At 71.3% G+C, this 56,591-nt stretch carries 50 protein-coding genes and 1 tRNA gene (2 of these 51 cut by a window edge); 28 read left to right on the forward strand and 23 right to left on the reverse strand.

The window, feature by feature from the left end; all coding sequences use genetic code 11:
* From AB0412_RS20380 to AB0412_RS20390, 3 genes are all read right to left on the reverse strand, one after another.
* Positions 1 to 552: the beginning of an ABC transporter ATP-binding protein gene (locus AB0412_RS20380; protein WP_366403985.1), read on the reverse strand. The gene continues 3,219 nt to the left of window position 1, outside the view; 552 of the gene's 3,771 nt are visible here — the first part of the coding sequence; it begins with the start codon at positions 550 to 552; the stop codon falls past the left edge of the window.
* A gap of 101 nt (positions 553 to 653) precedes the next feature.
* The gene (locus AB0412_RS20385) at positions 654 to 1,076 is read right to left on the reverse strand and encodes a PIN domain nuclease (RefSeq protein WP_366403986.1); all 423 of its coding nucleotides are present in this window, start codon (positions 1,074 to 1,076) and stop codon (positions 654 to 656) included.
* Positions 1,073 to 1,282, reverse strand: a complete 210-nt coding sequence (locus tag AB0412_RS20390) for a type II toxin-antitoxin system VapB family antitoxin (RefSeq protein ID WP_366403987.1) — start codon at positions 1,280 to 1,282, stop codon at positions 1,073 to 1,075. Before AB0412_RS20390 ends, AB0412_RS20385 begins: the two co-directional genes overlap by 4 nt.
* Before the next feature lie 219 nt (positions 1,283 to 1,501).
* On the opposite strand from AB0412_RS20390, the gene AB0412_RS20395 reads away from it, so the two are divergent.
* Together AB0412_RS20395 and AB0412_RS20400 are read left to right on the forward strand one after the other, a co-directional pair.
* The gene (locus AB0412_RS20395) at positions 1,502 to 1,669 is read left to right on the forward strand and encodes a hypothetical protein (protein WP_366403988.1); all 168 of its coding nucleotides are present in this window, start codon (positions 1,502 to 1,504) and stop codon (positions 1,667 to 1,669) included.
* 49 nt (positions 1,670 to 1,718) lie between these two features.
* Complete coding sequence (locus AB0412_RS20400) at positions 1,719 to 2,168, forward strand: glutaredoxin domain-containing protein (RefSeq protein WP_366403989.1); 450 nt, start codon at positions 1,719 to 1,721, stop codon at positions 2,166 to 2,168.
* On the opposite strand, the gene AB0412_RS20405 is transcribed toward AB0412_RS20400, so the two are convergent.
* Genes AB0412_RS20405 through AB0412_RS20415 form a run of 3 tightly spaced genes read right to left on the reverse strand, consistent with a single transcriptional unit; the run spans position 2,152 to position 6,338 of the window.
* Positions 2,152 to 3,837, reverse strand: a complete 1,686-nt coding sequence (locus tag AB0412_RS20405; RefSeq protein WP_366403990.1) for a thiamine pyrophosphate-binding protein — start codon at positions 3,835 to 3,837, stop codon at positions 2,152 to 2,154. The genes AB0412_RS20400 and AB0412_RS20405 overlap by 17 nt on opposite strands.
* Positions 3,834 to 4,814, reverse strand: a complete 981-nt coding sequence (gene speB, locus AB0412_RS20410; RefSeq protein ID WP_366403991.1) for an agmatinase — start codon at positions 4,812 to 4,814, stop codon at positions 3,834 to 3,836. The genes AB0412_RS20405 and speB overlap by 4 nt, the downstream gene beginning before the upstream one ends.
* Before the next feature lie 54 nt (positions 4,815 to 4,868).
* Positions 4,869 to 6,338, reverse strand: a complete 1,470-nt coding sequence (locus tag AB0412_RS20415; protein WP_366403992.1) for a sodium:solute symporter — start codon at positions 6,336 to 6,338, stop codon at positions 4,869 to 4,871.
* A gap of 187 nt (positions 6,339 to 6,525) precedes the next feature.
* Between AB0412_RS20415 and AB0412_RS20420 the strand changes: the two genes are divergently transcribed.
* Entirely contained in the window at positions 6,526 to 8,157 is a 1,632-nt protein-coding gene (locus AB0412_RS20420; RefSeq protein WP_366403993.1) for a helix-turn-helix domain-containing protein, read from the forward strand.
* A gap of 92 nt (positions 8,158 to 8,249) precedes the next feature.
* Entirely contained in the window at positions 8,250 to 9,041 is a 792-nt protein-coding gene (locus tag AB0412_RS20425) for a phosphatase (RefSeq protein ID WP_366403994.1), read from the forward strand.
* Positions 9,042 to 9,070: 29 nt separating this feature from the next.
* On the opposite strand, the gene AB0412_RS20430 is transcribed toward AB0412_RS20425, so the two are convergent.
* From AB0412_RS20430 to AB0412_RS20440, 3 genes are all read right to left on the reverse strand, one after another.
* Positions 9,071 to 9,940 (reverse strand): acyl-CoA thioesterase II, encoded by an 870-nt coding sequence (locus AB0412_RS20430; RefSeq protein ID WP_366403995.1) that lies wholly within the window; start codon positions 9,938 to 9,940, stop codon positions 9,071 to 9,073.
* A 35-nt stretch (positions 9,941 to 9,975) separates the two neighbouring features.
* On the reverse strand, positions 9,976 to 11,133 hold the full coding sequence (locus AB0412_RS20435; protein ID WP_366403996.1) for an acyl-CoA dehydrogenase family protein: 1,158 nt from the start codon (positions 11,131 to 11,133) through the stop codon (positions 9,976 to 9,978).
* A gap of 142 nt (positions 11,134 to 11,275) precedes the next feature.
* Complete coding sequence (locus tag AB0412_RS20440; RefSeq protein WP_366403997.1) at positions 11,276 to 11,872, reverse strand: TetR/AcrR family transcriptional regulator; 597 nt, start codon at positions 11,870 to 11,872, stop codon at positions 11,276 to 11,278.
* 87 nt (positions 11,873 to 11,959) lie between these two features.
* Here AB0412_RS20440 and AB0412_RS20445 point away from each other — a divergent pair, with 87 nt between their 5' ends.
* The 4 genes from AB0412_RS20445 to AB0412_RS20460 are packed head-to-tail and all read left to right on the forward strand — an operon-like array spanning position 11,960 to position 17,644.
* Entirely contained in the window at positions 11,960 to 13,576 is a 1,617-nt protein-coding gene (locus AB0412_RS20445; RefSeq protein WP_366403998.1) for a carboxyl transferase domain-containing protein, read from the forward strand.
* A 14-nt stretch (positions 13,577 to 13,590) separates the two neighbouring features.
* Complete coding sequence (locus tag AB0412_RS20450; protein ID WP_366403999.1) at positions 13,591 to 15,525, forward strand: acetyl/propionyl/methylcrotonyl-CoA carboxylase subunit alpha; 1,935 nt, start codon at positions 13,591 to 13,593, stop codon at positions 15,523 to 15,525.
* Positions 15,522 to 16,478 (forward strand): hydroxymethylglutaryl-CoA lyase, encoded by a 957-nt coding sequence (locus AB0412_RS20455; RefSeq protein ID WP_366404000.1) that lies wholly within the window; start codon positions 15,522 to 15,524, stop codon positions 16,476 to 16,478. The genes AB0412_RS20450 and AB0412_RS20455 overlap by 4 nt, the downstream gene beginning before the upstream one ends.
* 5 nt (positions 16,479 to 16,483) lie before the next feature.
* Positions 16,484 to 17,644, forward strand: a complete 1,161-nt coding sequence (locus tag AB0412_RS20460; protein ID WP_366404001.1) for an acyl-CoA dehydrogenase family protein — start codon at positions 16,484 to 16,486, stop codon at positions 17,642 to 17,644.
* A gap of 7 nt (positions 17,645 to 17,651) precedes the next feature.
* On the opposite strand, the gene AB0412_RS20465 is transcribed toward AB0412_RS20460, so the two are convergent.
* Positions 17,652 to 17,996: a hypothetical protein gene (locus tag AB0412_RS20465; protein WP_366404002.1), complete on the reverse strand. Its 345-nt coding sequence runs from the start codon at positions 17,994 to 17,996 to the stop codon at positions 17,652 to 17,654.
* 153 nt (positions 17,997 to 18,149) lie between these two features.
* Between AB0412_RS20465 and AB0412_RS20470 the strand changes: the two genes are divergently transcribed.
* The 6 genes from AB0412_RS20470 to AB0412_RS20495 all read left to right on the forward strand — a co-directional run bounded on the left by AB0412_RS20470 (position 18,150) and on the right by AB0412_RS20495 (position 25,370).
* Positions 18,150 to 19,193 (forward strand): ABC transporter substrate-binding protein, encoded by a 1,044-nt coding sequence (locus AB0412_RS20470; protein ID WP_366404003.1) that lies wholly within the window; start codon positions 18,150 to 18,152, stop codon positions 19,191 to 19,193.
* A gap of 122 nt (positions 19,194 to 19,315) precedes the next feature.
* Positions 19,316 to 20,191 (forward strand): siderophore-interacting protein, encoded by an 876-nt coding sequence (locus tag AB0412_RS20475; RefSeq protein ID WP_366404004.1) that lies wholly within the window; start codon positions 19,316 to 19,318, stop codon positions 20,189 to 20,191.
* A gap of 176 nt (positions 20,192 to 20,367) precedes the next feature.
* Entirely contained in the window at positions 20,368 to 21,810 is a 1,443-nt protein-coding gene (gene desA / locus AB0412_RS20480; RefSeq protein ID WP_366404005.1) for a lysine decarboxylase DesA, read from the forward strand.
* Positions 21,794 to 23,071, forward strand: a complete 1,278-nt coding sequence (locus AB0412_RS20485) for a lysine N(6)-hydroxylase/L-ornithine N(5)-oxygenase family protein (protein ID WP_366404006.1) — start codon at positions 21,794 to 21,796, stop codon at positions 23,069 to 23,071. The genes desA and AB0412_RS20485 overlap by 17 nt, the downstream gene beginning before the upstream one ends.
* Positions 23,068 to 23,601 carry a GNAT family N-acetyltransferase gene (locus tag AB0412_RS20490; RefSeq protein WP_366404007.1) on the forward strand — a complete coding sequence of 178 codons (534 nt, stop codon included), beginning with the start codon at positions 23,068 to 23,070 and terminating at the stop codon, positions 23,599 to 23,601. Before AB0412_RS20485 ends, AB0412_RS20490 begins: the two co-directional genes overlap by 4 nt.
* Positions 23,598 to 25,370: an IucA/IucC family siderophore biosynthesis protein gene (locus AB0412_RS20495; RefSeq protein ID WP_366404008.1), complete on the forward strand. Its 1,773-nt coding sequence runs from the start codon at positions 23,598 to 23,600 to the stop codon at positions 25,368 to 25,370. Before AB0412_RS20490 ends, AB0412_RS20495 begins: the two co-directional genes overlap by 4 nt.
* Before the next feature lie 76 nt (positions 25,371 to 25,446).
* On the opposite strand, the gene AB0412_RS20500 is transcribed toward AB0412_RS20495, so the two are convergent.
* From AB0412_RS20500 to AB0412_RS20515, 4 genes are all read right to left on the reverse strand, one after another.
* A complete protein-coding gene (locus AB0412_RS20500; protein WP_366404009.1) occupies positions 25,447 to 28,563 on the reverse strand; it encodes a tetratricopeptide repeat protein in 3,117 nt (1,038 codons plus the stop codon).
* Positions 28,564 to 28,565: 2 nt separating this feature from the next.
* Entirely contained in the window at positions 28,566 to 30,419 is a 1,854-nt protein-coding gene (locus tag AB0412_RS20505) for an HSP90 family protein (protein WP_366404010.1), read from the reverse strand.
* 79 nt (positions 30,420 to 30,498) lie between these two features.
* Complete coding sequence (locus AB0412_RS20510) at positions 30,499 to 31,482, reverse strand: hypothetical protein (RefSeq protein ID WP_366404011.1); 984 nt, start codon at positions 31,480 to 31,482, stop codon at positions 30,499 to 30,501.
* A 117-nt stretch (positions 31,483 to 31,599) separates the two neighbouring features.
* Complete coding sequence (locus AB0412_RS20515; RefSeq protein WP_366404012.1) at positions 31,600 to 33,156, reverse strand: beta-N-acetylhexosaminidase; 1,557 nt, start codon at positions 33,154 to 33,156, stop codon at positions 31,600 to 31,602.
* Between the two features lie 152 nt (positions 33,157 to 33,308).
* Between AB0412_RS20515 and AB0412_RS20520 the strand changes: the two genes are divergently transcribed.
* The 3 genes from AB0412_RS20520 (at position 33,309) to glmS (ending at position 36,364) form a co-directional block, all read left to right on the forward strand.
* Positions 33,309 to 34,202 (forward strand): DUF4429 domain-containing protein, encoded by an 894-nt coding sequence (locus AB0412_RS20520; RefSeq protein WP_366404013.1) that lies wholly within the window; start codon positions 33,309 to 33,311, stop codon positions 34,200 to 34,202.
* A 74-nt stretch (positions 34,203 to 34,276) separates the two neighbouring features.
* On the forward strand, positions 34,277 to 34,534 hold the full coding sequence (locus AB0412_RS20525; protein ID WP_030869322.1) for a hypothetical protein: 258 nt from the start codon (positions 34,277 to 34,279) through the stop codon (positions 34,532 to 34,534).
* A 12-nt stretch (positions 34,535 to 34,546) separates the two neighbouring features.
* Positions 34,547 to 36,364, forward strand: coding sequence for a glutamine--fructose-6-phosphate transaminase (isomerizing) (glmS, locus tag AB0412_RS20530; protein WP_366404014.1), 1,818 nt, complete (start codon positions 34,547 to 34,549; stop codon positions 36,362 to 36,364).
* A 149-nt stretch (positions 36,365 to 36,513) separates the two neighbouring features.
* Here glmS and AB0412_RS20535 read toward each other — a convergent pair whose 3' ends face one another.
* A complete protein-coding gene (locus AB0412_RS20535; RefSeq protein ID WP_366404015.1) occupies positions 36,514 to 37,071 on the reverse strand; it encodes a hypothetical protein in 558 nt (185 codons plus the stop codon).
* Positions 37,072 to 37,221: 150 nt separating this feature from the next.
* Positions 37,222 to 37,749 carry a universal stress protein gene (locus tag AB0412_RS20540; protein WP_366404016.1) on the reverse strand — a complete coding sequence of 176 codons (528 nt, stop codon included), beginning with the start codon at positions 37,747 to 37,749 and terminating at the stop codon, positions 37,222 to 37,224.
* Positions 37,750 to 38,086: 337 nt separating this feature from the next.
* Between AB0412_RS20540 and AB0412_RS20545 the strand changes: the two genes are divergently transcribed.
* From AB0412_RS20545 to AB0412_RS20560, 4 genes are all read left to right on the forward strand, one after another.
* The gene (locus AB0412_RS20545; protein ID WP_366404017.1) at positions 38,087 to 38,419 is read left to right on the forward strand and encodes a hypothetical protein; all 333 of its coding nucleotides are present in this window, start codon (positions 38,087 to 38,089) and stop codon (positions 38,417 to 38,419) included.
* Positions 38,420 to 38,795: 376 nt separating this feature from the next.
* Positions 38,796 to 40,016, forward strand: coding sequence for a helix-turn-helix domain-containing protein (locus AB0412_RS20550; RefSeq protein ID WP_366404018.1), 1,221 nt, complete (start codon positions 38,796 to 38,798; stop codon positions 40,014 to 40,016).
* Between the two features lie 132 nt (positions 40,017 to 40,148).
* Positions 40,149 to 40,751, forward strand: coding sequence for an oligoribonuclease (gene orn / locus AB0412_RS20555; protein ID WP_366404019.1), 603 nt, complete (start codon positions 40,149 to 40,151; stop codon positions 40,749 to 40,751).
* Positions 40,752 to 40,879: 128 nt separating this feature from the next.
* Positions 40,880 to 40,952, forward strand: a tRNA-His gene (locus AB0412_RS20560).
* 95 nt (positions 40,953 to 41,047) lie between these two features.
* Here the strand turns inward: AB0412_RS20560 and AB0412_RS20565 are convergent.
* Positions 41,048 to 42,103 carry a LacI family DNA-binding transcriptional regulator gene (locus AB0412_RS20565; RefSeq protein WP_366404020.1) on the reverse strand — a complete coding sequence of 352 codons (1,056 nt, stop codon included), beginning with the start codon at positions 42,101 to 42,103 and terminating at the stop codon, positions 41,048 to 41,050.
* A 341-nt stretch (positions 42,104 to 42,444) separates the two neighbouring features.
* Between AB0412_RS20565 and AB0412_RS20570 the strand changes: the two genes are divergently transcribed.
* From AB0412_RS20570 to AB0412_RS20585, 4 genes are all read left to right on the forward strand, one after another.
* On the forward strand, positions 42,445 to 43,803 hold the full coding sequence (locus AB0412_RS20570; protein ID WP_366404021.1) for an extracellular solute-binding protein: 1,359 nt from the start codon (positions 42,445 to 42,447) through the stop codon (positions 43,801 to 43,803).
* A gap of 5 nt (positions 43,804 to 43,808) precedes the next feature.
* The gene (locus AB0412_RS20575) at positions 43,809 to 44,822 is read left to right on the forward strand and encodes a sugar ABC transporter permease (RefSeq protein ID WP_366404022.1); all 1,014 of its coding nucleotides are present in this window, start codon (positions 43,809 to 43,811) and stop codon (positions 44,820 to 44,822) included.
* A gap of 12 nt (positions 44,823 to 44,834) precedes the next feature.
* Complete coding sequence (locus AB0412_RS20580; RefSeq protein ID WP_366404023.1) at positions 44,835 to 45,743, forward strand: carbohydrate ABC transporter permease; 909 nt, start codon at positions 44,835 to 44,837, stop codon at positions 45,741 to 45,743.
* A 165-nt stretch (positions 45,744 to 45,908) separates the two neighbouring features.
* The gene (locus AB0412_RS20585; protein ID WP_366404024.1) at positions 45,909 to 47,348 is read left to right on the forward strand and encodes a GH1 family beta-glucosidase; all 1,440 of its coding nucleotides are present in this window, start codon (positions 45,909 to 45,911) and stop codon (positions 47,346 to 47,348) included.
* 158 nt (positions 47,349 to 47,506) lie between these two features.
* On the opposite strand, the gene AB0412_RS20590 is transcribed toward AB0412_RS20585, so the two are convergent.
* From AB0412_RS20590 to AB0412_RS20600, 3 genes are all read right to left on the reverse strand, one after another.
* Positions 47,507 to 48,964: a cellulose binding domain-containing protein gene (locus AB0412_RS20590; protein ID WP_366404108.1), complete on the reverse strand. Its 1,458-nt coding sequence runs from the start codon at positions 48,962 to 48,964 to the stop codon at positions 47,507 to 47,509.
* A gap of 134 nt (positions 48,965 to 49,098) precedes the next feature.
* Positions 49,099 to 50,523: a HAMP domain-containing sensor histidine kinase gene (locus tag AB0412_RS20595; RefSeq protein WP_366404025.1), complete on the reverse strand. Its 1,425-nt coding sequence runs from the start codon at positions 50,521 to 50,523 to the stop codon at positions 49,099 to 49,101.
* A complete protein-coding gene (locus tag AB0412_RS20600) occupies positions 50,520 to 51,239 on the reverse strand; it encodes a response regulator transcription factor (protein ID WP_366404026.1) in 720 nt (239 codons plus the stop codon). Before AB0412_RS20600 ends, AB0412_RS20595 begins: the two co-directional genes overlap by 4 nt.
* A gap of 143 nt (positions 51,240 to 51,382) precedes the next feature.
* Here AB0412_RS20600 and AB0412_RS20605 point away from each other — a divergent pair, with 143 nt between their 5' ends.
* A complete protein-coding gene (locus tag AB0412_RS20605; RefSeq protein ID WP_366404027.1) occupies positions 51,383 to 51,955 on the forward strand; it encodes a hypothetical protein in 573 nt (190 codons plus the stop codon).
* 5 nt (positions 51,956 to 51,960) lie between these two features.
* On the opposite strand, the gene AB0412_RS20610 is transcribed toward AB0412_RS20605, so the two are convergent.
* The gene (locus AB0412_RS20610) at positions 51,961 to 52,830 is read right to left on the reverse strand and encodes a fused MFS/spermidine synthase (RefSeq protein WP_366404028.1); all 870 of its coding nucleotides are present in this window, start codon (positions 52,828 to 52,830) and stop codon (positions 51,961 to 51,963) included.
* 207 nt (positions 52,831 to 53,037) lie between these two features.
* Complete coding sequence (locus tag AB0412_RS20615) at positions 53,038 to 53,388, reverse strand: hypothetical protein (RefSeq protein WP_366404029.1); 351 nt, start codon at positions 53,386 to 53,388, stop codon at positions 53,038 to 53,040.
* A gap of 273 nt (positions 53,389 to 53,661) precedes the next feature.
* On the opposite strand from AB0412_RS20615, the gene AB0412_RS20620 reads away from it, so the two are divergent.
* Positions 53,662 to 55,128, forward strand: coding sequence for a hypothetical protein (locus AB0412_RS20620; RefSeq protein ID WP_366404030.1), 1,467 nt, complete (start codon positions 53,662 to 53,664; stop codon positions 55,126 to 55,128).
* Positions 55,129 to 55,147: 19 nt separating this feature from the next.
* On the opposite strand, the gene AB0412_RS20625 is transcribed toward AB0412_RS20620, so the two are convergent.
* Positions 55,148 to 55,744: a histidine phosphatase family protein gene (locus tag AB0412_RS20625; protein WP_366404031.1), complete on the reverse strand. Its 597-nt coding sequence runs from the start codon at positions 55,742 to 55,744 to the stop codon at positions 55,148 to 55,150.
* A gap of 195 nt (positions 55,745 to 55,939) precedes the next feature.
* On the opposite strand from AB0412_RS20625, the gene AB0412_RS20630 reads away from it, so the two are divergent.
* Positions 55,940 to 56,591 carry the 5' portion of a phosphatase PAP2 family protein gene (locus AB0412_RS20630; RefSeq protein ID WP_366404032.1) on the forward strand. The gene runs 377 nt beyond the window's last position, so the window shows 652 of its 1,029 coding nt (coding positions 1–652); the start codon lies at positions 55,940 to 55,942; its stop codon lies off the right edge, out of view.

A 56,591-nucleotide genomic window follows, 5' to 3' on the forward strand; every position in this document is an offset into this window, starting at 1 on the left:
GGGGTGCAGCCGGGTGCGGCTGCGCTTGGCGATCCACCACAGGGCGGGGGCGACGGCGAGCGCGACGAGGGTGAGCGGCAGGGACAGCGACGCCATGATCCCCAGCGAGATCAGGAACAGCAGGATGTTGCCGATGGTCATCGGCAGCATGAACAGCAGACCCTGGATCAGCTGGAGGTCGCTGGTCGCCCGCCCGACGACCTGCCCGGTGGACAGCTCGTCCTGGCGGCGGCCGTCGAGCCGGGTGATCGCCCGGTACATCTCGGTCCGCAGGTCGTGCTGGACGTCGAGGGCGAGCCGGCCGCCGTAGTAGCGGCGGATGTAGGTGAGGACGTAGACGAGGAGCGCGGCACCGATCAGGGCGCCGGCCCAGGGCATCATCGCGCGGCTGTGGTCGCCGATGACGTCATCGATGATCACCTTGGTGATCAGCGGCACCAGGGCCATCACGGCCATGCCGCCGAGGGAGGAGCCCAGGGCCAGGACGACGTCCTTGGGATGGCGCCACGCGTATCCGGCCAGTCGCCGTGCCCATCCCCGTTGCGCGTCCACGCGGGTGCCCTCCGTGATCTTCCGGTCTGCCTGATCTACCGGAAGGCACCAACGCGCTCGGGGGCGGATTTCATCCCTCCGCAACAATCGAGGGCGTGCTGCTACAACGTCCCAGCAGGCGCCACCCACCACGTGGGCTGACCGGTCACTTTGGCCACGGTCTCGAAGTCGGTGTCGTAGTGCAGCACCGTGAGCCCGGACAGTTCCGCGGCGGCGGCCACCAGCAGATCGACGGCCCCAGCGCTACGGTGCGCGCCGGACTCCGTGAGATCGCGCTGCACGGCTCGGGCCCGCTGGTAGACGCCGTCGGGCATGGGCACCCAGTTGAAGAGCTCGGCGAAGAGCTGTTCCTTGGCCAGGCGGTCGACGAGGGACCGGGCCGAGTGGAGCAGCTCCAGCTCGGTGACGTCGCACAGCCCCACCACCCCTTCGACCAGGTGATCGGTCCACTGTTCGCGCACGCTCTTGACGGTCAGGATGCGCACCACAGCGGACGTGTCGATGAGGTACTGCACGGGGCTCACCGGCGGTAGTTCTCCTTGCCCAGCAGCGCGTCGAAGTCGCCGCGCTCACCCATCCCGGCGAGTTCCTCCAGCGCCTTCAGCCTGCGACGTCGCTTGGCGACCTCCAGCAACGCCGCGTTGACCGTGTCCTTCTTGGTCTTGGTTCCCAGTATCTCGGCGGCCTCGCTCAGGGCGTCGTCGTCGACCTCCACGTACAGATTCGACATCGGCATATCCTCCCTATGTGGCGTCCATATAAAGCATATGCCTCTCGCGACCGAGGAGCCGGGCAGCGCGAAGCCGTCCGGGACCGATAAGCCTTCCCAGGCCGAGAGCCCCTCCCCCACCAAGAGCCCCTCTCAGGCCGAGAAGCGCCTCAGCGACTGTGCCACGCCCTGCACCACGCGGCTCTGCTCGTCGCCGGCGGTGGCAGGGACGAGTACGAGGTGACCCCCCTCGCCCTCACCCTCCAAGGCCCCGAGCCCGGCAGCACCACGAGCAAGCCGATAGACGTCCCGCTGCCGGTCGAGCCCCTGTACGCGGACGACGGCCGGCTGATCACCTACTGGACCACCGCTTCGGGCCTGGCCCTGGACTTCATCATGTCCAAGTGAATCGGCTTGCTCGCACGGGCATTCCGGCTAATCGGTAGCCTGCGTCGGCATGATGCGCGTGTGGATCCTGCCGGCACTGCTGCTGCTCGGCGGCTCAGCCGTGGCGACGGGGCTGCTCGCCAACGGGAACCCCGGTACAGCCGCGGCACTCCTGGTGGCGTCCCTGGCGCTCGCGGGCGTGCACTCGCCCCTGATCTTCCCGAGGTCGGTCGGCGCGGAGGAGGCACGACGCCGTAGCGCGGTCGACGGCCGACCGGTCGTCTTCTGGCGGCCGGGCTGCACGTACTGCATGCGGCTGCGCCTCCGGCTGGGCCGCCGCGCACGTCAGGCGCACTGGGTCAACATCTGGCGGGACCCAGCGGGAGCTGCGGCGGTGCGGGCGGCCAACGACGGCAACGAGACCGTGCCGACCGTCGTCGTGGCGGGCCAGGCGCACACCAACCCCGATCCCGCCTGGGTCCGCGAACAGCTCCCGCCCGCCCTCACCCCAGATGCGTAGGCGCGAACATCCGCAGGACCGCCGGGAGGACGACCACGGAGGGGCCCGGGGACGTCAGGGCCTTCGCGAGGTCCTGGTCCAAGGTCTCGGGAGTCGTCCGCACGCCCGGTACGCCGAAGGACTCCGCCAGTGCCACATAGTCCGGGCGGGTCAGTTCCGTCGCCGTCGCCTGGCCGAACGCGTCGGTCATGTACTCGCGGAGGATGCCGTAGCCGCCGTCGTCGACGATGAGCCACGTGACGTCCAGGTCGTACTGGCGGGCCGTGGCCAGCTCGGCGATGGAGTACAGGGCGCCGCCGTCGCCCGAGACGGCGAGGACCGGGCGCGTGGGGTCGGCGACCGCGGCGCCGAGGGCGGCCGGGAAGCCGTAGCCGAGGCCGCCCGCGCCCTGGGCGGAGTGCAGCAGGTTGGGGCCCTTGGCGTCGAAGGCGGACCAGGCCCAGTAGGCCAGGATGGTCATGTCCCAGAAGGAGGGCGAGTCGGCGGGCAGGGCACGGCGGACCGACGCCAAGACCTCCTGCTCCAGGGTGAGTTCCTGCGACGCGATGCGATCGGCGACCTGCGCGAGCAGCGTGCGGACCCGCTCGGGTGCGCTCGCGTCCTCGCGCGGCTGAACCGTCTCCAGCAGGGCCTGGAGCGCGAGGCGGGCGTCCGCGTGGATGCCGAGGGCCGGGTGGTTGGACTCCAGCTTGCCGGCGTCGGCCTCGATCTGGACGACCCGGCCGCGGGGCTTGAACGTGTGGTAGTTCGAGGACAGTTCGCCGAGGCCCGAGCCGACCACCAGCAGGACGTCCGCGTCCTCCAGGAAGTCCGTGGTGTGGCGGTCCTCCAGCCAGGACTGCGCAGACAGGGGGTGGTTCCACGGGAACGCGCCCTTGCCGCCGAAGGTCGTGACGACCGGGGCCTGGAGGCGTTCGGCCAGCTGCCTCAGCTTGCCGGAGGCGTCCGCGCGGACCACTCCCCCGCCCGCGATGATCGCCGGGCGGGTGGCGGAGGACAGCAAGTGGGCGGCCACGGCGGTGAGTTCGGGGCGCGGGGGCAGCTCGTCCGGCGTCGCGTCCATCGCCGTCACCACCGGCAGCGTCGTCTCCGCGAGCAGGACGTCCTGCGGGATCTCCACCCACACCGGGCCGTGCGGGGCGGTCAGCGCCGACTTCCAGGCCGCGGCGATCGCCGACGGGATCTGGGACTGCGTACGGACCGTGTGGACGGACTTGACCACGCCCCGGAAGGACGCCGCCTGGTCGGGCAGTTCGTGCAGGTAGCCGTGGCGGCCGCCGCCGAGGCCCGCCGTCGGGATCTGGCTGCTGATCGCCAGCACCGGAGCCGAGGCCGCCGCCGCCTCCTGAAGCGCGGCCAGGGAGGTGAGCGCGCCGGGGCCCGTCGATAGCAGCAGCGGGGCGGCCTCGCCGGTGATCCGGCCGTACGCGTCCGCCGCGAAGCCCGCGTTGTTCTCCACCCGCAGACCGACGTACCTGAGGTCGGAGCGGCGCAGGGCGTCGAACATGCCGAGGGCGTGCTGGCCGGGCAGTCCGAAGACGGTGGTCGCACCGAGCCCGGCCAGGGTCTCCACGACCAGGTCTCCGCCGTTGCGGCCGGGGGGAGGGTTCAGCGCGGCCTCCGTCTGGGCCGGCGTCGGGCGGAGTACCAGGTCGTGGTCGTGCGTCACTTGCTCTCGTTCTCCTTGCGCGCCTCGGCGATCTGGCGGGACATGATCGTGGTCAGCTCGTACGCCGTGTGGGACGCGGCGACCGACGTGATCTCGGCGTGGTCGTAGGCGGGGGCCACCTCGACGACGTCCGCCGAGACCAGGTTGCAGGAGGCGAGTCCGCGCAGGATCTCCAGCAGCTCGCGGGAGGTCATGCCGCCCGCCTCCGGGGTGCCCGTGCCCGGCGCGTGGGCGGGGTCGAGGCAGTCGATGTCGATGGAGATGTACAGGGGGCGGTCGCCGATGCGCTGGCGCAGCTGGTCGGCGACCTCATCGGCACCCCGGCGGTAGACGTCCGCGGAGGTGACGATGCCGAAGCCCATCTTCTCGTCGTCGGTGAGGTCCTGCTTGCCGTAGAGCGGGCCGCGGGTGCCGACGTGGGACAGGGCGGAGGTGTCGAGGATGCCCTCCTCCACCGCCCGGCGGAACGGGGTGCCGTGGGTGTACTCGGCGCCGAAGTAGGTGTCCCAGGTGTCCAGGTGGGCGTCGAAGTGGAGCAGGGCGACGGGGCCGTGCCTCTTCGCCACCGACCGCAGCAGCGGCAGGGCGATGGTGTGGTCGCCGCCGAGGGTCATCAGGCGGGCGCCGGTGCCGAGCAGGTCGTCGGCGGCGGCCTCGACGGTCTCCACGGCCTCGTTGATGTTGAACGGGTTCACGGCGATGTCGCCGCCGTCCGCGACCTGCGCGAGGGCGAACGGGGAGGCGTCCTGCGCCGGGTTGTAGGGGCGCAGCAGCCGGGACGCCTCGCGGATCGCGTTGCCGCCGAAGCGGGCGCCCGGCCGGTACGAGACACCCGAGTCGAACGGTACGCCCACCACGGCGACGTCGGCGGTGCCGACCTCGTCGAGCCGGGGCAGCCGGGCGAACGTCGCGGGGCCGGCGTACCGCGGGATGCGGGAGGAGTCGACGGGGCCGCGGGGTGTCTCGTTGCTGCTCATGAAACTGCCTTCTTTCCTACGCTTCGTCGCGTATGTACTGCTTGCCCACCGACTCTACTGGGCCGCGGGCACGGCTTCGGACACGGATTCGGTTTCGGGGCCGCCGCGCCCGGCGAGCCGTTCACGCCAGACGGCGAGGACGGCCGCGTCGGTCGCCGGGGTGGCCAGGGAGACCACGACGTAGGCGGCGAGGGAGGCGAGGAGGCCGTAGTAGATGGGCTCGTTGGCGAGGATGCCGTAGGCCGCCATCAGGCCGAGCACCGCGAGACCGCCGACGGCGACGGCCGCCAGCGCGCCCTGCGCGGTGCCGCGCTTCCACAGCAGCCCGCCGAGGATCGGCACGAGCAGCCCGCCGACGAGCAGGTTGTACGCGACCGTCAGCGCCTCGACGACGTTGTTGAGCGCGATGGACGTGGCGATCACCGCCACACCCATGATCAGGATGAAGGCACGGTTGCCCTTGACCTCGTCGTGCTCCGCGCCGGACGGCTTGACGATGCCGCGCAGCCGGGACCAGATGTCGTTGTTGGCGACGGTGGCGCAGGCGATGAGCGCGCCGGAGGAGGTCGACATCACCGCGGCCAGGGCGGCGGCGAGGACCAGGCCGCGCACCCCCATCGGCAGTTCGTCCTTGACGATGGTGGCGAAGGCGTCGTCGGGGCTGGCGAGCTTCGGGTACATCACCTTGGCGGCCGTGCCGATCACCGCGCCGGCGACGGCGTAGGCCAGGCAGTAGGTGCCGGCGACGGTGCCGCCCCACTTGGCGGTGGTGTCGCTGCGGGCGGTGAACACGCGCTGCCAGATGTCCTGGCCGATCAGCATGCCGAAGGTGTAGATCAGCACATAGGTGAAGATCGTCTCGCCGCCGATGCCCAGCGGGTCGAAGTACTCGGTGGGCAGCTGGGCCTTCATCTCGCTGAAGCCGCCCGCCTTGACGACGGCGATCGGCAGCAGCAGGAGCAGCACGCCGATCGTCTTGACGACGAACTGCACCATGTCGGTCAGCGTGATGGACCACATGCCGCCGAGCGTGGAGTACGCGACGACGATGGAGCCGCCGAGGACGATGGCGAGGGTGCGGTTGATGTCGAACAGGACGTCGAAGATCGTGGCGTAGGCGATGGTGGAGGTCACCGCCAGCATCAGCGTGTACGCCCACATGACGACACCGGAGATGACGCCCGCCCGGCCGCCGTAGCGCAGGTCGAGCATCTCGGAGACGGTGTAGACCTTCAGGCGGGCGATGCGGGCGGAGAAGAAGATGCTCAGCGCGAGCAGGCCGAGGCCGATGGTGAAGACCATCCAGGCGCCGGACAGGCCGTACTGGTAGCCGAGGCCCACACCGCCGATGGTGGAGGCACCGCCGAGGACGATGGCGGCCATGGTGCCGGAGTACATGGCGGGCCCGAGCCGCCGCCCCGCGACCAGGAACTCGCTCTTGGACTTGGCGCGGCGCATGCCCCACCAGCCCATGGCCAGCATGCCGGCCAGATAGACGACGATGACCAGGTAGTCGACGGCCATACGGGGGCCTCCTTCGCGCACTCTCGGTGGCGTGTCGTGCTGATGGAAGGTGTCCGGTGGCTCGTCGCGGGGACATCCGCCCGTACCCGCGGGCTGCCGGTCTGACCCGACCTTAGGTGGCCGGAAAGCGACTGCGAAGTGTACGTTTCATCCATACGGGCCGAATGGAATGGAGGAAACGTCCACCATGCCGGATCCCACGGTTCCGCCGACACCACCGGTGCCCCTGGAAGCCCTCCTGGCCCGCGAGGACCTCGGCCTGCGCCGCATCGCCGGGCCCACCGACCCCGGCATCGTGATCCACTGGGCGCACACCTCGGAGATGGCGGACCCGTACCCGTACCTCCTGGGCGGCGAGCTGCTGCTGACAGCGGGCGTCCACATCCCCGACGGCGCGGGCACGGGCTACTTCGACGCGTACGTCTCCCGCATCGTCGCGGCAGGCGGCGCGGCGCTCGGTTTCGGCCTGGCCCCGCTGCACGACACGGTCCCGGGCGCGCTGGTGGAGTCCTGCGACCTCCACGGCCTCCCCCTCCTGGAGGTCCCGCCCCGCACCACGTTCTCGGGCGTGGCCCGAGCGGTCTGGCAGCTGATGGCCCGCGCCCGCGTGGCGGAACTCCGCCGCGTGACAGAGGCCCAGCAGAGCCTGGCCACAGCGGCCTCCCGCCCGGACCCGATCCCGTCGGTGCTACGACAACTGGCGACGCGCCTGAACGGCTACGCCGTGCTGTACGGCCCGGAGAGCACGGAACTGGCGTCGGCAGGGCGGGAGCAGAGCCCGGAAGTGAGGGCGGGGTTGGCGAGCCTGGCCGAGGTGGTACGCCCAGCGGTCTGGAGCGACATGGCTGCGGGCGGTCGGGCCGCTGCGGCGATGGGGGTCCCCCCGCTCGAGCGCAGCCGAGAGTGGGGGAGGGTGGGTGATGGGGGTCCCCCCGCTCGAGCGAAGCCGAGAGTGGGGGAGGCACCCGGCGAGCGCGGGCAGGCGACCCCTCCCCCGCCCAGCCCCCACCCAGCGAGCGCCACAGACACCCTCGTCGACACCCACCTCGCCGCCTACGCCCTCGGCGCAGAGAACGGCTTCGTCCTCGCCGTAGCCACCCCCCACCGCGAATCCACCGACCACACCATCGCCTCCGTCGCCGCCGTACTGCTGTCTCTGCTGACGGGAGAGCATCAGAGCGCGACCGGCGCCGCCCGCTCCTCCGCCCTGGTACGAGTCCTCCTGGGAAGCGACCCTCAGGACGTGGCCCCCCTGCTCGGCGGCGACCGTTGGCGCGTCGTCCACGCCGGCCCCACCACACAGACGGCGCCGGACGCCCTGGCCGCATCCGCCCTCGGCGCCGCCCTGGGCTCCGCACTCGTCGACCTCACCGACGACGTCGTACGCGTCCTTGTCCCGGGCGACCGGCAATTGGACGCGCTCCCCGGCTGGACCCTCGGCGTCAGCGCCCCCGCCACCCCCTCCGACTGGCCCGCCGCCGACACCGAGGCCGCCCGCGCCCTGGCCCGCGCCCGTGCCACCCGCGCCCCTCTGGTCCGGCACGGTGACCGCCCCGCCGTCACCGACCTCATCCCCCCGCCCGACGCCGACGCCCACGCCCGCGCGCTCCTCGCACCCCTCGGCGGCAACCCGGCCCTCACGGACACCCTGCGCACCTGGCTCTCGCTGCACGGCAGTTGGGACCGCACCGCCGTCGCCCTGTCCGTGCACCGCAACACCGTGCGGCAGCGCATCGCCCGCTGCGCGACCCTCCTGGACGCCGACCTGGACGACCCGGACGTCCGCATGGAGCTCTGGTTCGCGCTGAAACGGGCCTGAGTATCCGTACGTAGTCGTCTGAGTACGTGACGCACGTCCCAGCGCTCGATACGTCAGGGACGCCCACCGCCCGCTGCCTCACAATGGTGGGCATGCCGATATCCGGGACACCCAGCCGCGCCGAGCTCATCCAGCACCTGATCGCCACCCGCATCGCGGGCGATGTCGCCACACCGCGCGAGAACAACCTCTCCCACTACCGCAAGCTGGCCAACGGCGACCGCCACTTCTGGCTGGGTCTGGAACTCGGCGACCGCTGGAGCGACGAGCAGGACGTGCTCGCGGTGATGGCGGAGCGCGTCGGCGTCAACGACGACCCGGAGTACCGCTACGGCCAGGACACCATCGACCCCGAACTGACCGTGGCCGGTCTGGAGCGCATGGCGGGCCGGCTGCGCAAGGCGGCCGACGGGCAGCAGCGGGTGCTGTTCGCCACCGGCCACCCCGGCGGCCTGCTGGACGTGCACCGCGCCACCGCCGACGCCCTGCGCGCGGCCGGCTGCGAGATCGTGGTGATCCCTGACGGGCTGGCCACGGACGAGGGCTACGTGATGCAGTTCGCGGACGTGGCGATGCTCGAACACGGCGCCACCCTCTGGCACACCCACTCCGGCGAGCCGATGAAGGCCATCCTCACCGCCCTGGAGCGCGAGGGCCGCCCGCTTCCCGACCTGGTCGTCGCCGACCACGGCTGGGCGGGCTACGCGGGACAGCACGGCGTCGACTCGGTCGGCTACGCCGACTGCAACGACCCGGCCCTGTTCATCGCGGAGGCGGAGGGCACCGTCCAGGTGGTGGTCCCCCTCGACGACCACGTCCTCAGCCCCCGCCACTACGACCCGATGACGGCGTACCTGCTGGCGGAGGCGGGGCTGGACCAGTAGGGGCCCAGAGGGGCCGGACCAGGAGGGCGCTAGTCGCGCGGGACGCGGACCACGCCCTCCTGGATGACCGAGATGGCGAGGCGGCCGTCCTGGGTGTAGATCCGCGCCTGACCGAGACCCCGGCCGCCGGAGGCCGACGGGGAGTGCTGGTCGTACAGCAGCCACTCGTCGGCCCGGAACGGCCGGTGGAACCACATCGCGTGGTCCAGCGAGGCGCCCACCACGTCACCGACCGCCCAGCCGCCGCGCCCGTGCGCGAGCAGCACGGAGTCGAGCAGGGTCATGTCGGAGACGTACGTGGCGAGGACGACGTGGAGCAGAGGGTCGTCGGCCAGTTTGCCGTTGGTGCGGAACCACACCTGTGAGTGCGGTTCGCGCGGTTCGCCGAAGCTGCCGAACGGCGGGTCGTCGACGTAGCGCAGGTCGACCGCCGCGCGTGCCTCGATGAACCGTTCGACCGTGTCGGCGGGCAGGTGCGGATAGCCGCGCAGCCGTTCCTCGCCGGTGGGCAGCGTGGCCGGGTCCGGCGCGGGCGGCATCGGCTCCTGGTGGTCCAGTCCCTCCTCGTACGTCTGGAACGACGCCGAGAGATGGAAGATCGGCTTGCCGTGCTGGACCGCGACCACCCGGCGGGTGGTGAAGGAGCGCCCGTCACGGATGCGGTCCACCGAGTACACGATGGGCGCGCCCGGGTCGCCGGGGCGCAGGAAGTACGCGTGCAGGGAGTGCGCGTGCCGGTCCTCGGGGACCGTACGCCCGGCGGCGACGAGCGCCTGCGCCGCCACCTGCCCGCCGAAGACACGCGGGACGACGGCGGACCGGGACCGGCCGCGGAAGATGTTCTCCTCGATCTGCTCGAGGTCGAGCAGATCGAGGAGCTCCTGGAGTGCCTGACTCATGAGGTCAGTTGTATACGGCAGGGATTTCGCGGTGACTACAGCCCCATGTCCTTGGCGATGATCGTCTTCATGATCTCGCTGGTGCCGCCGTAGATGCGGTTGACGCGGTTGTCCGCGTACAGGCGGGCGATCGGGTACTCGTTCATGTAGCCGTAGCCGCCGTGCAGCTGCAGGCAGCGGTCGATGACGCGGTGGGCGACCTCGGTGCAGAACAGCTTGGCGCTGGCGGCCTCGGCGGGCGTGAGCTCACCGGCGTCCAGGGCCTCCAGGGCGCGGTCGGCGACGGCCTGGGCGGCGTCCACCTCGGCCTGGCAGGCGGCCAGCTCGAACTTGGTGTTCTGGAAGTGGGCGACCGGCTTGCCGAAGACGGTGCGCTCCTGGACGTACTGCTTGGCGAACCGGACGGCGGCGGCGGCCTGCGCGTAGGCGCCGTAGGCGATGCCCCAGCGCTCGGAGGCCAGGTTGTGGCCGAGGTAGTAGAAGCCCTTGTTCTCCTCGCCGAGCAGGTCCTCGACCGGCACCTTGACGTCGACGAACGCCAGCTCGGCGGTGTCGGAGACCTTCAGGCCCAGCTTGTCCAGCTTGCGGCCGACCGAGTAGCCCTCGGACTTGGTGTCCACGGCGAACAGGGAGATGCCGTGGCGGCGGTCCTCGGCGGTGGGCGCGGCGGTGCGGGCGCAGACGATCACCTTGTCGGCGTGGACGCCGCCGGTGATGAAGGTCTTGGCGCCGTTGAGGACGTAGTGGGAGCCGTCCTCGCTCAGCTTGGCGGTGGTCTTCATGCCCGCGAGGTCGGAGCCGGTGCCCGGCTCGGTCATCGCGATGGCCCACATCTCCTCGCCGGTGACGAACTTCGGCAGGAAGCGCTTCTTCTGCTCGTCGGTGGCGAGCATCTTCAGGTAGGGCAGGGCGAGCAGCACATGCACGCCGGAGCCGCCGAACATGACGCCCGCGCGGGAGGTCTCCTCGTACAGGACGGCCTCGAACTTGTGGGTGTCCATGCCCGCGCCGCCGAACTCCTCGGGCACGCTGATGCCGAAGATGCCCAGCTCACCGAGCTTGTAGTAGAAGTCGCGCGGCGCCTGGCCGGCCGCGAACCACTCGTCGTAGACGGGAACGACCTCTGCCTCGATGAAGGCGCGGACGGTCTCCCGGAACGCCTCGTGATCCTCGTTGAAAACCGTACGGCGCACTCCGCCACCTCCACGAACTCGGTCATGTCTAAGCGCTTGCTCAGAACCGAAGATACCGGCCAGTATCCATGGCCGTAAAGGGTGGTGGCCCCGTAACGCTCGTCACGCCGAGGACGCCGGCGCGCTCCTCACGCCCCGCGGGTCAGCGCGTGCCCGCCGCCGCGAACGCCCCGCGCGCCATCCGGTGCAGCAGCTGCGCCGTCGTCGTCCGGCCGGGCAGGGAGCCGGGGCGGCCGAGGTGCGGGGTGGAGTTGAGCAGCCCGAACACCGAGTGCACCGCCGAACGGGCGGCGGGCTCGGTGAGCTCCGGGTAGACCTCGCGGACCACCGCCACCCACAGCTCGACGTACTGCCGCTGCAACTGGCGCACCAGCTTGCGGTCGCTGTCCCGGAGGCGGTCCAGCTCACGGTCGTGCAGGGTGATGAGGGGACGGTCGTCGAGCGCGAAGTCGATGTGCCCCTCGATCAGCGAGTCGAGGACCTCCTCGGCCGGCACCCCGTCGGCCTCCGCCAGACGTCGCTTCGCCCCCGTCAGCAGCTGCCCGCTGATCCCCACCAGCAGCTCCGCGAGCATCGCGTCCTTGCCCGCGAAGTGCCGGTAGAGGCCGGGTCCGCTGATGCCGACGGCGGCGCCTATCTCGTCCACCCCGACGCCGTGGAAACCGCGCTCGGCGAACAGGCGGGCGGCCTCCTTGAGGATCTGCTCGCGGCGGGTGGGGGCGTCGGTTCTGGTGGCCATGCAGACGATTCTAGACAGGGAGGTTAGCGGTCGTTAACCTGAAGGAAATGCGTTAACGCTCATTAACAAGGTGAGGGGACCGCAAGGATGCACGAGGCACCGGAGCTTCACAGCGCGGCCGACCCCGCGTCGGAGGCCTTTCGGGCCAACGAGGAGGCGCACCGCGCCCTCGTCGAGGAGCTGCGCGCCAAGCTGGCCGCGGCCAGGCTCGGCGGCGGCGAGAAGGCGCGGGCGCGGCACACCGCGCGGGGCAAGCTGCTCCCGCGCGACCGCGTGGACACCCTCCTCGACCCCGGCTCGCCCTTCCTGGAGCTGGCCCCGCTGGCGGCCGACGGGATGTACGAGGGACAGGCCCCGGCGGCGGGGGTGATCGCCGGGATCGGCCGGGTCAGCGGCCGGGAGTGCGTGATCGTCGCGAACGACGCCACGGTCAAGGGCGGCACGTACTACCCGATGACGGTGAAGAAGCACCTCCGCGCGCAGGAGGTGGCCCTCGACAACCGCCTGCCCTGCGTCTACCTGGTGGACTCCGGCGGCGCCTTCCTGCCGATGCAGGACGAGGTGTTCCCGGACCGGGACCACTTCGGGCGGATCTTCTACAACCAGGCCCGGATGTCGGGCGCCGGGATCCCGCAGATCGCGGCGGTGCTGGGCTCCTGCACGGCGGGCGGGGCGTACGTCCCGGCGATGAGCGACGAGGCGGTGATCGTCCGCAACCAGGGCACGATCTTCCTCGGCGGGCCCCCGCTGGTGAAGGCGGCCACCGGTGAGGTGGTGACGGCGGAGGAGCTGGGCGGCGGCGAGGTGCACGCGCGTGTGTCCGGTGTGACCGACCATCTCGCGGAGGACGACGCACACGCGCTCCGTATCGTCCGCACGATCGTCTCCACGCTCCCCGCGCGGGGCTCCCTCCCCTGGCAGGTCGAGCCGGCCGTCGAGCCGAAGGTCGACCCGGCGGGGCTGTACGGCGCGGTGCCGGTCGACTCCCGCACCCCCTACGACGTGCGCGAGATCATCGCGCGGGTCGTGGACGGCTCCCGTTTCGCCGAGTTCAAGTCGGAGTTCGGGCAGACCCTGGTCACCGGCTTCGCCCGGATCCACGGCCACCCGGTGGGGATCGTCGCCAACAACGGCATCCTGTTCTCCGAGTCCGCCCAGAAGGGCGCCCACTTCATCGAGCTGTGCGACCAGCGCGGCATCCCGCTGGTGTTCCTGCAGAACATCTCCGGCTTCATGGTGGGCCGCGACTACGAGGCGGGCGGCATCGCCAAGCACGGCGCCAAGATGGTCACCGCGGTCGCCTGCACCCGCGTGCCGAAGCTGACGGTGGTGGTCGGCGGGTCGTACGGCGCGGGCAACTACTCGATGTGCGGCCGGGCCTACTCCCCCCGCTTCCTGTGGATGTGGCCCAACGCCAAGATCTCGGTCATGGGCGGCGAGCAGGCCGCGTCCGTGCTCGCGACCGTCAAGCGGGACCAGCTGGAGGCGCGCGGCGAGGAGTGGCCCGCGGAGGACGAAGAGGCCTTCAAGGCGCCGATCCGTGCGCAGTACGAGCGCCAGGGGAACGCTTACTACGCGACGGCCCGCCTCTGGGACGACGGGGTCATCGACCCCCTCGACACCCGCCAGGTGCTGGGCCTGGCCCTGACCGCCTGCGCCAACGCGCCCCTGGGTGACCCCCAGTTCGGCGTCTTCCGGATGTGAGGGGACGGACGACGATGTTCGAGACAGTTCTGGTGGCCAACCGCGGCGAGATCGCCTGCCGCGTCATCCGCACCCTGCGCTCGATGGGTGTGCGCTCGGTGGCCGTCTTCTCCGACGCGGACGCCGACGCCCGGCATGTACGCGAGGCCGACACGGCGGTGCGGATCGGCCCTGCCCCCGCTTCCGAGAGCTATCTGTCGGTGGAGCGGCTGCTGGAGGCCGCCGCGCGCACCGGCGCCCAGGCGGTCCACCCCGGGTACGGCTTCCTCGCCGAGAACGCCGGCTTCGCGCGCGCGTGCGCCGAGGCGGGCCTGGTGTTCATCGGTCCCCCGGCCGACGCGATCGCCCTGATGGGCGACAAGATCCGCGCCAAGGAGACGGTGAAGGCGGCCGGTGTCCCGGTGGTGCCCGGCTCCAGCGGCAGCGGCCTGACGGACGAGCAGCTCGCCGGGGCCGCCCGTGAGATCGGCGTGCCGGTGCTGCTGAAGCCCTCCGCGGGCGGCGGCGGCAAGGGCATGCGCCTGGTGCGGGACGAGGCGAAGCTGGCCGACGAGATCGCCGCCGCCCGCCGCGAGGCCCGCGCCTCCTTCGGCGACGACACGCTCCTGGTGGAGCGCTGGATCGACCGCCCCCGGCACATCGAGATCCAGGTCCTGGCCGACGGCCACGGCCACGTGGTGCATCTGGGCGAGCGCGAGTGCTCCCTCCAGCGCCGCCACCAGAAGATCATCGAGGAGGCGCCGAGTGTGCTCCTCGACGAGGCGACCCGCGCGGCGATGGGCGAGGCGGCGGTCCAGGCGGCCCGCTCCTGCGGCTACCGGGGCGCGGGCACGGTGGAGTTCATCGTCCCCGGCGGCGACCCGTCGTCGTACTACTTCATGGAGATGAACACCCGCCTCCAGGTGGAACACCCGGTCACCGAGCTCATCACAGGACTCGACCTGGTGGAGTGGCAGCTGCGGGTGGCGGCGGGCGAGCCGCTGGGCTTCGCGCAGGAGGACGTACGGCTCACCGGTCACGCGGTGGAGGCCCGCATCTGCGCCGAGGACCCGGCACGCGGCTTCCTCCCCTCCGGCGGCACGGTGCTGAAGCTGCACGAGCCCCAGGGCGACGGCGTGCGCACCGACTCCGGGCTCAGCGAGGGCACGGAGGTCGGCAGCCTCTACGACCCGATGCTGTCCAAGGTCATCGCCTACGGCCCCGACCGCGCGACCGCGCTGCGCAAGCTGAGGGCCGCCCTCGCGGAGACGGTCACGCTGGGCGTGCAGACCAACGCCGGGTTCCTGCGGCGGCTGCTGGCGCACCCGGCCGTCGTCAGCGGCGACATGGACACCGGGCTCGTGGAGCGCGAGGTGGACTCCCTGGTCGTCACGGACGTACCCGACGAGGTCTACGAGGCGGCGGCGGCCGTACGCCTGGACGCGCTGCGCCCGCGCGGCGACGGCTGGACGGACCCGTTCTCGGTTCCGGACGGCTGGCGCCTGGGCGGCGAGCGGAAACCCGTGGTGTTCCCGCTGAAGGTGCAGGACCCGGTGGAGTACGCCCCGCGCGGCAGCGGGGCGGTCGCCGACGACCGGGTGACGGTGACGCTGGACGGCGTCCGGCACACCTTCCACCGGGCCGCCGACTGGCTCGGCCGGGACGGCGACGCCTGGCACGTCCGCGACCACGACCCGGTCGCCGCGTCACTCAACCGGGCCGCCCACGCGGGCGCCGACTCGCTGACCGCGCCGATGCCCGGCACGGTGACGGTGGTGAAGGTCGCCGTCGGCGACGAGGTGGCCGCGGGCCAGAGCCTGCTGGTGGTGGAGGCGATGAAGATGGAGCACGTCATCTCCGCCCCGCACGCCGGCACCGTCACCGAACTGGACGTGGCGCCCGGCACCACCGTCGCCATGGACCAGGTCCTGGCGGTCATCGCACCCGCGGAGGAGGAGGCGCAGTCATGACGGCAGCGGACGCGAGTGCCCTGGGCCTCCCCATGGCCGTACCGGCCGAGGGCCTGCCCACGCGCGTGCGGATCTACGAGGTCGGCGCGCGGGACGGTCTGCAGAACGAGAAGGCGACCGTGCCGACGGAGGTGAAGGCGGAGTTCGTCCGCCGCCTGTCGCAGACGGGCCTGAGCACGATCGAGGCGACGAGCTTCGTGCACCCCAAGTGGGTGCCCCAGCTGGCGGACGCCGAGCAGCTGTACCCGGCGGTCGCGGACCTGCCGGTGGAGCTGCCGGTGCTGGTCCCCAACGAACGCGGCCTGGACCGCGCCCTGGCGCTCGGCGCCCGCCGCGTCGCGGTGTTCGCCAGCGCCACGGAGTCCTTCGCCAAGGCCAACCTCAACCGCACGGTGGACGAGGCGCTGGCGATGTTCGAGCCGGTGGTGAGCCGGGCGAAGGCGCAGGACGTGGGGGTCCGGGGCTATCTGTCGATGTGCTTCGGCGACCCGTGGGAGGGCCCGGTCCCGGTCCCGCAGGTGGTGAAGGTCTGCCGGGCCCTGCTGGACATGGGCTGCGACGAGCTGAGCCTGGGCGACACGATCGGGGTGGCGACCCCGGGCCATGTCCAGGCGCTGCTGACGGCGCTGGAGGAGGCCGGTGTGCCGGTGTCCGTCGTCGGCGTCCACTTCCACGACACCTACGGCCAGGCGTTGTCGAACACCTTGACCGCCCTCCGGCACGGAGTGACGACCGTCGACTCCTCCGCCGGGGGCCTCGGCGGCTGCCCCTACGCGAAGTCCGCCACCGGAAACCTCGCCACCGAAGACCTCGTGTGGATGCTGCAGGGCCTCGGCATCGACACCGGGGTCGACCTCGGCCGTCTCGTCGCCACCAGCGTGTGGATGGCCGCGCATCTGGGCCGACCCAGCCCGTCCCGCACCGTACGAGCCCTCTCCCACCAGGAGCAGTGAACGACATGGACCACAAGCTCTCCCCCGAACTGGAAGAACTCCGCCGTACGGTCGAGGAGTTCGCGCACGATGTGGTGGCGCCGAAGATAGGTGACTTCTACGAGCGCCATGAGTTCCCGTACGAGATCGTGCGGGAGATGGGCCGCATGGGGCTGTTCGGCCTGCCGTTCCCGGAGGAGTACGGCGGCATGGGCGGCGACTACTTCGCGCTGGGCGTGGCCCTGGAGGAACTGGCCCGGGTCGACTCCTCGGTGGCCATCACCCTGGAGGCCGGGGTGTCGCTCGGCGCCATGCCGATCCACCTCTTCGGCACGGAGGAGCAGAAGCGCACGTGGCTGCCGCGCCTGTGCTCGGGCGAGATCCTGGGCGCGTTCGGCCTGACGGAGCCCGACGGCGGCAGCGACGCGGGAGCGACCCGCACGACGGCACGGCTGGACCCGGACACCAACGAATGGGTCGTCAACGGCACGAAGTGCTTCATCACCAACTCGGGCACGGACATCACGGGCCTGGTGACGGTCACGGCGGTCACGGGCCGCAAGCCCGACGGCAAGCCGCAGATCTCGGCGATCATCGTCCCGTCCGGCACGCCGGGCTTCACGGTCGCGGCGCCGTACTCGAAGGTCGGCTGGAACGCCTCGGACACGCGGGAGCTGTCCTTCCAGGACGTCCGCGTGCCGGCGGCGAACCTGCTGGGCGAGGAGGGCCGGGGCTACGCGCAGTTCCTCCGCATCCTGGACGAGGGCCGCATCGCGATCGCGGCGCTGGCGACGGGCCTGGCGCAGGGCTGTGTGGACGAGTCGGTCAAGTACGCCAAGGAACGCCACGCCTTCGGCAAGCCGATCGGCGCGAACCAGGCGATCCAGTTCAAGATCGCCGACATGGAGATGAAGGCCCACACGGCCCGCCTCGCCTGGCGCGACGCGGCCAGCCGCCTGGTGGCGGGCGAGCCCTTCAAGAAGGAGGCGGCGCTGGCGAAGCTGTACTCGTCGACGATCGCGGTGGACAACGCCCGCGAGGCGACACAGATCCACGGCGGCTACGGCTTCATGAACGAGTACCCGGTCGCCCGCATGTGGCGCGACTCCAAGATCCTGGAGATCGGCGAGGGCACGAGCGAGGTCCAGCGCATGCTGATCGCCCGGGAGCTGGGGCTGGCGGGCTGACCCGCCCTCAGCCGTCCACCAGGGCGAACAGCACCGTCAGGAACACCATCGGCGTCAGTGCCAGGCCGGCGCTGACGGTCCAGTAGCGGAGGGACGATACGCCCGTCCTCGGACGGGCGTAGACGTTGACGGGGAGCCAGAGGGCGAGGAAGACGGACCAGAGCAGGGTCAGGACGATCAGCCAGGGCAACGAGCCGTCGTTGTCCGTGGGGTCACGGGGGGTCAGGCCCCAGAGGTGGCTCAGCAGGAACATCATCGTCAGCCACAGGGGGACGATCGCCACGACGCCAAGAATCAGGTTGGCGGCCAGGGGTGTGCCCCAGCGGCGGTGCCATCTGACGTGCTGCTCCACGGTCAACCCCCCTTGCGTGATCGGGATCACCGTACAGGGCGGCCGGGCACCCTCTGGACACTACGTGAGGTTAGGCTAGCCTAAGCGTGTTTCCAGCCAAGGGGCCGTCAGCGTGCACCCGCCGGCTCCGCACGCACGAAAGCAGACCCACCCATGTCGAACGCCAGAACCGCTCGCTTCTCCCGTCGCGGACTGCTCGCCGCCGGCGGCGCTCTCGGACTCGGCGCCGTGCTCACGGCCTGCGGGGACGAGGACAAGAAGGACGGCGGCTCGGGCTCGGCGGACGAGGCCAAGTCCGGCCCGTGGACCTTCAAGGACGACCGCGGCAAGACCGTGAAGCTCGACAAGGTGCCCGCGAACATCGTCGCGTTCACCGGTGTCGCCGCCGCCCTGTACGACTACGGGGTCGAGGTGAAGGGCGTCTTCGGCCCCACCAAGACCAAGGACGGCAAGGCCGACGTCCAGGCCGGCGACATGGACATCAGCAAGGTGACCATCCTCGGCAACATCTGGGACCAGTTCAACGTCGAGAAGTACGCCGCGCTCGCACCCGAGGTCCTCATCTCCACCACCTTCGACAGCGCCGGCACCCTCTGGTACGTCCCCGAGAAGTCCAAGGACAAGATCGCCAAGCTCGCCCCGAGCGTCGCCATCTCGGTCTACGACCGTCAGCTCACCCAGCCGCTGCAGCGCATGTGGGAGCTCGCCGAGTCGCTCGGCGGCGACATGAAGGCCGCGAAGGCCGTCGACGCGAAGAAGCGGTTCGAGGCCGCGTCCGAGCGGCTGCGGAAGGCCGCGAAGGCCCACCCCGACATCAAGGTGATGGCCGGCTCCGCCAGCCAGGAGCTGTTCTACGTCTCCGGGACCAACCTGTCGGTGGACCTCGAGTACTTCAAGGCGCTCGGCGTGAACTTCGTCGAGCCGTCCGAGGAGGCCAAGAAGGCCACCGGCGGCTGGTTCGAGAGCCTCAGCTGGGAGAACGTCGACAAGCACAAGGCCGACATCATCATGATGGACGACCGGTCGTCGGCGATCCAGCCGGCGGACATCACCGAGGCGACGTGGAAGAAGCTGCCTGCGGTGAAGGCGGGGCAGGTCATCTCGCGGTCGGCCGAGCCGATTCTGTCGTACGACAAGTGCGTGCCGCTGGTGGAGAACCTGGCGGCTGCGATCGAGAAGGCGAAGAAGGTCAGCTGAGCCGCGGTTCAGCGCCGTGGGGGTGTCTGTGAGTGGGGAGCTGCGGGTCCGTTGTGGCTGGTCGCGCAGTTCCCCGCGCCCCTGAGGTGGCTCACCCCCCGATCACCACAGGAGCCCCCCGTATGAGCACCGCCGTGGCCAATCCCTTCCGTTTCTTCGCGCTGCATGTTCTGGGGACTCGGCGGCTCACGCCGTCCCTGGTGCGGGTCACCTTCGGTGGACCCGAACTGCGGGAGTTCCGTTCCCACGGGCTCGATCAGTCGTTGTCGCTCTTCCTGCCCCACCCCGGGCAGGAAGAGCCCGCCGTCCCCATCGAGCTCGGGGACGGGTGGTGGCAGGCGTGGCGGGAACTCCCGGACGACGTGCGCGCGGTGATGCGGTCGTACACCCTTCGGGCGCTGCGCGCCGACGCGGACGGGGTCACCACCGAGATCGACATCGACTTCGTCCTGCACGGGGTCGAGGACGACGGGAGTGGCATCGAGGCCGGACCCGCCTCCCGTTGGGCCGGCCGAGCCGCTCCCGGCGACCGGGTGCTGCTGCTCGGGCCCGCCGTCGCCGACAACCGGGCCATTCGCTTCCGGCCGCCCGACGGCACCGACCTCGTCCTGCTGTGGGCCGACGAGACCGCCCTGCCCGCCACCGCCGCCATCCTCGAGGCGCTGCCTGCCGGGACCCGCGTCCGGGCCTGGCTCGAGGTGCCGCACGCGGGGGACGTCCACGACCTCACGACCGCGGCCGACGCCGAGGTCACCTGGTTCGTGCGGGACGGGCACGGCGCCGGCCTGGGCTCCCCCATGGCCCTGGACGGCCTCCGTGCCGCTGAACTGCCCTCCGCCGAGCGGCCGTATGTGTGGATCGCCGGTGAGTCCGGGAACGTCAAGCTGCTGCGGCGGCACTTCGTCTCCGAGCGCGGGATCGACCGGCGAGCCGTGACCTTCGTGGGCTACTGGCGGCGCGGGCTGACTGAGGAGCAGCTGCGCGAACAGGGCGAGTAGGACCGTGGGTTGACGCTCCGTCACCAAGTGTGTGGGCGTGATCACGGTCACGGTGAGGGCCGGAATAAGGCAGCGCGACTTAGGTTAGGCTAACCTAAGTCGCGTACGCATCACGCGCCCCGCGCGACAACACCGCTCCCTCCCGCACCGGACTGTCCCCACCGGAGGACCCCCACATGCGCTCGCACCTGCTCAATGACACCACCGCGGAGCAGTACCGCCGCTCCGTGACCGAAGGAGTCGAGCGGGTGGCCGCCAAACTCGCCACCACCGACCGGCCGTTCACCGGAGTCACCGTCGACGCGCTCTCCCCGCGCATCGACACGATCGACCTCGACCAGCCGCTTGGCGACACCACCGCCGCGCTGGACGAACTGGAGGAGGTCTACCTCCGGGACGCGATCTACTTCCACCACCCCCGCTATCTCGCCCACCTCAACTGCCCGGTCGTCATCCCGGCCGTGCTCGGCGAGGCCGTGCTCTCCGCCGTCAACTCCTCCCTGGACACCTGGGACCAGTCGGCCGGCGGCACCCTCATCGAGCGCAAGCTCATCGACTGGACGGCGGCCCGCATAGGACTCGGGCCGGCGGCCGACGGAGTGTTCACCTCAGGGGGCACTCAGTCCAACCTCCAGGCGCTGCTGCTCGCCCGGGAGGAGGCCAAGACCGACTCGCTCGCCACATTGCGCATCTTCGCCTCCGAGGTCAGCCACTTCAGCGTGAAGAAGTCCGCGAAGCTGCTGGGGCTGGGGCAGGACGCCGTCGTGCCCATACCCGTGGACCACGACAAGCGCCTCCAGACCGTCGCCCTCGCTCGCGAGCTGGAGCGCTGCAAGGCGGACGGGCTCGTCCCCATGGCGGTCGTCGCCACCGCCGGCACCACCGACTTCGGCTCCATCGACCCGCTGCCGGAGATCGCCGAGCTGTGCGAGCAGTACGGCGCCTGGATGCACGTCGACGCCGCCTACGGCTGCGGTCTGCTCGCCTCGCTGAAGTACCGGGACCGCATCGACGGCATCGAGCGCGCCGACTCGGTCACCGTCGACTACCACAAGTCCTTCTTCCAGCCGGTGAGTTCCTCCGCCGTCCTGGTGCGGGACGCCGCCACGCTGCGGCACGCCACCTACCACGCGGAGTACCTCAACCCGCGCCGCATGGTGCAGGAGCGCATCCCCAACCAGGTCGACAAGTCGCTGCAGACCACCCGCCGCTTCGACGCGCTCAAGCTGTGGATGACGCTGCGCGTCATGGGCGCCGACGGCATCGGGCGGCTCTTCGACGAGGTGTGCGACCTGGCCGCCGAGGGCTGGAAGCTGCTGGCCGCCGACCCGCGCTTCGACGTCGTCGTCGAACCGAGCCTGTCCACCCTCGTCTTCCGCTACATTCCGGCGACCGTCACCGACCCCGCCGAGATCGACCGGGCCAACCTCTACGCCCGCAAGGCCCTGTTCGCCTCCGGTGACGCGGTGGTCGCGGGCACCAAGGTCGCCGGGCGCCACTACCTGAAGTTCACCCTGCTCAACCCCGAGACCACGACGGCCGACATCGCCGCCGTCCTCGATCTGATCGCCGGCCACGCCGAGCAGTACCTGGGAGAGTCCCTTGACCGCGCTTCCTGACACCACGACGAAGACCTACGACTTCGTGGGGATCGGGCTCGGGCCCTTCAACCTCGGCCTGGCCTGCCTCACCGAGCCCATCGACGAACTCACCGGCGTCTTCCTCGAGTCCAAGCCGGACTTCGAGTGGCACGCCGGGATGTTCCTCGACGGCGCGCACCTCCAGACGCCGTTCATGTCGGACCTGGTCACCCTCGCCGACCCGACGTCCCCGTACTCCTTCCTCAACTATCTGAAGGAGAAGGGCCGGCTGTACTCGTTCTACATCCGCGAGAACTTCTACCCGCTGCGCGTCGAGTACGACGACTACTGCCGCTGGGCCGCGAACAAGCTCAGCAACGTCCGCTTCAGCACGCCCGTCACCGAGGTGAGATACGACGGCGACGTCTACGTGGTGGAGACAGCGACCGGTGAGACCTTCCGCGCCCGTCACCTCGTCCTCGGCACCGGCACTCCCCCGCACATCCCGGACGCCTGCGCGGGCCTGGGCGGCGACTTCATCCACAACTCCCGCTATGTGCAGCACAAGGCGGAGCTGCAGAAGAAGAAGTCGATCACGCTGGTCGGCAGCGGCCAGTCCGCCGCCGAGATCTACTACGACCTGCTCAGCGAGATCGACGTCCACGGCTACCGGCTGAACTGGGTGACCCGCTCCCCGCGCTTCTTCCCGCTGGAGTACACCAAGCTCACGCTGGAGATGACGAGCCCGGAGTACATCGACTACTACCACGCGCTTCCGGAGCAGACCCGCTACCGCCTCACCGCCCAGCAGAAGGGCCTGTTCAAGGGCATCGACGGCGATCTGATCAACGAGATCTTCGACCTGCTGTACCAGAAGAACCTCGGCGGTCCCGTGCCCACCCGGCTCCTCACCAACTCCGCCCTCACCGGCGCCCGCTACGAGAACGGCACGTACACGCTCTCCTTCCACCAGGAGGAGCAGGGCAAGGACTTCGAGCTGGACTCCGAGGGCCTGATCCTCGCCACCGGCTACAAGTACGTCGAGCCGGACTTCCTGAAGCCCGTGCGCGACCGGCTGCGTTACGACTCCCAGGGCAACTTCGACGTCGCCCGCAACTACGCCGTCGACGTCACCGGCCGCGGGATCTTCCTGCAGAACGCGGGAGTCCACACCCACAGCATCACCAGCCCCGACCTGGGCATGGGCGCTTACCGGAACTCGTACATCATCCGTGAGCTGCTCGGCACCGAGTACTACCCGGTCGAGAAGACCATCGCGTTCCAGGAGTTCTCCGTATGACCTTCACGTTCCGCCCCCTCGACCCGCTGAAGGACGCAGTGCTGCTGCACTCCTGGGTCACCCACCCGAAGGCCGCGTTCTGGATGATGCAGGACGCGAAACTGGAGGACGTCGAGCGCGAGTACATGAAGATCGCCGCCGACGAGCACCACCACGCGTATCTCGGCCTCGACGAGCGCGGCGCGCCCGTCTTCCTGATGGAGAAGTACGACCCCGCCCATCGCGAGCTGGTCGGGCTCTACGAGCCGCAGCCCGGGGACGTCGGCATGCACTTCCTCACGCCGCCGACGGACAGGCCGGTGCACGGGTTCACGCGGTCGGTCATCACCGCCGTGATGGCGTACCTCTTCGAGGACCCGGCGACCCGGCGCGTCGTCGTCGAGCCCGACGTGGACAACAAGGCCGTGCACGCCCTGAACGAGGCCGTCGGGTTCGTGCCCGAGCGGGAGATACAGAAGCCGGAGAAAAGGGCGTTGCTGAGCTTCTGCACCCGGGAACAGTTCCTCGCGGCGACGGGGGTGGCCGCATGAGCCTCGCCGACGCCGTCGCCCATCTGACCCCCGAGCGCTGGGAGCAGGCCAACCGCCTGCTGATCCGCAAGGCGCTCGCCGAGTTCGCGCACGAGCGGCTGATCACCCCGGAGGAGACGGGCGAGAGGAGCTATGTCGTCCGCAGCGACGACGGGCTGACCCAGTACCGCTTCACCGCCGTACGACGGGCCCTCGACCACTGGCAGGTCGAGGCCGGCTCCATCACCCGGCACCGCGACGGAGCCGAACTGCCCCTCGCCGCCCTCGACTTCTTCACCGAGCTGCAGAAGTCGCTGGGCCTGAGCGACGAGGTGCTGCCGGTGTACCTGGAGGAGATCTCCTCCACCCTCTCCGGCACCTGCTACAAGCTCACCAAACCGCAGATCCCGGCCTCCGAGCTCGCCCGTAGCGACTTCCAGGCGATCGAGACCGGTATGACCGAGGGCCACCCGTGCTTCGTCGCGAACAACGGGCGGCTCGGGTTCGGCATCCACGAGTACCTGTCGTACGCGCCCGAGACGGCCAGCCCCGTCCGCCTGGTGTGGCTGGCGGCGCACCGCTCGCGGGCCGCGTTCACGGCCGGCGTCGGCATCGAGTACGAGTCGTTCGTGCGGGACGAGCTGGGCGAGGAGACCGTCGAGCGCTTCCACGGCGTGCTGCGCGGGCAGGGGCTCGACCCGGCGGACTACCTGTTCATCCCGGTCCACCCGTGGCAGTGGTGGAACAAGCTCACCGTCACCTTCGCCGCCGAGGTGGCCAGGAAGCACCTGGTCTGCCTCGGCGAGGGCGACGACGAATACCTGGCCCAGCAGTCCATCAGGACCTTCTTCAACACCACGCACCCCGAGAAGCACTACGTCAAAACCGCCCTGTCCGTCCTCAACATGGGCTTCATGCGCGGACTCTCGGCCGCCTACATGGAGGCCACCCCGGCGATCAACGACTGGCTGGCGCAGCTGATCGACGGTGACCCGGTGCTCAGGGGCACGGGCCTGACGATCATCCGGGAGCGGGCCGCGGTCGGCTACCGGCACCTGGAGTACGAGCAGGCCACGGACCGCTACTCGCCGTACCGCAAGATGCTGGCCGCGCTGTGGCGGGAGAGCCCGGTGCCGTCCCTGCGGGAGGGCGAGCAGCTGGCGACCATGGCCTCGCTCGTCCATGTGGACCACGAGGGTGCGTCCTTCGCGGGAGCGCTCATCGAGCGGTCGGGCCTCACACCCACCGAATGGCTGCGCCACTACCTGCGGGCCTACTACACCCCGCTGCTGCACAGCTTCTACGCCTACGACCTGGTGTTCATGCCGCACGGCGAGAACGTCATCCTGGTGCTGAAGGACGGGGTGGTGCAGCGGGCGGTCTACAAGGACATCGCCGAGGAGATCGCGGTGATGGACCCGGACGCGGTGCTGCCGCCGGAGGTGTCCCGGATCGCCGTGGAGGTCCCGGAGGACAAGAAGCTGCTGTCGATCTTCACGGACGTCTTCGACTGCTTCTTCCGCTTCCTGGCCGCGAACCTCGCCACCGAGGGCATCCTCGACGAGGACGCCTTCTGGCGCACGGTCGCCGAGGTCACCCGCGAGTACCAGGAGTCGGTGCCGGAACTCGCCGGGAAGTTCCAGCAGTACGACATGTTCGCCCCCGAGTTCGCGCTGTCCTGCCTCAACCGGCTCCAGCTGCGCAACAACAAGCAGATGGTCGACCTCGCGGACCCGTCCGGCGCGCTCCAGCTCGTCGGCACGCTGAGGAACCCGATCGCCGGGTTCTGACGCACGGCCCCACAGACAGGCGGGCACCCCGGAGTACGGTCCTCCGGGGTGCCCGTCAGCCGTTGTCCGGCAGCCGTCACTCCTCGTCGCGCAGCTGCGCCGCCAGCGCCGCCAGCGGTTCGACGTCCTCGCCGTGGCCGAGCGGGGTCAGGCGGGCGATCGCCGCGTCGAGGCGGGCGAGGGCGGGCGCGGTGCGCTCCAGGTAGAGGCCCTCCACGGCCGCCGCGAGACGGACGCACTCGGCCCACTCACCGGCGTGGTCCGGGTCCTGCCCCGGATCGCCGAGCAGGGCGAGGGCCTTGTCCAGCGCCGCGATCGCGTCCTCGTAGGCGCGGGCGTAGGCGTTGACCCTGCCGTACTCGTAGGCCAGGGCGGTGTCCAGGGAACGGCCGTGGGCCTGGTACCCGGCGGCGCGGGCCTCGTCGGCGACCCGGCCGGCGTCCTCGAGGAAGCGGAGGGCGCGGGGCAGGCCGTCGGGTCCCTGCCGCTGGGCCTGGAGGCGGGCGAGTTCGCGCAGGCAGTTGCTGAGCTGCTCGAAGCGCGGGTCACGGGCGTGGGCGGCGAGCGCCTGGTCCGCGGCCTCACGAGCGCGGCCGAACTCACCCGATTCCGCGAGGAGGACGGCCGTCTCGGCCGCGATCATGGCGTGGCTGCCCGGGTCGTCCTCCCAGCCGGCCGACTCGGCCGCGAGGGCGACGAACTCCGCGGTGGCGGCCTTGAGGTCCTCGCCCGCGTGCAGTGCGCGGGCGCGGGTCAGACGCAGCTGGGCGAGCAGCCGGTCGTCCAGCTCGCCCGCGGCGGCGTCCGGTTCGGCCAGCAGCGAGTCGAGCAGGGCGATGCAGTCCTCGACACGGCCCAGGTCGAGGGTGAGGCGGGCCGCGTTGCTGTACGTGCAGAACGCGTCGAAACGGCTGCCGCGGCGCAGCTCCAGCTCCGCGGAGCGGGTCAGGTGCCGCAGGGCCTCGTCGGGGCGGCCCAGGTGCAGGCAGGCCTCGGCCAGATCACCGTGGACGTGGGCGGTGCCGAGCCCTTCGGAGGGCCACTCGGCGCTCAGGCGCAGCGCCTCGGACAGGTCCGCGTACGCGGCCTCTGCGTCCTGCAGGCCGAGCTGGATCTTGCCGCGCAGTCCGAGCGTGCGGGGCAGGTGCCAGGCGGGGCCGTGCTCCTTCAGCCGGCCGACGAGACCGTCGATCTCGGTGACGGCGGCGGGCAGGTCGCCGGACATGGCGTACGTGGTGGCCCGCAGCAGCCGGGCGCCGGAGATCTGCGTGCCGACGTCGTGCCGGGTGGCGAACTCCTCCAGCAGGTCGGTCTCGGCGTGGACCGGCGCGGCGTGCTCCGCGCTGCGCGAGGTCTGGAACCGCAGGGCGAGCGCGGTAGCCCGCAGCCTCAGCAGCCGGGCCTCCTGGCTCGGGGTGAGCCCGCCGGTCCCCTCGTGCAGCCGCACGATCGCAGCATGCGCTTCGGCCAACGCGCGGGCCTTCACCTCACCCACGTCCTCGGCGGACATCCCGAGGGCTTTCGCCCCGGCGACGGCCTCGGAGGCACTCCCCGCGGTCTGCACTCCGACCGCGCCCTCGGGCCGCTCGGCCCCGGCCGCGTTGTCGGCGGCGATCCCGGCCGACGTGCCGGGCTCCGCCCCGAGCCCATCCTCGATCGGAGCCCCGGCAGGCTGCGCGCCGGCCCCGTTCCCCTCCGGAGGGAGCTCGGCGGCTGCGAGGAGGGCGCAGGCGCGGGTGATGGCTGACTGGCCCGGCTCGCCCGCCTCGGCGTACAGGTCCGCGGCCTCCTCCAGGAGGGCGGCGGCGACGGCGAAGTCGTCCTTGTCGCCCGCCCGGTTGCCCTCCTCGGCCAGCAGGTCCGCGCGCAGCCGCTCCAGCGGGCCCACGGCCGGGTCGTCGGGGTGGGTGTAGCCGGGGTCGGTGACGAGGGCGCGCAGGCGGGCCCAGCAGGCGCGGGCATCCGGGTGGCCCTGCTCGTCCAGCTCCCTCGCCCGGGAGATGAGTTCCGCCGTCGACTCGGGGACGGCGGGCGCAGCCGGAGCGGCCGGTGCGACGGCGGCCGGGGTCACGTCGTCCAGGGTGCGGCTGCGCAGGGTCAGTTCCAGCGCGTCCAGGAGCGGGGCCCGGTCGAGGCGGGCCCTGCGGCGGTCGGTGTGGGCGGTCGTTCCGTTGCGGGCGTCGAAGCGGGCGGCGAGGTCGTCGGCGCGGCCCCGCACCTCGGTGCGCAGGCCGGTCACCGTCCAGGTGCGGCCCGGGTATCCGGCGGCGGGCAGGTCGCCGTGGCCGAGGAGTTCGACGCGCTGGAGGAGTACCTCCACGCCGGTGAGGAAGTCGAGCTGCTCCGACGGCGAGTCGACCTCGGCGAACAGGTTCCGGTTCTCGGCGAGCAGCTCCAGGCCGCGCGCCTCGTTGCCGGTGAGCGCGCAGAACTCCAGGTGCCGGCCGACCTCCCCGGACATCGAGGGGTTGCGGCGGCAGCCGCGGTAGCCGGCGAGGTGCAGGGCACGCGCCTCGTCCGTGCGGCCGGTGCGCAGCAGCGGCAGCAGCGCGTACGAGATGGAGCGGGCCGGCTCCTCCTGGCAGGACTCCTTGCCCGCGAGGACGGGCTCCCAGGTGGCCAGCGCCCGCTCGTCGTCGCCCGCGGCCAGGTGGTACCGGGCGCGGTCGCAGATCTCGCAGGCCTCGCAGTCGCTGAGCCGGGTGCGGGTGCGGCCCGCCCACAGCTCGTAGGCGAGGGTGGTGTCCTCACCGACGTGGGCGGCCAGCTGGTACGCCTGCCCGTAGTAGGGCTGGAGGCCGAGGCCGGCCTTCTCGTAGCGGTCGCGCATCTCGGTCAGCCACTGGCGCAGGCTCGTCAGCGGTATCTCGGGCAGCTGGCGCAGCGCGCCCGCGACCCACTTGAACCGCCAGAACAGCATGTGCCGCAGCTGCGCGTCGAAGAGGTCGGGCTGCTCGTCGAACAGGGTGAGCAGACGGGCGAAGACGACCGGCGACTTCCGGGGTTCGGAGCCGTAGGTGTACGCCTCCTGGAGTTCCAGGAGCGCGTGGATGAGCGGGACGGGCTCGGCGAACTGCTCGGCGGCGTCGACGAGTTCCTCGGCGGTGACGGTGCGGGTGCGGCCGTAGGGGCGCTGGTCGTTCTCCCGCAGCGCCTGGTACAGCTCGTCGGTGGTCTGGGGTGCGGTCGGCATCGTCAGCTGTCCTTGCGCAGGGCGTGGGCGAGAAGGTCGAGGAAGGAGCGGTTGATCAGGCTCGACTCGGCGGGCCTGAGCGGACGGCGGGACAGCATCGCGGCCTGCCCGTAGAGGGCCTCGGCGCTGGTGCGGGCCAGCTCGGGTTCGTCGATGGTGAGGGCGGTGCGGACCAGCGGGTTGAGCTGGTTGAGGATCAGCTGGGCGCGTGGGGCCTCCTGGCGCAGCGCGCCGAGGATGTCGCCCCACAGTCCGCCCTCCTGCTCGCGGGCGAGCTGCGAGCGGGTGCGCTCGTGCCGGGCCTCGCGGCTGTCCATGAGCAGCGCGGGGGCGGAGGCGGGCTGGAAGGTGCGCAGCGCGACGTCGCAGTCGAAGACGGCGAGGGCGTCCCGGGCCTGGGTGAGGTAGGCCGCGGCGGCCAGTTCCGTCTCCCGGTCGACCGGGTCGAGGTGCGCGGTGAGGGTCGCCGGGTCGAGGTCGGCGACGCTCACCTCGGGCCGGATCTCGGGCAGCCGGTGGACCAGGTCGCGGTCGTAGGTGTAGCCGCCGTTGACGACGCCCAGCCCGGCGGCCGAGGCGATCGCGGCGATCTGCCGGAACTCCTCCACGCTGGAGGTGACCAGCACGGTGCGGTGGGTGCGCGCGAACTCGTCCAGGGTGCAGTGCCCGTCGGTGGTCTCGAACGGCAGCCAGGGCAGCAGCATCCGCAGGATCTCGTCGTCGTGCACGGCGAGCGACTTCACGGCCAGGTGATGCGCCTGGAGGAAGCGGCCGAGCAGCTCGGGGTCGCTGGCGGCGGCCCGGGCGATCCAGGCGCGCAGCTTCTCGGCGAGGGCGTCGCGGACGGCGGCGAGGGTGTCGTCCTCGTACAGGGACTCACGGGAGGCCGTCGGGCGCAGGCTCTCGGCGTCGACGACGCAGCGGACGAAGAACGCCCAGTCGGGCAGGATCTCCTCGGCCTGCTCGGACAGCAGCATGCCCTTGACGTGCACGCGGTGCCCGTGCCGGCGTCCGGCCGGTACGGCCTCGGGCAGCACGCAGGCGATGCCCTTGAGGCCGACGGCCGGCAGGTCGAGCTCGATGGTGTCCAGCGGGGTGAACCCGAAGACCTCCTCGCCGTACGCGGCGAGCGCGCGGGCGCGGGCACCCGGCGTGGGGTGGGTGCGCGCCCAGGGCGCGGGCTCGGGGTTGACGGGCGCGCCCGGGCCGCCCGCGCCGCCCGGCCCGCCGGTTCCGTCGTCGAAGGTCACCGGATGGCGCAGCAGCGAGCCGAAGTGCCGTGCCAGCGCGTGCACCTGTGCGGGACGGGTCCACTCGGCCGCGTCGGCCCGGGGCGTCAACGTGACGGTGGTGCCGGGCTGGGGGCGGGCGGAGGCGGGCAGGGTGCGGACCGTGTAGCTGCCGTCGCCGCGGCCCCGCCATTCCACGGCGGGCGCGTCGGGGGTGCGGGCGGAGCGGCTGACGACGTGGATCTCGTCCGCGACCAGGAAGCAGGAGAGCAGGCCGATGCCGAACTGGCCGATGAAGTCGGCGCGCTGCTCGGCGATCTTCTCGGCGCGCTTGCTGCTGCGGCCGATCGTGGCGAGGAAGGTGTGCACATCGGCCTCGGTGAGACCGACGCCGTCGTCCTCGACGCGCACCACCGAGCCGTCGGCGTACAGGCGGATGCCGAACGCGCCCGCGGGGGCGGCCGGTTCGAGTGCGTGCCGGGCGGTCAGCGCGTCCACCGCGTTCTGCATCAGTTCGCGCAGATAGACGCGGGGGCTGGAGTAGAGGTGGTGGGAGAGCAGGTCGACGAGGCCGCGCAGGTCCACCTGGAAGGTGCGGTCGGCGGCGGTGTTCTCGGGCGGAGTCATCGGCGGTCCGGGGGTGAAGGGGTGAGGAGGCGACTGAGGACGGAGAAACGGAGAGACGGCGAAACGGCGAAACGGAGGCTCAGAAGGCCTTGCGGAAGCGCGCGTACGCCTTCTGCGGGTCCGCCATGAACGTCCACGGCCACTCGGTGAACGCGCCGTCCAGCTCGCGGAAGACGTTCGAGGCCGTGCTGCTGCCGGCCAGCGACAGGGCCATGGCGAACATGTTGTAGTCGCCCTGCCAGCCCAGGCGGCGCTCGTACGCGTGGTGCAGGATGCTGCGCTCCGCCGCCTCCCTCAGCTCGGTCCGGATCCTGGGTTGCTGCAGGCAGTCGTTGTCGTCCGACTCCACCCACTGCTCGACGTACGCCATGGCGATGACGCAGCCGAGCCGGTGGCCGTCGGGCGCGGCGGCGAACGCCTTGCGGGCGAACTCCAGGGCCTGCCCCGGCTCACCGCCCCAGCGGGGCTGAAGCTGCGACAGCCACTCCACGTGGGTCTCCAGGTCCAGCGGGTCGCGGCGCAGGGCGGCGTCGCGCCGGGTCTCCGCCACGGAGGAGCCGAGCGACATGCCGCGGGCGGAGGTGAGAAGCTGGCGCCACGGGGTGATCCAGTCCGGCCGCAGCTCGGCGGCCTCGAGCAGCTGGTCCTCGGCGATGTGGAGCCGCTCGTGGAAGACCCGCCACTGCTCCTGGGTGACGTCCACGGCACGCGCGGCGGTGCGTGCCTCCCAGCCCCAGACGATGTGCCGGGCCCCGGATATCAGCAGGGCGGTCGCCCGGTGCTCCTTGTCCTCCTCGACGGCCCGGCCGATCCAGTCCTGCACCCCGTCGACGTCGGCCAGCTCACCGAGGACGGCATGGTCGCGGCCGAGGTCGAAGGGGGCGAGGGCGGACTTGACCGCGTCCCAGTCGCCCGCCTCGGCCGCCTCCACCAGCGTGAGCACCCGCATGTCCCCGAGCGCGATCAGTTCGTACACGCCGTTCCTGCCGCGGCGCGGGGCGGGGAAAGCGTGCGGATTCGCATCCGGTCTCTCCCCGCCCCTGCCGAACAACCTGCCGAACATGCCGCGCCCTCCCCTGGTTCCGCGTGATCGTTGCGGTGCAGCATAAGGGCGCCCGCCGACATCGCTTCCACAGGGTTTCCACCCGGACTTCACGGCTCCTGGCAGGTCAGCGCCGGTTCAGTGCGCGGTTCGGTCGCCGGTGGCCGGCCAGGGCACCTGCGGCGACCGGTGGTACCCGATCCCCAGGGCCTCCCAGCGGGGCGCCTGGGACGCCAGCCGCACCCGGTAGTCCGCCCAGTCGTGCGTGGCGGCCGGGGACCAGCCGAGTTCGGCGACACCGGGGAGCCGCGGGAAGGCCATGTACTCCACGTGGGCGGAGTTCTCCAGGGTTTCCGTCCACAGCGGTGCCTCGACACCCCGGATCGCGGAGGCGGGCACGCCCGGCAGATAGGCGGCCGGGTCCCAGTCGTAGGAGCGCTGCACCTCCACATAGCCCGCCCAGGACAGGCCGAGCGGGGTGTCCTTGTCGTACTTCATGTCGAGGTAGGCGCGGTCGGCGGGCGACAGGATCAGCCCGGTGCCGGCCCGGGCGGCGGCCGCCACCTGCTCCTTCTCCGCGCTGCTGGTGCCGTCCAGGCCCCAGTACTGGGCGAGGGCGCCCTTGGCGGGGGTGGCTCCGGTGAGCTGGTGCCAGCCGATGACGGTCTTGCCGTACTTCGCGACGATCGGCTGCACCCGGTCCATGAACTTCACGTAGTCCTCGTGCGGGGTGGAGTGCGCCTCGTCGCCGCCGATGTGGAGGTAGCGGCCCGGCGTGAGCGCGGCCAGTTCGCGCACCACGTCCTCGACGAAGTCGTACGTGATCTCCTTGCCGACGCACAGCGAGCTGAAGCCGACCTCGGTGCCGGTGTACAGCGGCGGTGCCACGCCGTCGCAGTTCAGATCGGCGTAGGAGGCGAGGGCGGCGTTGGTGTGGCCCGGCATGTCGATCTCGGGGACGACCTCCAGGTGGCGGGAGGCGGCGTACCGGACGATCTCCTTGTAGTCGGCCTTGGTGTAGTACCCGCCGGGGCCGCCGCCGACCTCGGTGGAGCCGCCGTAGGTCGCCAGGCGCGGCCAGGAGTCGATGGCGATGCGCCAGCCCTGGTCGTCGCTGAGGTGCAGATGCAGCTTGTTGATCTTGTAGAGGGCGAGCTGGTCGATGTAGCGCTTGACCTCGCCGACGGAGAAGAAGTGCCGGGAGACGTCCAGCATGGCACCGCGCCAGCCGTAGCGCGGGCTGTCCTCGATGGTGCCGCCGGCGACCAGCCAGGGTCCGGGCTGCACGGTGTCCTTCTCGACGGCGGGCGGCAGCAGCTGACGCAGGGTCTGCACGCCGTGGAAGAGGCCGGCGGGCTCGGCGGCTGTGATGGTGACACCGGAGCGGCCACTGTGCAGGCGGTACCCCTCGTCACCGAAGGGACCCTTGCCCAGATGCAGCCGGATTCCCCCGCGGCCGTGTTCGGTGACGGGCAGCCGGTAGCCGGTGGAGGGCCGCAGGATGTCCGCGAGGTACTCGCCGATCTTGCGCGCCTCGTGCGTGCCGTCGACGCGGATCTGGGTGCCGCGCGTGATGCGGTACGGGGAGCCGCCCGGCTGCACCGAGGCGGGTGCCGGGATCACGCGGTCGAGCGGGACGAGGGCGGGGTCGCGGGGCTCGCGGGCGGGGGCGGCCCCGGTGAGGGAGGCGCCCACGGCCGTGACGAGCAGCAGGGAACCGAGAAGGCGAAACGTTCTGTGGTGCCGTCTGACACAGCGGTCTCTCACAAGCGTGTCCCTTCCGTGCGCAGTTGCGCTCCAAGAGGTCTGGACCACTCTCTCGCGAGAGGGATGGAACAATCCACCCCATGGCGGAAATCATCCAGAGGGACGGCACTTGGGCCTTCGACGGCGATGCGCTCCGGCTGACTCCCGGACGGGACAAGAGCGTCGGTCTGCTGCGCAGGACCCTGGGCGAACTGGTCGTCCCGCTGGGCGCGTTGGCGGGGATATCGTTCGAGCACGGCAAGAAGTCCGGGCGGCTCAGGCTGCGGCTGCGGGACGGCGCCGATCCGCTGCTGCACGCGGCCGGCGGCCGGCTGACCGAGCCGCACGACCCGTACCAGCTCGTGGTGGAGCCCGACCGCTACGGCGTCGCGGAGTACTTCGTGGACGAGGTGCGCAACGCCCTGCTCCTCGACGAGGTGCCGGCCGACCCGGTCGACGCCTATCTGCTGCCGGGCCCCTCCGTGCCGCTGTCCGTGTCCGCCGGGGACGGCACGGTGAGCTTCGACGGGGAGCGCGTGCGCCTGGAGTGGAACTGGAAGACGGAGGACGCCAAGGCCGCCGCGGGCGCCCGCACCCTCGCGCTGGGCGACATCACCGGCGTGGAGTGGCAGCCGGCGGCCGGACTGGACAACGGCCATCTGCGCTTCCACCTACGGAACGCGCCCACCAAGGCCCCCGCCAAGTACGACCCGAACGCCGTGGAGCTGTGGGGCTTCAAGAAGGACCCCTTGATGGCGCTCGTCGCCGCCGCCGTCCAGGCCCGCCTGCCGCACCCGGCCGCCGCCGCGGACGGACCGCGCCCCGAGGAGCCGGCCGCCCTCGCGGCACCGGCCCCCGCCGCCCCCGCTCCCGCCGAGGACGATCACGACGCCCTGCTGCGCCGCCTGCGCGAGCTGGGCGAGCTGCACCGCTCCGGGGTCCTGACCGACGAGGAGTTCTCCCTGGCCAAGCAGGCGATCCTGAAGCGCATGTAGCAGGACCGCTACACGCCTGCCCGGAATCGGGCAGAATTCTTGCGTAAGAGTCTCCGGTACCTCAGGATCATCGGGTGCACGACGAACTTGTAGATCATCTGACGCGGTCCACGCCCCTCAGCCGGGGCGAGGCGCTGCGGGTGATCCAGGACGTGCTCGCCTACTTCGACGAGACGACCGAGGAATACGTCCGTCGCCGCCACCGCGAACTCCAGGCCCAGGGCCTGGTGAACGCGACGATCTTCGAACGGATCGAGGCGGACCTCAGATACCGCGCGGTGGCCCCGCCGGAGCTCTCGCTCCGGCAGCTGCGGCGCATCGTCTACGGCTAGGAACACACCCATATGTGCGGAATCGTCGGATACATCGGCAGGCGTGAGGTCGCTCCGCTGCTGCTCGAGGGCCTGCAGCGCCTGGAGTACCGGGGCTACGACTCGGCGGGCATCGTCGTGACGTCCCCGAAGACGGCCGGCCTGAAGATGGTCAAGGCCAAGGGCCGGGTGCGCGACCTGGAGGCGAAGGTCCCGGCGCGCTTCAAGGGCACCACCGGCATAGCCCACACCCGCTGGGCCACCCACGGCGCCCCCTCCGACGTCAACGCCCACCCGCACCTGGACGCCGAGGGCAAGGTCGCCGTCGTCCACAACGGCATCATCGACAACGCCGCCGACCTGCGCCGCAAGCTGGAGGCCGACGGCGTCGAGTTCCTCTCCGAGACGGACACCGAGGTCCTGGTCCACCTCATCGCCCGCTCGCAGGCGGAGAAGCTGGAGGACAAGGTCCGCGAGACCCTCCGGCTCATCGAGGGCACCTACGGCATCGCCGTGCTGCACGCCGACTTCCCGGACCGTATCGTCGTCGCCCGCAACGGCTCGCCCGTCGTCCTCGGCATCGGCGAGAAGGAGATGTTCGTCGCCTCGGACATAGCCGCCCTGGTCGCCCACACCCGCCAGATCGTCACCCTCGACGACGGCGAGATGGCCACCCTCAAGGCCGACGACTTCCGCACCTACACCACCGAGGGCACCCGCACCACCGCCGAGCCGACCACCGTGGAGTGGGAGGCCGCCTCCTACGACATGGGCGGCCACGACACCTACATGCACAAGGAGATCCACGAGCAGGCCGACGCCGTGGACCGCGTGCTGCGCGGCCGCATCGACGACCGCTTCTCCACCGTGCACCTCGGCGGCCTCAACCTCGACGCCCGCGAGGCCCGCCGCATCCGCCGCGTGAAGATCCTCGGCTGCGGCACCTCGTACCACGCCGGCATGATCGGCGCCCAGATGATCGAGGAGCTGGCCCGCATCCCCGCGGACGCCGAGCCGGCCTCCGAGTTCCGCTACCGCAACGCGGTCGTCGACCCCGACACCCTGTACGTCGCCGTCTCCCAGTCCGGCGAGACGTACGACGTCCTCGCGGCCGTGCAGGAGCTGAAGCGCAAGGGCGCCCGGGTCCTCGGCGTGGTCAACGTCGTCGGCTCGGCGATCGCCCGCGAGGCGGACGGCGGCATCTACGTGCACGCGGGCCCGGAGGTCTGCGTCGTCTCGACGAAGTGCTTCACCAACACCACGGTCGCCTTCGCCCTGCTCGCCCTGCACCTGGGCCGCACCCGCGACCTGTCCGTCCGCGACGGCAAGCGGATCATCGAGGGCCTGCGCAAGCTCCCGGAGCAGATCGCCGAGATCCTCAAGCAGGAGGAGGACATCAAGCAGCTGGCCCTGAAGTACGCCGAGGCCCGTTCGATGCTCTTCATCGGCCGCGTCCGGGGCTACCCCGTGGCCCGCGAGGCCTCCCTGAAGCTCAAGGAGGTCTCGTACATCCACGCCGAGGCCTACCCCGCCTCCGAGCTCAAGCACGGCCCGCTGGCCCTGATCGAGCCCGCCCTGCCGACGGTCGCGATCGTCCCCGACGACGACCTGCTGGAGAAGAACCGCGCCGCGATGGAGGAGATCAAGGCCCGCAGCGGCCAGATCCTCGCGGTGGCCCACCAGCACGAGGCCAAGGCCGACCACACCATCGTGGTCCCGAAGAACGAGGACGAACTGGACCCCATCCTGATGGGCATCCCCCTCCAACTCCTCGCCTACCACACGGCGCTGGCCCTGGGCAGGGACATCGACAAGCCCAGGAACCTCGCGAAGTCGGTAACGGTCGAATAAGAAGCCTTCGGGGGCGCGGGGAACTGCGCGACCAGCCCCCACCCACCCGCAGAGGCCGGACAACAGAACGGACCCCCACGTGTGCCACCCACACACAGGGGGTCCGTTTTTTGACGCCGGGGAGCCGCCCAACTCCCCGGCCGGCGCAGCTATCCGGTGGCCGTCACACCCCGGCCCGCGCGACGAGGAAGCACCGTCGGCCAGTGCGCGAACGCCGCCGTCGCCGCATACCAGGCAACGGCCCCCGCGGCCACGGCGAACCAACCGCCCACCTTCGCCAGACTCCCGTTGTCCGCGAACGCGGCGACAGCCATCAGCACCAGCGCGACAAGGAACAACCCATACGTCCCCTTGGCGAGTTGGTCGCCCGGCGCAGCCGCCAGCGTCAGCGCCACCAGCGCGAACAGCAGCAGGAACATCCCGGACGCGTTCGCGGACCCCGGCTCCGCCACCGCCCAGGTGAACCACAGCGCACCGAGAACCGAGAACGCCGTCCCGGAGGTCATGTCACCGTCGCGGAGCGCGAACAGCCCCACGACGAACAGCGCGACATCGCCCACGTACTGGGCGATGGACCCGGCGTCCGCCGCCGTCACGCCGTCGACGACCTCGGTGGAGCCGAGCCCGAAGGCCAACAGGGTGATTCCCAGGGCCAGTCGGCCGGCCACGGTGGTGATTCCACTTCCCGCGGAGACGTCTTTGTCCACGGCGGGCTCCCTTCGTGCAGGTGCAGTTGTGCGGTGTGGCATATATGCCCTTCACAAAGGCACAAACACCTCTACGCACGAGTAGATTTGCGCATCCGCAGAAGGGGGACGGCGCTTCCCAGAACTCATCTCACCTGGGACAACGGCGAGTTACGGAATGACAACGACGGGCCGCTGCGCCCGCTTGGCGAGCCGGCCGGCGACCGAGCCGAAGAGCCGGCCCACGATGCCGTGGGTGGAGCCGACCACGATCGCGTCGGCCTCGTACTCCCGGCCGACCTCTTCCAGTTCGTGGCAGATGTCGCCGCCGCGCTCCACCAGGATCCAGGGCACCTCGGCGAGGTAGTCCGCACACGCCAGCTCCAGACCGAGCACCTCGGTGCGGTGGTCCGGCACGTCCACGAAGACCGGCGGCTCGCAGCCCGCCCACACGGTGGTCGGCAGCCGGTTGGCGACATGCACGATGATCAGGCCCGAGCCGGAGCGCCGCGCCATACCGATCGCGTAGGCGAGGGCCCGCTCGCTGGAGGTGGAGCCGTCGAAGCCCACGACCACTCCGTGCCGGAACGCGGGGTCGCACGAATGGCGTGGCTGTTCCGCCGCCAGGGGATCGGCCGCCGTAGGGTCGGCGACCGGTCGCTTGCGGTCCGCGGGTTCGAAGAATTCGTGACCGGCCATGGCTGTCTCGGCGTTGTGATCCTTTTATGGGGGACGACAGTGTGCGGCGGAGCTGTGTCCGGGAATGGTCTTCCCAACCCCATACCCCCAAGGGTACGGCGGCACGCCTCCTAAGCCCAGATCCCGCACACGCTGGCAGCGGGTTCCCCGGAGCATGCACGAGGGGGTGCCCGTAACGCAATGGTTGCTGCGTTGTACAGGCGGTTTGCACAGGATTCAACATCCCGGGGCAGCCGGGCGCGCCCGGCTTCTTTCCCCGTTGTCCACACGGGAAACGCAGTGACCGACGGCCGGGCCGCGCGTTGAACTCCGTGAGCCACGCCACAGGGAGCCCACCATGTCCGGACCCGGTCCCGCCCCGGAGGGGGACCGCGCGATCACCGACGTGGTCCGCTGGGCGGCGTTCAGCTGTCTGCTCGTCCCCGTCGTGCTGCTGTGGTGCGGCTCCTCCCTGGCCGGTGCCACCGGCATCGCCCTGGGCCTCGCGGCCGTCACCGGGGCCTGCCACGTCCTGATGCGCCGCTCCGCACACGCCGCCGCCCACCCGCCGTCAGAGGACCGGACACCCCACCGCGGCCGGCACCACCACCTCCGAACCCGCGCCCACCGCACGGGAGGTGGCGCGCACCGGAGCGGGCGGCACGACGGCGGGGATACACCGGTCGGCTGACCGGTTTCCGCGCACGCGCCCGCATCTTTTCAGCCAACTTCCGGTTCCTGTGCATCCCCTGCCGTGACCACCCCCCAACCCCCGTTCGACCTGCACGGAAAGGACCTCAGGGCGCCTGCGCACCCTACGGGGATTGGCCACTGCGACAAGGCGCACTTCCCTGCACGCCCCACGAGTGCAACGCTTCGTGATCGAATGCTTCACGCCAAGTTGCCAAGTCGACAATGTGCCGGGTGGCGAACTGGCCACCCGGGCGCGACCGGACACAGTAGATTCGATCTTGACTGTTACGGCGGGGGACTCGTGCAAAACCGAGGGGAAACGTGCAGGAGCGACACGACCGAGGAGCCGCGACCACCGAGGGGGGCTTAGCAGCATGAGCCACGACTCCACTGCCGCGCCGGAGACCGCGGCCCGGAAACTCGCCGGGCGACGCCGCAAGGAGATCGTCGCGGTGCTGCTGTTCAGCGGCGGCCCCATTTTCGAGAGTTCCATACCGCTGTCGGTGTTCGGGGTTGACCGCCAGGACGCCGGCGTACCGCGCTACCGCCTGCTGGTGTGCGGAGGCGAAGAGGGCCCGCTGCGGACCACAGGGGGCCTGGAACTCACCGCGCCACACGGCCTGGAGGCGATCTCCCGCGCGGGCACGGTCGTCGTACCGGCCTGGCGTTCGATCACCTCACCGCCACCGGAGGAGGCGCTCGACGCACTGCGCCGGGCCCACGAGGAGGGCGCCCGCATCGTCGGGCTGTGCACCGGCGCCTTCGTCCTCGCGGCGGCGGGACTGCTGGACGGCCGTCCGGCGACCACCCACTGGATGTACGCGCCGACGCTGGCGAAACGCTATCCGTCGGTGCACGTCGATCCACGCGAACTCTTCGTGGACGACGGCGACGTCCTGACATCGGCCGGCACCGCGGCCGGAATCGACCTGTGCCTGCACATCGTGCGCACGGACCACGGCAACGAGGCGGCCGGAGCACTCGCCCGCCGCCTGGTGGTGCCGCCTCGCCGGAGCGGAGGCCAGGAACGCTACCTGGACCGCTCTTTACCGGAGGAGATCGGCGCCGACCCGCTCGCCGAGGTCGTCGCCTGGGCACTGGAGCACCTCCACGAGCAGTTCGACGTGGAGACGCTGGCGGCCCGCGCGTACATGAGCCGTCGTACGTTCGACCGCCGCTTCCGCTCGCTGACCGGCAGTGCGCCGCTGCAGTGGCTGATCACGCAGCGGGTGCTCCAGGCGCAGCGCCTGCTGGAGACGTCGGACTACTCGGTGGACGAGGTCGCCGGCCGCTGCGGCTTCCGCTCGCCGGTCGCGCTGCGCGGCCACTTCCGGCGGCAGCTGGGCTCGTCCCCGGCGGCCTACCGGGCCGCGTACCGCGCACGGCGTCCGCAGGCCGAGCGGAACCAGGACACGGACAGCGCGCCCGCCGCGCAGGGCGGCACCGCGCCGGAACCGCAGGGCCACCCCGGCCGGCCCCCGGCCGCGCTGCACCCGGACAGCCCGGTCCCGCACCAGTCCCGGCGCACGGCGAGCGCCGCCGCACTGGGCCTGACGGCCGCGGGCAGCGTCCCGAGCCAGCGCAGCGCGCCGTGAGCCGACAGCGACGGTGAGCGACGAACGGGCCGGGGGCCTCGACAGCCCCCGGCCCGTTCCCGTACGCGCGTCGTGCACGAGGGCGATGACCACCACATCGCCCGGGGCGCGGTGAGCCGTAGGGTGAGACATATGAACGATCGCATGGTGTGGATCGACTGCGAGATGACCGGCCTCTCGCTGTCGGACGACGCGCTCATCGAGGTGGCCGCCCTCGTCACCGACTCCGAGCTGAACGTGCTCGGGGAGGGCGTCGACATCGTCATCCGCCCGCCGGAGCGGGCCCTGGAGACGATGCCGGAGGTGGTGCGTCAGATGCACACCGCGTCCGGGCTGCTGGCCGAGCTGGAGGGCGGCACGACGCTGCAGGACGCCGAGCAGCAGGTCCTCGCGTATGTGAAGGAGCACGTCAAGGAGCCGGGCAAGGCCCCGCTGTGCGGGAACTCCGTCGGCACGGACCGCGGCTTCCTGCTGCGCGACATGCCCACGCTGGAGGACTACCTCCACTACCGCATCGTCGACGTCTCCTCGATCAAGGAGCTGGCGCGGCGCTGGTACCCGAGGGCGTACTTCAACAGCCCCGAGAAGAACGGCAACCACCGCGCCCTCGCCGACATCCGCGAGTCGATCGCGGAACTGCGCTACTACCGCGAGGCCGTCTTCGTACCGCAGCCGGGGCCCGACTCCGACACGGCGAAGAAGATCGCGGCCAAGCACGTCCTGCCTGCTCAGTAGGCGGAGGAGCGGGCGGGGAGGGGCTCGGGGAGGGGCGCCGCGAAAGCCGGGCGCGAGCACCCCTTCGGACCCTGTACACTTTTTCTCGGCCGGTCGGGGAGAGCGACTTCTCCCAAGCACCGGTCGTGGTGGGTGTAGCTCAGCTGGTAGAGCACCTGGTTGTGGTCCAGGATGTCGCGGGTTCAAGTCCCGTCACTCACCCTGAGTGATCAGCCGGTGACCTCGTCTCGAGGTCACCGGCTGATTGCGTTCCCGGGCCGTCCCGCTCGGCCGGCGTTCCGTCCCCTCGGCCGGCGTCAGGACGACGTGCGCGCCACCAGTTCCGTCGCCAGCACCACCTGGCGGCGTTCCAGCCCGCGGGACGCCGCCGGGCGGCGGTCGGCGATCTCCGACAGCAGCAGGTCGATCATTCTGCGGCCCATCTCCTCGATGGGCTGGCGCACGCTGGTCAGCGGGGGATCCATGTGGCGGGCGATGGCCGAGTCGTCGTAGCCGACCAGCGCCACGTCGTCAGGGATGCGGCGGCCCGCGTCGCGCAGGGCGTGCCGGGCGCCGGCGGCGGTCACGTCGGAGGCGGCGAAGACCGCGTCCAGGTCGGGCCGGCGCTCCAGCAGTGCCACCATCGCGCGGCGGCCGCCGTCCTCGGAGAAGTCGCCCGGCTCGATGAGCAGTTCGTCCACCTCGTGGCCCGCCTCGCGCAGCGCGTCGCGGTAGCCGTCGATGCGGCGCTGGGCGCCGTACACGTCGAGGCGGCCCGTGATGTGGGCGATGCGGCGCCGGCCCCGGCCGACGAGATGCTCCACGGCCTGCCGGGCACCGCCGTAGTTGTCGGAGTCCACCGAGGTCAGCGTCTCCGCGGCCGAGCGGGGGCCGCTGATCACCGCCGGGATCTCCAGCTGGGCCAGCATGTCCGGCAGCGGGTCGTCGGCGTGCACGGAGACCAGCAGCACCCCGTCCACCCGGTGCGCGGCGAGGTACTGGGCGAGCCGCTGCCGCTCCCGGTCGCTGCCCGCGAAGATCAGCAGCAATTGCATCTCGGTGTCGGACAGCGCCGATCCGACGCCGCGCAGCATGTCGGAGAAGTAGGGCTCGGCGAAGAAGCGGGTCTCCGGCTCGGGCACCACGAGGGCGATCGCGTCCGTGCGGTTGGCGGCCAGGGCGCGGGCCGCGGTGTTCGGGACGTACCCGAGCTCGGCGACCGCCGCCTCCACGGCGGCGCGGGTGGCGTCGCTGACCCGGGGCGAGCCGTTGATCACGCGGGAGACCGTGCCGCGCCCCACGCCTGCGCGCGCCGCCACCTCTTCGAGGGTGGGCCGGCCGCCGCTGCGGCCCCGCGCTCCGTGGCTTGCCATCGGGCTCCGCCTTCCGTCGTAGGTCACCGGCCAGGAATCTAACAGCCCGGTGAGCTGCCGTGACCGCCAGTGCGCCGGTCACGGAAGCTCCCGGCCGCCCCTGCCCGCTCACCCACTGTCCAGTTAACAGCCCGATAACCGAACGCAGTTTGCGACGTCTGCTCCCTTGACACCCCCGCCCGGACCCGCGACTCTTCAACACATCACTTGTGGGAGCGCTCCCACAGCACCTGACACATACACAACCCGCACGTTCCCCGCCCGAGCCGCAGCGAGCACAATACGGGCCCAACCATGCCGTTGGCCGGGGGGTCGGCACGTCAGGGCAACAGGAGGACGCAATGCGAGCACGTACCCTCCCCCAGTCTCGATCGCGCTCGAACAGGGGGAAGCCCTTCGCCCGCAAGGCGCTGGCCATAGCGGCCGTCGTGTCGCTGGGCACGGGGCTGCTGGCCGGCTGTGCCGACGACGGCGGAGACGACGACTCCGGCTCCTCGTCCGGCGGCGAGGGCAAGACCACGATCACGCTCGGTCTGTTCGGCACCATGGGCTTCAAGGAAGCCGGTCTCTACGCCGAGTACGAGAAGCTCAATCCGGACATCAAGATCGCCGAGAACGTTGTCGAGCGCAATGAGAACTACTACCCGGCGCTGCTGAACCACCTCACCACCAACAGCGGCCTGCAGGACATCCAGGCCGTCGAGGTCGGCAACATCGCCGAGATCGTGGGCACCCAGGCCGCCAAGCTCGAGGACCTGTCCAAGGCCCCCGGTGTGAACAAGAGCGACTACGTGGGCTGGAAGTGGGAGCAGGCCACGACCAAGGACGGCCAGACGATCGGTCTCGGCACCGACATCGGCCCGATGGCGATCTGCTACCGCAAGGACATGTTCGAGAAGGCCGGCCTGCCCACCGACCGCGCGGAGGTCGGCAAGCTGTGGGCGGGCGACTGGAAGAAGTTCGTCGAGGTCGGCGAGCAGTACAAGGAGAAGGCGCCCAAGGGCACCACCTTCATGGACTCTCCCGGCGGTCTGATCAACGCGATCCTCAGCAGTGAGGAGGAGAAGTTCTACGACTCCGACGGCGAGGTCATCTACAAGACGAACCCCGCCGTGAAGGCCGCCTTCGACCTGACCGCCGAGGCCGCCGAGAAGGGACTGGTCGGCGCGCAGACGCAGTTCCAGCCGGCCTGGGACCAGACGATCGCCAACAACAAGTTCGCCGCGATGGCCTGCCCGCCGTGGATGCTCGGCTACATCAAGGGCAAGTCGAAGCCCGACGCGGCCGGCAAGTGGGACGTGGCCGTGGCGCCCAAGTCCGGCAACTGGGGCGGCTCCTTCCTGGCCGTGCCCAAGAGCGGCAAGAACGTCGAGGAGGCCAAGAAGCTGGCCGCCTGGCTGACCGCGCCCGAGCAGCAGGCGAAGCTGTTCAAGGTGCAGGGCAGCTTCCCGAGCGCGCAGACCGCGTACGACATGCCGGAGGTCACCGGCGCGAAGAACGACATGACCGGTGACGCCCCGATCGGCCAGATCTTCGCCGAGGCGGCCAAGCAGATCCCCGTCCAGGTGATCGGCCCGAAGGACCAGATCATCCAGCAGGGCCTGACGGACAACGGCGTCATCCTGGTCACCAAGGGCAAGTCGCCGAAGGAGGCCTGGGAGACGGCCACCAAGACCATCGACAACAACCTGGACAAGTGACCCGCATGGCCACTCGCCACGACACCGCCGCGCTCCCCCGCAAGGGGGGCGCGGCCCCGGGCCGCCCGCCCGAGGACGCGGTACCCACGGACAAGGACGAACGGCGCCGGGCGAAGCTGTCCCGCCGCTGGCAGCGGGACGTGCGCTGGAGCCCGTACGCCTTCGTCTCGCCGTTCTTCCTGCTGTTCCTCGCCTTCGGCCTGTTCCCGCTGATCTACACGGGCTGGGCCTCGCTGCACCAGGTGGAGCTGACCGCCCCGACCGACATGAACTGGGTGGGGCTGCGCAACTACACCCGGATCTTCGACGACGACTTCTTCTGGAACGCGGCGAAGAACACCCTGACCATCGGCATCATCTCCACCGTCCCGCAGCTGCTGATGGCCATGGGCATCGCCCACATCCTCAACTACAAGCTGCGTGCCTCGACCTTCTACCGGGTCGCGATGCTCGCCCCGTACGCCACCTCGATCGCCGCCGCCTCCCTGGTGTTCGTGCTGCTCTTCGGGCGTGACTACGGCATGATCAACTGGGCGCTGGACTTCGTCGGGGTCGACCCGGTCGACTGGCAGGGCGACAAGTGGCCCTCGCAGATCGCCGTCTCGACGATCATCATCTGGCGCTGGACCGGCTACAACGCGCTGATCTACCTGGCCGCGATGCAGGCGATCCCGCAGGACCTGTACGAGTCGGCGGCGCTGGACGGCGCCAGCCGCTGGCAGCAGTTCCTGCACGTCACCCTGCCGTCGTTGCGGCCGACGATCCTGTTCACGGCGGTCGTCTCCACGATCGGCGCCAGCCAGGTCTTCGGTGAGCCGCTGCTGTTCGACGCCAACAAGGGCGCGTCCGGCGGCGCGGAGCACCAGTTCCAGACGCTCGGCCTGTACCTGTACGAGCAGGGCTGGGTGAACCAGCACCTGGGCCGTGCCTCGGCGATCGCCTGGACGATGTTCCTGATCCTGATCGTCATCGGCATCGTCAACTACGTCATCTCGCGCCGGCTGCGCGCCAGTAGTTAAGGAGTTCCGGCCGTGACGACGACTGAGACACCCCCCGCCGCCCCGAAGCCCGCCAAGGAGCAGAAACGCTCACGCCTGCCGAGGTCGGCGCGGGCCGGCGGGACGCTGCACGGCGGGCCGATCGCGTACGCGATCCTGATCCTGTTCACGATCGTCTCGCTGTTCCCGCTGATCTGGACCGCGATCGCCGCCTCCCGGGACAACGCGCGCCTGGCGCAGACGCCGCCGCCGTTCTGGTTCGGCTCCAACCTGTTCAAGAATCTGGAGATCGCCTGGAAGGACGCCAACCTCGGGGAGGCGTTCCTCAACACCACGATCGTTGCGGGCATCTCGGCGGTCACCATCGTGGTGCTGTCGACGATCGCCGGGTTCGCCTTCGCCAAGCTGCGCTTCAAGGGCCGTAACGCGCTGATGCTGCTGGTGATCGGCACGATGATGGTGCCGCCGCAGCTGAGCGTCATCCCGCTGTACATGATGGTGGCCAAGCTGGACTGGACCGACCAGTTGCAGGCGGTCATCTTCCCGTCGCTGGTGAGCGCGTTCGGTGTGTTCTTCATGCGGCAGTACCTGCTCCAGGCGCTGCCGGACGAGATCATCGAGGCCGCGCGGGTCGACGGCGCGAGCAGCTGGCGTGTGGTGTGGCACGTGGTGTTCCCGGCCGCCCGCCCGGCGATGGCCGTGCTGGGCATGCTGATGTTCGTGCAGACCTGGAACGACTTCCTGTGGCCGTTCCTGGTGCTGACCCAGACCGGCAACCCGACCGTGCAGGTCGCGGTCGCGGGCCTCGGCCGCGGCTACACGCCGGACCAGTCCCTGATCATGGCCGGTGCGCTGCTGGGCACACTGCCGCTGCTGCTGGTCTTCGCGATCTTCGGCAAGCAGATCGTGGGCGGCATCATGCAGGGCGCGGTCAAGGGCTGAGGCCGGCCTCGCCCCACCGGGGCCGGGTCACCGCCGCCTCGGCCCCCTTCCCCTTCTTCTCTTCTCCCCTTCTTCTCTTCTCCCCTTCCGCCCTTCTCCCTTCTCGTCCTTCTCCCCCTCTCTTCTCGTACTCGTCGGTCTTCACGACCTCCTGGGAGCGCTTCCATGTCTGACTCCGCCACGCCGGCGAACCCGGCGACCTTCCCTCCCGCCTTCCTCTGGGGCGCCGCGACCTCCGCGTACCAGATCGAGGGGGCGGTGCGGGAGGACGGACGGACCCCGTCCATCTGGGACACCTTCAGCCATACGCCGGGCAAGACGGCCGGCGGCGAGACCGGTGACATCGCTGTCGACCACTACCACCGCTACCGCGAGGACGTGGCGCTGATGGCCCGGCTGGGCCTGACCGCGTACCGCTTCTCCGTGTCCTGGTCGCGGGTGCAGCCGACCGGCCGGGGCCCCGCGGTGCAGCGCGGGCTGGACTTCTACCGCCGGCTGGTCGACGAGCTGCTGGCGCACGGCATCAAGCCTGCGGTCACGCTCTACCACTGGGACCTCCCGCAGGAGCTGGAGGACGCGGGCGGCTGGCCCGAGCGCGACACCGCCTACCGGTTCGCCGAGTACGCGCAGCTCGTCGGCGAGGCCCTCGGCGACCGGGTGGAGCAGTGGATCACGCTCAACGAGCCCTGGTGCAGCGCCTTCCTGGGCTACGCCTCCGGCGTGCACGCCCCCGGCCGCACCGACCAGCCGGCCTCCCTGCGGGCCGCCCACCACCTGAACCTGGCGCACGGTCTGGGCAGCACCGCCCTGCGCTCGGTGATGCCGGCCCGCAACTCGGTCGCGATCAGCCTCAACTCCTCGGCGGTCCGGCCCCTTTCACCGGGCGACCCGGCGGACCTGGTGGCGGTGCGCAAGATCGACGACCTGGCCAACGGGATCTTCCACGGCCCGATCCTGCACGGCGCCTACCCCGAGACGCTGCTGGAGGCGACCTCGGCGCTCACCGACTGGTCGTTCGTCCACGACGGCGACCTCGGTGTGATCCACCAGCCGCTGGACGCGCTGGGCCTCAACTACTACACGCCCACCGTGGTCTCGGCGGCCGACCCCGGTGCCGAGGTGCCGCGGGCCGACGGCCACGGGGCGAGCGACTACTCGCCCTGGCCCGGCGCGGACGACGTGGCCTTCCACCAACTGCCGGGCGAGCGAACCGAGATGGGCTGGTCCATCGACCCGACCGGCCTGCACGAGCTGATCATGCGCTACACCCGTGAGGCGCCCGGTCTGCCGCTGTACATCACCGAGAACGGCGCGGCCTACGACGACAAGCCCGACGCCGACGGCCGCGTGCACGACCCCGAGCGCATCGCCTACCTGCACGGTCACCTCTCCGAGGTGCGCCGGGCCATCACCGACGGCGCCGATGTGCGCGGCTACTTCCTGTGGTCCCTGTTGGACAACTTCGAGTGGGCGTACGGCTACGACAAGCGCTTCGGCGCGGTCTACGTCGACTACGCGACCCTGGAGCGCACGCCCAAGTCCAGCGCCCTGTGGTACAGCCGGGCGGCCAGGTCGGGCGCACTGCCCGAGCCGGAGCGCATCTGACCAGCTCCGGTGTGAGAACGGGGGGCGGGGCGCGGTGCCCTAGGGGAGTGCCGCGCCCCGTACTTCTGCGTCTCATCGGTGCGCCGGGGACCGCGGACGCCCCGGCCGGACTGGGGGGAAGCCGGCCGGGGCGTGCGCTCCCCGTTTTCCTCAGTGGCTCACTTGTAGGCGGCGAACGCCTTCGTGAAGGCGAACCTCTCCTGGTCGATGGAGCTGCACGTCGCGTCGGCGGCCGGCTTCGGGCCGCCGGGGCAGGCCTTGTCGCGGGTGCCGGACCACATCGACAGCCAGCCGATGCCCTTGGACCTGGCGAAGTCCACCAGCTGGGTGGCGTCGTCGACCTTGAAGATCTCGGTGACGACGTCGTTGACGCCGATCATCGGGGTGACGGCGACCTTCTTCCACGCCTCGCTGTCGCTCAGCCCGAGGATGCCCTTGATCTGGGCCTGCGTGGCGGTGGCGGCCTGTTCGGCGTAGGTGCCCATGTCGCCGCTGTACGCGGGTCCGTAGTCCATCGCCATGATGTTGACGGCGTCGATCCGCACGCCGTTCTTCTTGGCGTCCGCGAGCAGGTTCACGCCGTCCTGGGTCAGACCCTCGGGCATCACCGGCAGGGTGAAGGAGACGTCCAGGTCGGGGTGGTTCTTCTGGAGCGCGGCGATCGCCTGGGCGCGGCGGGTGTTGGCGGCGGCGTTCGGCAGGGCGCCGCCCTCGACGTCGAAGTCGACCTTGGTGAGCTTGTAGGCGTCCACGACCTTCTCGTACGCCGCCGCCAGCGCGTCCGCCGACGTGCAGGTCGTGCCGAGTTCGGAGCCGGCCGCGCCGCCGAAGGAGACCCGGACGTCACCGCCCTTGGCGCGCAGGGCGCCGATCTGCCCGGCCACGGCGTCGCTGCCCAGGTCGGTGACGCCACCCCACTTGGGGGTGCAGCCGCCGCCGTCGGTGACGAAGGCGAGGTTGTAGTTCTTCACGCCGGTGGCCTCGGCGCTCGCGACCAGGTCGAAGGCCGGGTAGAGGGAGGTGTCGACGTAGGGGGCGAATCCGGCGCTCGTGGGGGTGCCGTCACCGGTGCTCTCCGTCGGCTCGGGGGTGGCGGTCCCGGTCGGCTCGGTCGGCTTCTCCGTGGGCGTCGGCGACTGCGAGGGGGCGGGGGTCTCGGTGGGACGGCCGCTGGGCTCCGGGGCCGGGCCGCCGTCGGCCGAGCAGCCGGCGCCGTCGACGCGGCAACCGGTCGGATCGCCGGTGCCGTCGACCACGAAGCCGACGGTGACCGACTCGCCGGCGGCGAGTCCGTCGGTGTCCCACTTGGGCGGGGTGACGGTGACGTGCTGCCCGCTGACGCTGGACTCGGCGTTCCACAGCGATCCCAGCCTGCTGCCGGCCGGCAGGTCGAACTCCAGCTTCCAGTCGGTGTCCCGCGCGCCGGTGTCGTTGGTCACGACGTACTGGGCGGTGTATCCGGTCGACCACTCGCTCGTCCTGGTGTACGCGGCACCGACGCCGGCCGCCTGGGCGGTGCTGGTGAACACGAGCGCGCCACCGCCGGCCACGGCCGCGGCGACCACAGCCCCGATCGCCTTGTTCCTGCCACTGATCCTGCGCCGGTGGGTGCTCATCGCGTGCCTGCCTTCGCTGCTGTTCATGGGGGGTTCACGAGCGTCCCCGGGGGGAGGGGCGCGGCAGCACGCTAGCGACCCGGATTCGGACAAATGACCTGATCCGGCTGCTGGTTGAGGATCTTAGGGTGCGCTTAAGGAAGGGATCGGGGGCGGTTAAAGGTCGAGACCAGTCGGTGCGAGAGGGATCGCCCGGGCCGCCGTCGTCGTACGGCCCCCCGGTGGCCGCGCCGCCCCGGTGTCCGCTCGCGTCCGTCCAGCTGGATCCAGATGCGCACCTCGGTCCCGCCGAGCACCGACGAGCCGATCCGCACGTCCCCGCCCGTCGACTCCGCGAGCCGGCGCACGATGTCCAGGCCGAGCCCGGTCGAGCCGTCGCTCCCCGAGCCCCGGCCGCGGGCCATCGCCGCCTCGGGGTCGGGTATGCCGGGGCCCGCGTCGGAGACGAGCACGATCACCGCGTCCTCGCCGTTGTGCAGGTCGACCGCGAAGGCGGTGCCCTCCGGGGTGTGCCGGAAGACGTTGCCGAGCAGGGCGTCGAGCGCGGCGGCCAGATCGGCGCGGGCCACGGGTATGCGCACCGGCCGGTCCGCCCCGGCCACCCGCCACTTGCGGCCCTCGTCCTCGGCGAGCGCCGACCAGAACGCCATCCGCTCGCGGACCACCTCGGCGGCGTCGCAGCCGGCGCCGGGCCCGGCGGCGGCCGTCTGCGGTTTGGCGTCCCGGGCGGTGCGGATGATGGTGTCGACCTCGCGCTCCAGCTGTTCGACCGCGGCCCGGGTCTGCTCGGCGGCCGGCCCCTCGCCGAGCGAGGCGGCGTTGAGCCGCAGTACCGTCAGCGGGGTCCGCAGCCGGTGGGACAGGTCGGCGGCCAGTTCCCGCTCGTTGGCGAGCAGTTGGACGACCTGGTCGGCCATGGAGTTGAACGCCACCGCCGCCAGGCGCAGTTCGGTCGGCCCCTCCTCGGGCACCCGCGCCCCGAGTTTCCCCTCGCCCAGTTCGTGCGCCCCCTCCACCAGGCGCTGCGCGGGGCGCACCATCCGTACGCCCAGCCGGTCGGCGACGGCCACCGAGCCGAGGATCAGCGCGATCCCGACCGCCGCGAGCACCGCCCAGGCGGTGCCGACCCCGTTGGTGACCTCGGACTCGGGGACGTACACCTCGACCACCGCGATCTCGCCGGTGCTCAGCGCGACCGGCTGGAGCAGCGTGGAGCCGCCGGAGACCGTGGCGGTGGAGGCGCGTCCCAGCCGGCGCACGGCCGCGATGTCCTCGGCGGCGGCCCGCCGCCGCCCGATGCCGAGGGCCTCCTCGCCGTCCGCGGCCGGCAGGTGCACGGCCATCCCGTCGTCCGTCCCGGCCGAGGCGACGACCCGTTCGAGCTGATCGCGGTCGGTGGTGATGGACAGTGCCGGAGCGACCGCCGCGGCCTCCCGCTCGGCGTTGGAGAAGGCCCGGTCGCGGGCCAGCTCCCGGATGACCAGGCCCAGCGGCACCGCGAAGGCGAGCACGACCATCGCGGTCACCGCCAGCGACACCTTCACCAGTGCCCACCTCATCGCGGTGGCTCCGCCCCCGACGCCTGCTCGGCGGGCGGCTCCAGCTTCACGCCCACGCCGCGCAGGGTGTGCAGATAACGCGGCCGGGCCGCGGTCTCCCCCAGCTTCCTGCGCAGCCAGGACAGATGGACGTCGATGGTCTGGTCGTCGCCGTAGGACTGCTGCCACACCTCGGCGAGCAGCTCCTTGCGCGGGACGACCACACCGGGCCGCCCGGCGAGGAAGGCGAGCAGATCGAACTCGCGCCGGGTCAGATCGAGGCGCACACCGTCCAGTTCGGCCTGGCGGCGCAACGGGTCGACGGTCAGCCCGCCGACCCGCAGCACGGGGGACGGCGCGCTCTCCGCCCCGCCGGACCGGGCCCGGCGCAGCACGGCCGCCATCCGGGCCGAGAGATGCTCCACGGAGAAGGGCTTGGTCAGATAGTCGTCCGCGCCGGCGTTCAGCAGCCGCACGATCTCCGTCTCGTCGTCCCGGGCGGTGGCCACGATCACCGGTACGTCCGTGATCCCGCGCAGCATCTTCAGGGCCTCGGAGCCGTCCAGATCAGGCAGTCCGAGGTCCAGGACGACCACGTCGAAGCGGAAATGGGCGACCTCGCGCAGCGCCTCCAGTGCCGTCCCCACACTGCGCACGGTGTGCGCGGCGTCGGTGAGATGCCGGATGAGCGCCGAGCGTACGAACTGGTCGTCCTCGACCACGAGAACACTTGCCATGGGCCGCACCGTACGCCATGCGCGTGGCGCCGGTGCGGGCCTGTGGACAACTCCCGGATCGCTCCGGACGGTCTGCGGATGCCGTCCCGGGTTGTCCACAGGGCACGACACTGCTGGGGCTGGTGAGGCAGTATGGGCCGACGATGCGCAGAGGACTCGTACACGTACTGGCCTGGCTGCTCGCCACGGGCGCGGCGGTCACGCTGTCGTGGTGGGGTGTCCACACGGTGATGGCCGCCACGGCGTACACCCCGCCCCGTGCCCTGTCCGTCTCGGCGGCGGACGCGACGACGCAGGAGTCGAGGCCGGTGTCCTCCTCGACGCGGCGCCCGTCGGACACGAAAGACGCAAAGGACACGAAGGACGCGCAGGGCGCCGGGGACGCGAGGAAGCCGTCGGCGGCACCCGGCGGGACGTCGTCCACCCCGGCCGCCCCCGAGCCGGACCGCCCATCCCCCGCGCCGTCCGGACCGCCCCCCTCCCCCGCCACCTCCGGCCAGGTGAAGAGCTACGACACCGAAGGCGGCCGGGCGGTGTTCGACCTGGGCGAGACCTCCGCGTCGCTGGTGTCGGCGACGCCGGGCGCGGGCTGGTCGATGCAGGTGTGGAAGACGGAGACGTGGATCCGGGTGGAGTTCTCCTCGGGCGCGGACCGGGTGTCGGTCTTCTGCACCTGGCACGACGGCCCGCCGCGCGTGGAGGTCGGGACCTACTGAACCGCTCAGCGGAAGACGGACGGCGGCGGCGCGGGTGAGGCGACCGCCGCGAGATCCGTCACCGGCACGGCCCCGCCGGTGAAGTCCCTGAGCTCCCTGCCGTGCTGGAGCCGCCCGGGGTGCGGATCGGATGCGGCGCGACGGGTCAGCTCGGCGATCGGCAGGGGCGCGTCGGAGGCGACCAGTACCGCGTTGCCGAAGCGCTTGCCGCGCAGCACCGCCGGGTCCGCGATCAGGGCGAGTTCGGCGAACCGGGCGGCGGCGGTGGCGATCTGGCCCCGCAGATAGGGCAGCGGCGGCCCGTCGGCGAGGTTGGCGGCGTAGACCCCGCCGGGTGCGAGCGCTCTGCGCACCTCGTCGAGGAACTCGGTCGAGGTCAGATGGGCCGGTGTCCGCGCCCCGCTGAAGACGTCGGCGATGACGATGCCGGCCCACCCGTCCGGCACCTTGGCGAGCCCGTCCCGGGCGTCCGCCGACCGCACCCGGATCCGGTCCCTGGGGTCCAACGGCAGCTCCCGCCGGACCAGTTCCACGAGCCGCGCGTCCCGCTCGACGACCTGCTGGGTGGAGCGGGGCCGGGTGGCGGCGACGTACCGGGCCAGGGTGAACGCGCCACCGCCCAGATGCACGGCGTGCACGGGCTTTCCGGCCGGAGCGCACAGATCGACGACATGCCCGAGCCGCCGCTGGTACTCGAAGGAGAGATACGCCGGATCGTCGAGGTCCACGTACGACTGCGGCGCCCCGTCGATCAACAGGGTCCAGGCCCGCGCACGCTCCCGGTCGGGAAGCAGCTGAGCGAGTCCCCCGTCGACCTGCACGGCGACAGCGTCACCCTCGGCCTGCCGCCGTCCGCTCTTCCTGGCCTTTCCCATGGGTGCATTGTCGCAAGCGGGCCGAGGGGCTGCGCGCGGGTGACTTCTCCGAGGACCGCAGCGGCGAGAGAGGCCGGGCAGCGCGCCGCTGCCGCAGCCGCCGACGGTGCTCAGCCCCCGCAGGGGCCACCCGCACCCGACCACGAAAGCCGCACGGGTGGTGCCGGTGGGAGAAGGAGACGGCCGAAGGCGGAGCCGAGGCCGGCCTCAGCGGCAGCTGTCCGCCGCGTCGATCATCCGCTGCGCCTCCCCCAACGCCGCCCGCAGCACCGCGGGATCCGTCGCCAACTCCGCATCGCCCGGCGGCAGCAGCCACTCCCCCGTCTCCGCCGCGGGTTCCGTCTCCGTACAGACGCTCCCCGGCACGTCCCACCCGGCGGCCGTCCCCGGCGGGACCAGAAATCCGAGCGTGTCCCCTCCGTCGTCGTGCAGCACGGGCCCCACCGCGTCCCCGCCGGCCCCCCGCCGCAGAATGTCGACCGCCTCGAGCCCCTGCCGAGCCGGCACCGTCACGACATCGCACGCCGCACCCACCGCACCCGCCGAACTGGTCACCATCCCGGCCTCCACGACACAAACTCCGCGCACGGAACCCTGCACACGGTTCAACGCCCGTGAAGCGTCAACGGCTACGCCGGAAGTCCGCCGCAAAGGATGGCAGTTCATGGCAGATCACGGATGAGATATCCGGTTTGTAGCCAAACCCCGCGTGGCGACTCCGTCACAGCAGGTACGTTCTTGCCCGCCGGAAACAGGGCGTCACACGGACAAACCGCCCTGGACTCCCCCTGGTTCCGGCATGGTTCGACGGTTCGCAGAGAGGACCCGGCCATGGCGTCGTCAACGGTGCCCTCGCCCCAGCCATCCCAGCCCCACCGGCCACCGCGGCCGAACCTCGTCTTCCGGCAGCTGCGCGGGACGCGCTCCCCTGCCGAGTTCGCCGCGGCGGTCCGCCGGGCCGCCCGCGAGATCGGCGAGCGGGTCAGCTGTGACGCGCGGTACGTGCACCGGGTCGAGACGGGCGAGATCCGCTGTCCGAACTACGCCTACGAACGGGTCTTCCTGCACATGTTCCCCGGCCGCACGCTGACCGACCTGGGCTTCGCGCCCCGCTCGTCGGTACGCGGACGCCGGGCGCGGGACGAGGGGGACACGCCCCCCGCGTACGGGGTCACGCCCCCGGCGCGCACCGTGGGCCCGGCGAACGCGACGAGTGAGACCAGCGAGGCGTACGAGCCGTATGACACGTCGGACCCGTACGACACGCACGACAACGAGGAGAGCGACGTGCTGCGTCGCGCATTCATGACCGGCGGGGCCACGGTGGCCGCCGCCTCACTGGGCCCGCTCGGGTTCGCCGCGGACGCCTCGGCGGCACAGCGCGCCGTGCGCCGCGCCGGGGCGAGCGACGCCGGCGCCCTGGAAGAAGCCGTACGCCGGATCCGGCTGCTCGACGACCGGCACGGGGCCGACGGACTGTACCGGCGTGCGGCGGCCCCGCTGCGCGCCGCCTACGCCCTGCTGGACGCGGGGACGACCCGGCAGCGCACCGCGGACCGGCTGTACTCGGGCGCGGGCGAACTGGCCATCTCGGTGGGCTGGCTGGCGCACGACTCGGGCCGCTTCGACGACGCGCGCTCGCACTACGCGGAGGCGCTGGCGACCGCGCGGGTGGCCGGCGACGCGGGTCTGGAGGCGCACGCCTTCTGCAACACGGCGTTCCTCGCGCGGGACGCCGGCCGGCCCCGGGAGGCGGTGCGGGCGGCGCAGGCGGCGCAGCGGGTCGCGCGGTCGCTCGGCTCTCCGCGGCTGATGTCGCTGCTGGCGCTGCGGGAGGCCGGCGGCTGGGCGGGGCTCGCCGACCGCGCGGGCTGCGAGCAGGCGCTGGCCCGCGCACAGGCGTACTTCGAACGCGGCCCCTCGGAGGCCGACCCGGAGTGGATGAGCTTCTACGGGGAGGCCGAGCTGGAGGGTCTCGAGGCGCAGTGCTGGTCGACGCTCGGCGACTGGCCGCGCGCCGCCCGGCACGCCCGCCGTGCGGCGGAGCTCCAGGACCCGCACTTCACCCGCAACATCGCCCTGTACACGGCCGAGCTGGCCGACGACCTGGCCCGCGGCGGACGCCCCGACGAGGCGGCGGTCGCGGGGATGCGCGTCCTGGACCTGCTGACCGAGGTGCAGTCGTCCCGTATCCAGACGATGCTGGCGGGCACCACCCGGGTCCTCCTGCCGCACCGCCGCGCTTCGGGCGTCTCGGCCTTCCTGGACCGCCACGCCTCGCTGCCGCGCGGAGTGTGACCCGGATCCCTTCGCGGAGTCAGCCCGCCAGGTGCCCCAGGTCGTTCCAGCTCTCGATGGCCGGTTCGCCGTAGGCCCAGCCCAGCACCGACAGCGACGTCGGGTTGAGGCGGATACGGGCCGCGAAGTCGAGGGGCAGGCCCAGCCAGCGTGCGCCGATCGAGCGGAGGATGTGCCCGTGGGCGAAGACCAGCACGTCCCGGTCGGCGGAGCGCGCCCAGGCCACCACCTCGTCCGCGCGGGCGGTCACCTCGGCCAGGGTCTCGCCGCCGGGGACGCCGTCGCGCCAGATCAGCCAGCCGGGGCGGGCCGCCTGTATCTCGGCCGGGGTCATGCCCTCGTACGCGCCGTAGTCCCACTCCATGAGCGTGTCCCAGGTCCGGGCGCGGTCCATGAAGCCGGCGAGTTCGCAGGTCTCACGCGCGCGTGCGAGCGGGCTGGTGCGCACCTCGACACCGGGCAGCCCGTCGTGGGGCGCCCGGTTGAGGCGCTCGCCGAGCAGCTTGGCGCCGCGCCGTCCCTCCTCCAGGAGCGGTACGTCGGTCCTGCCGGTGTGCTTGCCGGACAGTGACCACGCGGTCTGTCCGTGCCGGGCCAGCAGGATGCGCGGTGCCATGAGGGGACCTTCCGGGACGAAAATCGCAGGCGGGATTCCCCCATCATCGCGCACCCTGTTCCCGGGCAACCCGGCGGGCGATCTCTGCGTCTATCAGGGCCGAGGGCGCCTCACGGGGGGCGCGCACGCACACCGTAAAGTGGCTGACCGCCGACGGGCCGCGTCGCACGAGGGAACAAGGGGGAGGGCGATCGGATGCCGCACACCGAGAAACCGGGCACCGAGGGCGCCCCGGCGCCCCGGCTGCGCTGGTGGACCGAGCTGCCGCTGATCGTCCTGGTGTACGCCTGCTACTCGGCGGGCCGGCTGGTCGTGCGCGGCGGTGAGGCGGACGCCGTGGACCACGGTCTGGCGATCCTGCGCATCGAGAAGGCGCTGTACCTCAACGCGGAGCACCCGCTGAACCGTCTCTTCACCCGAGAGGCCTGGATCGGCATACCGGCCGACTTCTGGTACGCGTCGCTGCACTATCTGGTGACGCCCGCGCTCCTCGTCTGGCTGTTCCGCTCCCGCGCGGTGCGCTACCGGGCCGCGCGCACCTGGCTGATGACGTCCACGTTCATCGGCCTGATCGGCTTCACCCTGCTGCCCACCTGCCCGCCCCGGCTGCTCGACGCCAGTCACGGCTTCGTGGACACGATGGCGCAGTACAGCACGTGGGGCTGGTGGGGCGGCGAGGCGAGCGCCCCGCGGGGTCTGGGCGGGATGACCAACCAGTACGCGGCGATGCCGAGCCTGCATGTGGGCTGGGCCCTGTGGTGCGGTGTGATCCTGTGGAAGTACGGGACCACCCGTATGTCGAGGATCGCCGCCGTGGTCTATCCGCTGGTGACGACGATCGTGGTGA

The organism is Streptomyces sp. NPDC052012 (assembly GCF_040689265.1).
Classification (GTDB): Bacteria; Actinomycetota; Actinomycetes; order Streptomycetales; family Streptomycetaceae; genus Streptomyces.

Bases quoted from the DNA above. Each gene is read 5' to 3' on its own strand.
- AB0412_RS20390 (WP_366403987.1), bottom strand. From the start codon at position 1,282: ATGTCGAATCTGTACGTGGAGGTCGACGACGACGCCCTGAGCGAGGCC.
- AB0412_RS20590 (WP_366404108.1), bottom strand. From the start codon at position 48,964: ATGAGCACCCACCGGCGCAGGATCAGTGGCAGGAACAAGGCGATCGGG.
- AB0412_RS20490 (WP_366404007.1), top strand. From the start codon at position 23,068: ATGACCTTCACGTTCCGCCCCCTCGACCCGCTGAAGGACGCAGTGCTG.
- AB0412_RS20500 (WP_366404009.1), bottom strand. From the start codon at position 28,563: ATGCCGACCGCACCCCAGACCACCGACGAGCTGTACCAGGCGCTGCGG.
- AB0412_RS20615 (WP_366404029.1), bottom strand. From the start codon at position 53,388: ATGGTGACCAGTTCGGCGGGTGCGGTGGGTGCGGCGTGCGATGTCGTG.
- AB0412_RS20450 (WP_366403999.1), top strand. From the start codon at position 13,591: ATGTTCGAGACAGTTCTGGTGGCCAACCGCGGCGAGATCGCCTGCCGC.
- AB0412_RS20505 (WP_366404010.1), bottom strand. From the start codon at position 30,419: ATGACTCCGCCCGAGAACACCGCCGCCGACCGCACCTTCCAGGTGGAC.
- AB0412_RS20470 (WP_366404003.1), top strand. From the start codon at position 18,150: ATGTCGAACGCCAGAACCGCTCGCTTCTCCCGTCGCGGACTGCTCGCC.
- AB0412_RS20520 (WP_366404013.1), top strand. From the start codon at position 33,309: ATGGCGGAAATCATCCAGAGGGACGGCACTTGGGCCTTCGACGGCGAT.
- AB0412_RS20445 (WP_366403998.1), top strand. From the start codon at position 11,960: ATGCACGAGGCACCGGAGCTTCACAGCGCGGCCGACCCCGCGTCGGAG.
- AB0412_RS20495 (WP_366404008.1), top strand. From the start codon at position 23,598: ATGAGCCTCGCCGACGCCGTCGCCCATCTGACCCCCGAGCGCTGGGAG.
- AB0412_RS20475 (WP_366404004.1), top strand. From the start codon at position 19,316: ATGAGCACCGCCGTGGCCAATCCCTTCCGTTTCTTCGCGCTGCATGTT.
- AB0412_RS20440 (WP_366403997.1), bottom strand. From the start codon at position 11,872: ATGGCCACCAGAACCGACGCCCCCACCCGCCGCGAGCAGATCCTCAAG.
- AB0412_RS20570 (WP_366404021.1), top strand. From the start codon at position 42,445: ATGCGAGCACGTACCCTCCCCCAGTCTCGATCGCGCTCGAACAGGGGG.
- desA (WP_366404005.1), top strand. From the start codon at position 20,368: ATGCGCTCGCACCTGCTCAATGACACCACCGCGGAGCAGTACCGCCGC.
- AB0412_RS20430 (WP_366403995.1), bottom strand. From the start codon at position 9,940: ATGAGTCAGGCACTCCAGGAGCTCCTCGATCTGCTCGACCTCGAGCAG.
- AB0412_RS20415 (WP_366403992.1), bottom strand. From the start codon at position 6,338: ATGGCCGTCGACTACCTGGTCATCGTCGTCTATCTGGCCGGCATGCTG.
- speB (WP_366403991.1), bottom strand. From the start codon at position 4,814: ATGAGCAGCAACGAGACACCCCGCGGCCCCGTCGACTCCTCCCGCATC.
- AB0412_RS20620 (WP_366404030.1), top strand. From the start codon at position 53,662: ATGGCGTCGTCAACGGTGCCCTCGCCCCAGCCATCCCAGCCCCACCGG.
- AB0412_RS20455 (WP_366404000.1), top strand. From the start codon at position 15,522: ATGACGGCAGCGGACGCGAGTGCCCTGGGCCTCCCCATGGCCGTACCG.
- glmS (WP_366404014.1), top strand. From the start codon at position 34,547: ATGTGCGGAATCGTCGGATACATCGGCAGGCGTGAGGTCGCTCCGCTG.
- AB0412_RS20540 (WP_366404016.1), bottom strand. From the start codon at position 37,749: ATGGCCGGTCACGAATTCTTCGAACCCGCGGACCGCAAGCGACCGGTC.
- AB0412_RS20420 (WP_366403993.1), top strand. From the start codon at position 6,526: ATGCCGGATCCCACGGTTCCGCCGACACCACCGGTGCCCCTGGAAGCC.
- AB0412_RS20425 (WP_366403994.1), top strand. From the start codon at position 8,250: ATGCCGATATCCGGGACACCCAGCCGCGCCGAGCTCATCCAGCACCTG.
- AB0412_RS20460 (WP_366404001.1), top strand. From the start codon at position 16,484: ATGGACCACAAGCTCTCCCCCGAACTGGAAGAACTCCGCCGTACGGTC.
- orn (WP_366404019.1), top strand. From the start codon at position 40,149: ATGAACGATCGCATGGTGTGGATCGACTGCGAGATGACCGGCCTCTCG.
- AB0412_RS20565 (WP_366404020.1), bottom strand. From the start codon at position 42,103: ATGGCAAGCCACGGAGCGCGGGGCCGCAGCGGCGGCCGGCCCACCCTC.
- AB0412_RS20585 (WP_366404024.1), top strand. From the start codon at position 45,909: ATGTCTGACTCCGCCACGCCGGCGAACCCGGCGACCTTCCCTCCCGCC.
- AB0412_RS20545 (WP_366404017.1), top strand. From the start codon at position 38,087: ATGTCCGGACCCGGTCCCGCCCCGGAGGGGGACCGCGCGATCACCGAC.
- AB0412_RS20610 (WP_366404028.1), bottom strand. From the start codon at position 52,830: ATGGGAAAGGCCAGGAAGAGCGGACGGCGGCAGGCCGAGGGTGACGCT.
- AB0412_RS20595 (WP_366404025.1), bottom strand. From the start codon at position 50,523: ATGAGGTGGGCACTGGTGAAGGTGTCGCTGGCGGTGACCGCGATGGTC.
- AB0412_RS20510 (WP_366404011.1), bottom strand. From the start codon at position 31,482: ATGTTCGGCAGGTTGTTCGGCAGGGGCGGGGAGAGACCGGATGCGAAT.
- AB0412_RS20625 (WP_366404031.1), bottom strand. From the start codon at position 55,744: ATGGCACCGCGCATCCTGCTGGCCCGGCACGGACAGACCGCGTGGTCA.
- AB0412_RS20575 (WP_366404022.1), top strand. From the start codon at position 43,809: ATGGCCACTCGCCACGACACCGCCGCGCTCCCCCGCAAGGGGGGCGCG.
- AB0412_RS20400 (WP_366403989.1), top strand. From the start codon at position 1,719: ATGATGCGCGTGTGGATCCTGCCGGCACTGCTGCTGCTCGGCGGCTCA.
- AB0412_RS20605 (WP_366404027.1), top strand. From the start codon at position 51,383: ATGCGCAGAGGACTCGTACACGTACTGGCCTGGCTGCTCGCCACGGGC.
- AB0412_RS20600 (WP_366404026.1), bottom strand. From the start codon at position 51,239: ATGGCAAGTGTTCTCGTGGTCGAGGACGACCAGTTCGTACGCTCGGCG.
- AB0412_RS20550 (WP_366404018.1), top strand. From the start codon at position 38,796: ATGAGCCACGACTCCACTGCCGCGCCGGAGACCGCGGCCCGGAAACTC.